The organism is Herbiconiux daphne (genome assembly GCF_024979295.1).
GTDB lineage: Bacteria > Actinomycetota > Actinomycetes > Actinomycetales > Microbacteriaceae > Herbiconiux > Herbiconiux daphnes.
This window is the reverse complement of the sequence record NZ_JANLCJ010000006.1, coordinates 1-57,671: the sequence shown is the minus strand read 5'-3', so window position 1 is coordinate 57,671 and position 57,671 is coordinate 1. Positions and strand designations below refer to the sequence as shown.

Here is a 57,671-nt window from a genome sequence, read left to right as displayed (position 1 = left end):
CGCCGGAGCCCTCGAAGAACTCCTCGTCGTCGAGCTCGAGCAGGCGCCCGTTCGCGCCCTTCTCCGTCACCACGATCGCTGTGCTCACGATGCCTCTGTCGCCTGTCGTGTCGTTGCCGTCGTCTTCACGCTAGTCCTGCGCGTCAGCTGACGTCGCGGCGCCAGCTCGTGAAGTAGCCGATCACGGTCGCGACGGCGGCGATACCGGCGAGCACCAGGCCGCCCTGCCACCAGTCGAGCGACACCGACGACGGCGAGAGCATGGTGTAGACGCTCGCCCCGACGAGCGCATCGCTCGCCGACCCGGGCAGGAACTGCCCGAGCTGGGCCGACCAGTCGGTGAAGCTCGCCGCGGCACGCAACAGCGGTTCGACGAACTGGGTGAACGCCAGCACGATCACGATCGCGGCGATCTGACTCGGCACCAGGGCGCCGAGGCCCACGCCGATGGCCGACCAGAGGGCCATCGCGAGCACCGAGCGGCCGACGAAGGCCCAGGTCTCGGCGTCGCCGAGCAGCGGGTCGATGCCGAAGGCGGAGAGCACCGAGGCCCCCGCCCCGATCGAGGCGATCAGCGCGATGACCCCGAAGACGGCGCCCGCGAGCAGCAGGGTGAGCACCTTGGCGCCGAGCACGATCCCGCGACGGGGCGTGGCCAGGAACGTCGGGGTGAGCGACTGGAAGCGGAACTCGCTCGTCACGGCGAGCGCGCCGAGCAGCACGGGGAAGACGTAGCCCACCGACGTGGCGAAGCTGTAGATGAGTTGCGGCAGTTGCGCCTCGGGAATGGGCGGGCCGTTGTTCGACGAGCCGACACCGCCGAAGATGGCGCCCAGTCCGCCGGCGCAGAGCGCGACGTAGCCCACCATGATGAGGGCCAGCACCCACCAGAGGCGCGTGCTCAGCAGTTTCGTGATCTCGGAGTGCACGGCGGCGAAGAAGCTCACAGCGAGCCCTCCTCTCCGACGAGGGTGAGGAACGACTCTTCGAGCCCCGTTCGCTTCTGCGAGAGGCCGGTGAGCGGGATGCCGGCCGCGAAGGCGAGGCGCCCGATCTCCGCCGCCTCGGCGTTCTCGACCAGCACGCCCGACCGCAGGTTCGACACCTGGTAGCCCGCCTGCCGGATGACCTCGGCCAGGCGGTCGCGGTCGTCGGCGTTGACCTGCACCTGCTTCGAATCGGAGACGTCGAGGCTCGACAGCTCACCCCGGTGCACCAGTTTTCCGTGCGAGATGATGATGACGTCGTCGACGGTCTGCTGCACCTCGCTCAACAGGTGTGAACTGATCAGCACCGTGCGGCCCTCGGCCGCCATCGCGCGCAGCAGCAGGCGGATCCACTTGATGCCCTCGGGGTCCAGGCCGTTGATCGGCTCGTCGAGCACGAGCACCGACGGATCGCCGAGCAGGGCGAAGGCGAGACCGAGCCGCTGGCGCATGCCCAGCGAATAGCCGCCGACCCGCCGTTTGGCGTAGGCCGAGAGACCCACCTTCTCGAGGGCGGCATCCGGAGCCGTTTTCGGCAAGCCGGCTGCTTGCGCATAGACCGCGAGGTGGTTGCGCGCCGACCGCCCGGGGTGGAAGCTCGCCGCCTCGAGGGATGCGCCGACCGTGCGCAGCGGTGAGGCGAGACGGCCGTACGGCGTGCCCCCGAAGGTGGCCGTGCCCGAGCTCGGCCGCACGAGGCCGAGCAGCATGCGGAGCGACGTGGTCTTGCCGGCGCCGTTCGGGCCGAGGAATCCGGTGACCTGACCGGGTTCGATCACGACCGAGAGATCGGAGACGGCGTCGACGTTTCCGAACGACTTCGTCAGGTGAGCGAATTCGATGGGTACGCCGGTGGGCATTGGTGTCCTTCGGTGTCCGGAAGCAGAGCGTGCGCTCGTTAGCGCGCTTCCAGCCTAGGGGTGGCCCTCACGGGTTGTCACAGCATTCAGGGATTCCTGAGAGAATCCGTGTGACCGAAGGGAACCGCGCGATGGCCGAACACGTCTCCGACGAGTCGGCACAGCTCTCGGCCGACGACCTCGAAGACGCGAGTCTGGTCGAGCACATCCGGCTGCGCACCTTCCGTGGCTCGGTGGGCCTCGTGGTCGACAGCCTGTTCTTCTTCTTCGGCACCCTCTCGGCCGGCTGGCTGGCCTTCCTGGTGGCCACCGAATCGTTCGCCAAGGGCTGGCAGCAGCTCTGGTTCCTGCTGGTGTTCTGGCTCGTCGTCGCCTACCTGCTGCTGCCTCGCGTGCACAGCATCCTCACGCTGTTCTACGTGCCCGACTACTTCATCGGCCGCGCCAAGACCCGCGAGGGCCTGCTCGGCGACCCGGTCAACGTGGCCCTTCGCGGCTCGGAGGCGCAGATCCACGAAGCGATGACCAACGCCGGCTGGCACCTGGCCGACGACATGGGGCTCACGTCGGCCCTCCGCACGGTGCGCGGCACCCTCTTGCGGCGCAGTTATCCCGGCGCCCCGGTGTCGCGGCTCTATCTCTTCGGCAATCTCATGAACTTCACCTACCAGCAGGAGGTGGCGGGCAACCCGTCGAAACGGCACCACGTGCGGTTCTGGCGCTGCCCGACCGGCTGGCTCCTGCCCGGGGGGCACAAGGCCGACTGGCTGGCTGCCGGCACCTACGACCGCAGCATCGGCATCAACTTCTTCACCCTTCAGGTCACCCATCGCATCGACAAAGAGACCGACAAGGAGCGCGACCACATCGTGACCTCGCTCGTCGAGAGCAACGAGCTGGCATCGGTCAAGCTCATCCGCAACTTCTCCACCGGCTACCACCACGTCAACGGCGGCGGCGACGCGATCGTGACCGACGGCGACCTGCCCGTCGTCGATCTTCGCCGCGTGCCCACCTGGGACCCGGCCGACGAGAGCCGCCCGCACACGATCGAGCCCTCGGTCGCCCCCACCCCCTCGGCGGTGTTCAGCGAATCACCGATCGCCGGCCGGCGGCGACCCGCATCGATCTATCTCGGAGTGCTGCTCATGGCCCTCCGCGTGCTCTCGGCGCTCGCCGCCGTGGTGGTGGTCGCCTTCTCGATCGGCGACGGCGACATCGACCTGCGCAACCTCACCGGCGCGCTCACGCCGGCCGACTCCCGCTTTCTGGCCTCGATCGTCGCCGCGCTGTTCGTGACCGTCGGACTCCTGATCGCCACCGTCTACTCCGTTCTGGCCTTCCTCATCTATCACGGTCACAACTGGGCGCGTTTCACCGGCATGAGCATCAGCGCCGCCGCGGTCGTGGTGACCGCCATCGACTTCGTCAACGGCGGCCCGCAGATCACCCTGCAGACCAACCTCGTCGGGCTCTCATTCGACGTGCTGGTGCTGCTCGCGCTGTCGGGAACGGATGCGCGCAAGTTCAGCCATCGGCGCGCGCTGGAACGCCGCGAGGCCCGACAGGTGCGTCGCGCCGCCCGGCGGGCGTCGACACTCTCGCTCAGGTGAGGATCTGCGTGCCCTCGGGCAACGAGCCACCGGCATAGAGCACCAGCGCCGACTCCTGAAGCGCCGTGAGCGCGACCCGCTGCGGCCACGGGCCATAGGAGATGCGGGCGATGCCGAGCTGCTGGTAACGCTCCGGCGCCAGTGACCCGGGCACGCCGATCACACTGACCTTGAGGTGCCCGATGCCCTCCACCAGGCGCTCAGCCGTCGGCTCGTCGATCAGGCCGGGAACGAACACGCACGCCGCCCCCGCGTCGATGTAGGCGCGGCCGCGCTCGATCGCGTCGTCGATCGCCTCGTCGAGCGGCCGGTCGCCGCGATGGATGATGGCATCGGTGCGCGCGTTGAGCACGAACCGCACGCCCTCGGCCTCCGCCGCCTTCATGACCTCGGCGACGTTCTCGACCGACTCGATGTGCGGACGCAACTGGTCTTCGATGTTGGCGCCCACGACGCCGACGCCGATCGCGCGCCGCACGGTCTCGCCGGGGTTGCCGTAGCCGCCCTCGAGGTCGGCCGTGACCGGGAGCGAGGTCGACAGCGCGATGCGCCCGACCGTCTCGAGCATGAGGTCGAGCGGGATGCGCTCGCCGTCTTCGTAGCCGAACGAGGCCGCGATGCCGTGGCTCGCGGTGGCGAGGGCCTTGGTCTCGGGCAGATCGGCGACGACGGTGGCGCTCGCGACATCCCAGACGTTCACCAGGGTGAGGATCTCAGGAGCTCGATGGAGGGCGAGCAGGGCGTCTGCCCGATCGTGGATGAGCTCGTGGCTCGTGTGGGTCTGCTGGGTGTCGTGGCTGGTCATGTCGCGAGCCTACGACCGGGTTGAGCGGAGAGAACCCCCTGTGGAGGAATTGGCGGGTTCAGTGCTGCGGGCACCGCACTGTGGAGGAGTGGCTGCACTCGTCGCACACCACGAGCTGCGAGCGGCACGCGGCATCCGCGCAGTTCTGCATGCGACTCGTCGCGGCGCCGCACGAGACGCACTCGCCGATCACCGCCGCCCCCGGGGTGAAGGCGATCGAGCCGCGCCGGTCGAAGACGTAGAGCGAGCCCTGCCACAGCCCGGAGTCGCCGAACGTCTCGCCGTAGCGCACGATTCCGCCGTCGAGTTGGTAGACCTCCGAGAACCCGCGCGCCGTCATCAGCGACGAGAGCACCTCGCAACGGATGCCACCGGTGCAGTAGGTGACCACGGGTTTCGACTTCAGGTGGTCGTACTTGCCGCTGTCGAGCTCGGCGACGAAGTCGCGGGTGGTCGCGACATCCGGAACCACCGCCCCGCGGAACCGGCCGATCGACGCTTCGAACGCATTGCGGCCGTCGAAGAAGACGACCTCGTCGCCACGCGCGTCGACGAGTTCGTGCACCTCGTGCGGCTGCAGCTTCGTGCCACCGCCGACGACGCCGTTCTCGTCGACCTCGAGCTCTCCGGGCGCGCCGAAGCTGACGATCTCGTCGCGCACCTTCACGCTGAGGCGCGGGAAGTCGGTGCTCGCGCGATAGGGCGTGTGCTTCGACGCCGGGCCGCTCTCGAGCGCCGTGCCCTCGCTCCACTTCACGTCGAGGGCGGCGAAGGGGCCGAACTGGCGGGTCTTGCGCAGGTAGCGCTTCACGGCGTCGAGCTCGCCGCCGAGGGTGCCGTTGATGCCGTCGGCGGAGATGAGGATGCGCCCCCGCAGGCCGAGCGATTCGCACAGATCGCGCTGCCAGAGCCGCACCGCGGCGGGGTCGGCCACGGGCGCGAAGACGTAGTAGAGGATGATCTTCGGGATGGCCACGACGAGCGATTTTAGTCGCCGAGGCTGAGCGCGGGGCCAGCCACGGGCGCGCCGCGTTGTAGGTAGTCACAACGGATCTTCCGGCTCGCTGTGCCGAACTCTACGATCGGCCGGGTGCACTTCTTCTTCAGAACCCTGTTGCAGTCGATCCGTGGCCGCTTCCGCTCACCGCTCGGCATGTGGGACGTCGCGTCGACGCCGTTCCGGGTGCTGCCCACCGATCTCGACGTGCTGCGGCACATGAACAACGGGGTCTACTTCTCGGTGCTCGACCTCGGGCGCCTCGACCTGATGCAGCGAAGCGGCATGTGGCGACTGCTGCAGCAGCGCGGGTGGTACCCGGTCGTGGTGGCCGAGACCATGAGCTTTCGGCGGTCGCTCGAGCTCTGGCAGCGGTTCGAGGTGGAGACGCGCGTGCTGGGCTTCGATGCCAAGGCGATCTTCGTCGAGCAGCGGTTCGTGGTGCGCGGCGAGATCTTCGCGCGCGCTTATCTGCGGGCGCGGTTCCTCAAGCGCACGGGCGGAGTGGTGACGGTCGAGGAGCTGCAGGAGCTCGCCGGTCCCGCGCCCGACGACGGCCGCCTGCCGGAGTGGTTGCTCGGGTGGGGCGACGACTCGCAGCTGCCGCCGAGCAAGGCGCCGGCGCCTAGCGTCTGGGCGTAGGCGGGGTCGCCGGGGCCGCCCGGCCCAGGTAGGCGGGTCAGATGGGCAGCCCAGACAGCCGGGCCAGATAGGCGGCTCAGATGGCCGGCTCAGTCGGGGTCGCTCGGATCGATCGGCGCGTGGTGGTCGAGGTTTGCGACCCCACGCCGCCAGTACCCGCTGAGTGCCACCTGATCGGCCGGCAACCCCAGCTCACGGCGCAGGTGGCGCCGCACCGGCACGAGCGCTCCGGCCTCGCCCGCGCCGAACACGAAGGTGTCGTCGCCGATCGCGCCGAGCCCCTGCAGAGCCGCGAGTTGCAGTCCCTGCCCGTTCTCGCGGAACAGCCACAGGATGTCGGCCCGCACGCGCAGTCCGTCGGGCAGGTAGTCGGCCACGGCGGCGTTCTCGACGTCGAGCAGCGCGGTGATGGCGACATCCGGAGGCAACAGTTCGAGCCACCGTGACAGAGCCGGCAGGGCGGTCTCGTCGGCGAGCAGCACCGCCCGCGCGAGACCGGTCGGCGCGAGCCGCGACGCGCGGGGCCCGGCCACGACGAGCGTGTCGCCGGGCCGAGCCGACAACGCCCACGCGGATGCCGGGCCCTCGGTTCCGTGCACGACGAAATCGATGTCGAGCTCGGCCGCCGACGCAGCGTCGCCCGGGCGGAAGGCGCGCGGGGTGTAGTCGCGCGACACGATCGTGCCCGTCTCGGGGCGCCGGATGCCGTCGGGCGTCAACTCGGGCAGCGTCAGTATGCCGGTCTGCGGGTCGGCGAAGAACACCTTGACGTGGTCGGCAGGCCCGTCGCTCGCGAAGCCCGCCAGTCTGTCGCCGGTGAGGGTGATGCGCACCAAGGTCGGGGTGAGGGGTGTCACTCGGGCGACGACGAGGTGCCGGATGGCCATCGGGTGGCGCACGGATTCTCGGGGGAAGGGCACGGATGCTCCTTTCGGTGGGATTCGGGCGGGATGTCAGCCGCGGTCGAGATCGTCGTCGAGCACGGCCATCGCGGCACTGTGGCCGCCGAGTCCCGAGACCGCGCCGCCGCGCTGCGAACCCGACCCGCAGAGCAGCACGCGCGGATGCGCTGTCGCCACGCCCCACCGCTCGGCGGCGGTGGTGAGCGGAGCGTCGTTCTCGGCGAACGGCCAGGTCAGCGGCCCGTGGAAGATGTTGCCGCCAGGCATTCCGAGCGCCGACTCGAGGTCGGAGGTCGTCTTGGTCTCGATGCAGGGTCGGCCGTGCGCATCCGTCAGCAGCAGGTCGGCGATCGGCTCGGCGAGCACGCTGTCGAGTGACTCCAGCACCGCGGCCTGCAGTTCGGCGCCGCTCGCGCCCAGCCGGTGCGGGGTGTGCAGCCCGAACACGGTGAGGGTGTGTGCGCCCTGGGCCTGCAGCTCGGGCGACAGGATGCTCGGATCGGTGAGCGAATGACAGTAGATCTCGGCGGGCAGGGGCCGCGGGATCCGGCCCGCCTCGGCGTCGAGAACCGCTCGCTCGAGTTGGGAATGGAGTTCGTTGATGTGGAAGGTGCCGCCGAACGCGGCATCCGGAGCCACGCCGCCGTCGCGCAGGCGAGGCAGCCGCGAGAGCAGCAGGTTGACCTTGACCTGGGCGCCCTCGGGGGCTGGACGGTCGCCCGACAGGGGTGCCTCGCCCGATGCCGGGGGTTGGCCCGCCGCGAGCACCTCGCCCGATGCGGAGAGCAGGCGGTCGAGAACGGCCGGGGCCACGTTCGCGAGCACGCGGCCGGCGGTGAGGCTCCGGATGCCGCCGTCGTCGCCGCGCCAGGTGACCACTCCGTCGGGGCTCACGCCCGTCACCTCCGCGCCTGTTCGCAGGTCGACGCCGGCGTTCCGGGCCGCGCGGGCCAGCTCGCCGGAGACGGCACCCATGCCGCCCACCGGTACGTCCCAGTCGCCGGTTCCGCCGCCGATCACGTGGTAGAGGAAGCAGATGTTCTGCAGCAGCGTCTTGTCGTGCAGCGACGAGAAGGTGCCGATCAGGGCATCGGTGCCGACCACGCCGCGCACGAGATCGCTCTCGAACCGAGCGGCGATGGCGTCGCCGACGGGCGTCTCGACGAACTCGTGCCAGAGCCGCTCGTCGTCGAGCAGTCGCCGCGCTTCGTCGCGGGTCAGCAGAGGTTCGGTGAGCGTGGGCCAGAAAGCGCGGGCGAGCGTGCCGAGGTCGCGGGAGAACGCGTCGAATGCGTCGGCGTCGGCCGCTGCGCCGATCGAGGCGAAGGAGGCTCTGGTCGCCTCGGCGTCAGCTGTGTCGATCAGGAGCCCGAGGTCTGAGCCCGGCAGAGGCGTATAAGAGGAGTAGCGGCGTCGGCGCAGCCGGATGTCGAGGCCGAGTTCGTCGATGATCTTCTGCGGCAGGAGGCTCACCAGGTAGGAGTAGCGCGACAGCTTCGCATCCATGCCGTCGAAGGCATATGACGAGACGGCGGCGCCGCCCGGTTGATCGAGACGCTCGAGCACGCAGACGCGGCGGCCGGCCTGTGCGAGGTAGGTGGCGGCGACGAGGCCGTTGTGTCCTCCACCGATGACGACGATGTCGAAGTCATCCACAGGGAGCATGCCTTGAGCCTAATGCGGGCGACCACGATCTATCCTCGAAGAATGGCTGACCAGAACGACACCGAGTTCCAGCCCGCGTCAGTCGATCTCGCCCACGAAGCGGTCGAACTCGCGCGGCACTGGCTCGACGAGAGCAGAGATTCCCCCGTCGACCCGTCGGCCGCGCGCCTGGCGGGCGTGCTCAAAGACCCCGACGGCCTGGCGTTCACCGTCGGATTCGTCGACGGCGTCGCCCGGCCCGAAGACCTCATCGTCGCCGGTAAGAACCTCGCACGACTCGCGAAGCGCGTGCCGCGGTTCCTGCCGTGGTACCTGCGACTGGCGATCAAGGCCGGCGGGGCGCTCGGCGAGGTCATCCCGGGCGTGGTCGTTCCGATCGCGCGCCGCGTGCTGCGCTCGATGGTCGGTCACCTGATCGTCGACGCCCGCCCCGCGAAGTTCGGGCCGGCCGTCGCGGCGCTCCGCTCCGACACGGTGCGGCTCAACATCAACCTGCTCGGCGAGGCCGTGCTGGGCGACCGCGAGGCCGCGAACCGGCTGCAAGGCACGAAAGACCTCCTGCAGCGGCCCGACGTCGACTACGTGTCGGTGAAGGTGTCGTCGGTCGCCAGCGATCTGTCGATGTGGGCGTTCGACCAGACGGTCGAGAGGGTGGCACAGAGCCTCATCCCGCTCTACCGCATCGCGTCGCGCAAGGGCCTCGTGGGCCCGGCGACTGTCGACGGCGCAACGGTGTCGCCGGTGCCCGGCCGTAAGTTCGTGAACCTCGACATGGAGGAGTACCGCGACCTCGATCTCACGATCGCCGTGTTCCGCCGGGTGCTCGACGAACCGGAGTTCCTCGACTTCGAGGCCGGCATCGTGCTGCAGGCCTATCTGCCCGACGCGTTGTCGGCCCTGCAGGGTCTGCACGCCTGGGCCGCCGAGCGCCGCGCCCGGGGTGGAGCTCCCATCAAGGTGCGCGTGGTCAAGGGCGCCAACCTGGCGATGGAGCACGTCGACTCCGCGCTGCACGGGTGGCCGCTCGCCACCTACGGCACGAAGCAAGACACCGACACCAACTACAAGCGGGTGCTCGACTGGGCGCTGCGGCCCGAGCACGTCGACGCCGTGCGCATCGGCGTCGCGGGTCACAACCTGTTCGACATCGCCTGGGCCTGGCTGGTGGCGTCGCAGCGCGGGGTGACCTCGTCGATCGACTTCGAGATGCTGCTCGGCATGGCCACGACGCAAGCCGACGCCGTGCGCAAGACGGTGGGGCACCTGCTGCTCTACACGCCCGTCGTCGCTCCCGCCGAGTTCGACGTGGCCATCGGCTATCTCGTGCGCCGGCTCGAAGAGAACTCGAGCGACGACAACTTCATGTCGTCGGTGTTCGACCTCGCCGCCGACGCCCGCGCGTTCGCGAAAGAACGCGACCGCTTCCTGGCGTCGGTCGAGGCGCTCGCCGCATCGGCCGACGACGTGCCGTTGCCCAACCGCCGGCAAGACCGCTTGAACGGCGACCTCGAGCCCGCCGGAGGGCTGTTCCACAACGCCGCCGACACCGACCCGTCGCTCTTGGCCAACCGCGTGTGGGGTGGGCGCATCCTGGCCCGGGTGCCGTCGTCCGACCTCGGCGTCGACACCATCGAGCAGGCGTTGGTGACGGATGCCGCCGCTCTCGAGTCGCTCATCGCGTCGACCGTCGTGGCCGGTGCCGCCTGGGGCTCCCGGAGCGCTGCCGATCGCGCGGGTTTCGTGCGCCGCGCCGGCTACGCGCTCGAGGCGAACCGCGACCGCCTGATCGAGGTGATGGCCTCCGAGACCGGCAAGACGATCGATCAGGCCGACCCCGAGGTCAGTGAGGCGATCGACTTCGCCCACTACTACGCCACGACCGCCGTGGAGCTCGACGCCGTCGACGGAGCGACCTTCGTGCCGTCGAAGCTGACCGTCGTGACGCCGCCCTGGAACTTCCCCGTCGCCATCCCGGCAGGCTCGGTGCTCGCGGCGCTGGCCGCCGGCAGCGCCGTCATCATCAAGCCGGCGCCGCAGGCGAAGCGGTCGGCCGCGGTGATGGTGGAGGCGCTCTGGGAATCGGGCATCCCGCGAGACGTGCTCGTGCTCGTCGACGTCGACGAAGGAGACCTCGGTCGCAGCCTGATGTCCGACCCCCGCGTCGACCGGCTCATCCTCACCGGCGCCTACGACACGGCGGCGCTGTTCCGCTCGTGGCGGCCCGACCTCCCGCTGCTCGCCGAGACGAGCGGCAAGAACGCCATCGTCGTGACGCCGAGCGCCGACCTCGACCTAGCTGTGGCCGACATCGTCAAGAGCGCCTTCGGGCACGCCGGGCAGAAGTGCTCGGCGGCGAGTCTGGTCATCCTCGTGGGCTCGGTGGCGCAGTCGCAGCGCTTCTCGCGGCAGCTCGTCGACGCCGTGCGGTCGCTGCGGGTGGGCTATCCCGACGACCCGTCGGTGCAGATGGGGCCGCTCATCGAACCGGCCGCCGGCAAGCTCGGCGAGGCCCTCACGAGTCTCGGGGTCGGGGAGCGCTGGCTGATCGAGCCCCGGCAGCTCGACGACACCGGCCGACTGTGGTCGCCGGGCGTGCGCGAAGGGGTGCTGCCAGGAACGCCGTTCCACCTCACCGAGTACTTCGGTCCGGTTCTCGGCATCATGCACGCCCCGACGCTCGAGAAGGCGATCGAGCTGCAGAATGCCGTGCCCTACGGGCTCACCGCCGGCATCCACTCGCTCGACGCCGCCGAGATCCACCGCTGGCTGGCCGAGGTCGACGCCGGCAACGCCTACATCAACCGCGGCATCACCGGGGCGATCGTGCGCCGTCAGCCGTTCGGCGGCTGGAAGAAGTCGTCGGTCGGCGCCGGCGCGAAGGCCGGCGGCCCGAACTACCTCGTGCACCTCGGCAGCTGGCTCAACGATCCGGGCGCACCGAGCGAGGGGCTCAGTCTGGCCGGCCTCGACGACCGGGTCGTCAAGCTGCTCGACACCGCCACGTCGGGGCTGGAATGGAACGACTTCGACATCGCCCGCCGCGGGGCGAAGAGCGACCAGGCGGCCTGGGCGAGCACGTTCGAGGCGCGCGACGAGTCGGGTCTCGAGGTCGAACTCAACGTGCTGCGCTACCTGCCGGTGCCGGTGGTCGTGCGGTTGTCGGAGGGTGAGCCGCTGCACCGCCTCGTGCGGGTGCTCGCGGCGGCGACGCTCGCGCGGGCATCGGTGATCGTCAGCTCGGCTGCGAAGCTGCCCCGGCCGCTGCGGGCGCTGCTGAAGGAGTGGGGCGTGCGGGTCGTGATCGAGAACGATGCGGCGTGGCTCGCGCGCGTGCCCGAGTACATCGGGGTCATCCCGCGCATCCGGTTGATCGGGGGTGACGCGAGCGCGCTCGCCTCAGCCCTCGGCGGGTCGCCCGACGTCGCGATCTATGCCGACGAGGTCACCCGCGCGGGGCGCATCGAGCTGCTGCCGTTCCTCAAAGAGCAGGCGGTGAGCGTCACGCACCACCGGTTCGGCAACCCCAGTGCGCTGCTCGACGATCTGTTCGACTAGAGGGCGGTGCGGGTCGCGGGGCTAGCGCTTCGCCGAGCCCGGCGTGGCGACGCCGGGTACGTCGGGCACGTCGACGCCGGGTATGTCGACACCGAGCGCGGCCGCGGCCAGGTCGAGCGCCTCGGCCGCGTCGATGCCGAGTGTCGTCGCCCGGTCGGCGAAGACGCGCGCCGCGGCCTGCAGTTCCTGGCGGGCGGGCGACCCGGTGGTCGCCACGAACGACCCCAGGCGCCCTCGGGTCTCGATCAGCGCATCCGTCTCGAGCTCGCGATAGGCGCGGGCGACCGTGTTCACGGCGAGACCGAGTTCTGCCGCGAGAGCCCGCACCGTCGGAAGCCTCACCCCGGCGGCGAGCTGCCCCGAGGCGACCGCGTCGCGGATCGCCGCACGCAACTGCTCGAACGGCGGCACCGCCGAGGCGGCGTCGACCCGCAGACCGATGCCGAGCACACCGCCCCGCGCCCGCCCCGACTGGGCGCCCCGCCCTGCCTGCGCCATCCCGCTACCGCCGGATCAGGTTCGACAGCACGATGGCACTGCGGGTGTGATCGACGTTGGGTGCGATGCGCACCCGTTCGAGCGCATCCTCGAGGCTCGGGATGTCGCGCGACCGGATGTGCACGATCGCGTCGGCACTGCCGGTCACCGTCCCCGCGTCGACCACCTCGGGCACGCCGGAGAGGATGCGGCGCAACTCGGCCGGAGCGACGGTGCCGCGGCAGAACAACTCCACGTAGGCCTCGGTCACCGTGCCGTCGAGGGCGGGGTTCAGCTGGATCGTGAACCCCGTGATGATGTTGTCGGCGACGAGCCGATCGATGCGGCGCTTGACCGCCGACGCCGAGAGGCCGATCACCTGGCCGATGTCACCGTAACCGCTTCGCGAATTGATCTTCAGCAGGTCGAGAATGCGGTGATCCAATGCGTCCATGGGGCGATCCTACGACCGATTCTTGCGTGAACTCCACAAGTCTGACGATTATGTGAGCGCAGCGCCGCGAAACGACGCAAACCGCGTGTCAGACTGAGAGAGGCGTGCCCCAGTCGGGGCCCAAGGACAGCGCGCTGGTCCGCCATCCGCACCTCGTGCAACTGATTGCTGACACGGAGATCGTATGTCGACGCCCACTCTCAACCCCGCTACCGCCGATCGCCGCGCGAACCCCGCGCGCACCGCTTCACCGCGCCACTACCTGATGTGCCGGCCCGAGCACTTCACGGTGGCCTACCGCATCAACCCCTGGATGGACCCGGCGGTGCCCACCGACACCTCCCTGGCCGTCGAGCAGTGGCAGAAGCTCTACGACCTCTACCGCGAGCTCGGCCACGAGGTCGAGCTGATCGACCAGATCGCCGGCCTGCCCGACATGGTCTACACCGCCAACGGCGGCTTCGTCATCGGGAACGTCGCCTACGGTGCGAGCTTCACCCACGCTCAGCGCCAACCCGAGGGCCCGGCCTTCATGGAGTGGTTCGGCGAGCACGGCTACCGGGTCGTCGATCCGCAGAACGTCAACGAGGGTGAAGGCGACTTCCTGCTCGTGGGCCCGCGCATCCTCGCCGGCACCGGTTTCCGCAGCGCCAGCAACAGTCATGAAGAGGTCGCGGCGCTGTTCGGCCGCGAGGTCGTGACCCTCACCCTGGTCAACCCGAACTTCTACCACCTCGACACCGCCATCTCGGTGCTCGATCCGCTGACCGACGACGCCGGGGCGAACATCGCCTACCTGCCGAGCGCCTTCGACGACGCCAGCCGCGCCACCCTCGAGCGCCTCTACCCCGACGCCATCATCGTGAGCGAGGAAGACGGCTCGATCCTCGGCCTCAACTCCATCTCCGACGGCTACAACGTGGTCATCGCCGCCCGGGCGAAGGGCTTCGAGCAGCAGCTGCGCGATCGCGGCTACAACCCCATCGGCGTCGACCTCTCCGAGCTGCTGCTCGGCGGCGGCGGAGTGAAGTGCTGCACGCTGGAACTGCGCCGATGAGCGCGTCGGTCGAGGCGGTCGAAGCCTCGCTGCTCAAGATGGAAGACGAGCACGCCGCCCACAACTACCACCCACTGCCGGTCATCGCCGCGACCGCCGAGGGAGCCTGGATCACGGCCGTCGACGGCCGCCGCTACCTCGACTGCCTCGCGGCCTACTCCGCCGTGAACTTCGGTCACTCGCATCCGCTGCTCGTCGAGGCTGCGAAAGCGCAGCTCGACCGCGTCACCCTCACCAGCCGCGCGTTCCACTCCGACCGCCTCGGCCCGTTCGTCGAAGAGCTCGCCGCGCTCGCCGGCAAAGACATGGTGCTGCCGATGAACACCGGCGCCGAGGCGGTGGAATCGGGCATCAAGCTCGCCCGTGCCTGGGGCTACCGGGTCAAGGGGGTCGAGCACGACCGCGCCACCATCATCGTGGCCGACGGCAACTTCCACGGGCGCACCACCACGATCATCAGCTTCTCCGACGACCCGGTGGCGCGCGACGACTTCGGCCCCTACACGCCCGGTTTCGTGCGGGTGCCCTACGGCGACGCCGTAGCGCTCGAACGGGCCGTGGCCGAGAACCCGGGCACGGTGGCCGTGCTGCTCGAGCCCATACAGGGCGAGGCCGGCATCATCGTGCCGCCCGCCGACTACCTCCCCCGCGTGCGCGAGATCTGCACAGCCAACGAGGTGCTCCTCATCGCCGACGAGATCCAGTCGGGTCTCGGCCGCACCGGCGCGACCTTCGCGTGCGACCTCGTCGGTGTCGTTCCCGACGTCTATCTGCTGGGCAAGGCACTCGGCGGCGGCATCGTGCCGGTGTCGGCCGTGGTCGCGAACCGCGACATCCTGGGCGTGCTGCGCCCCGGCGAACACGGGTCGACCTTCGGCGGCAACCCGCTCGCCGCGGCGGTCGGTCTCGAAGTGGTGCGGATGCTCGCGACCGGCGAATTCCAGGAACGCGCGCGCCGTCTCGGTGAGCGGCTGCAGTTCCGGCTGCGCGAACTCGTCGGCCACGGTGTCGTCACGGTGCGCGGCGCCGGACTCTGGGCGGGCATCGACATCGACCCGGCGCTCGCCACCGGGCGCGAGGTCTGCGAGCTGCTGATGGAACGCGGGGTGCTCGCGAAAGACACGCACGGCTCCACCATCCGGCTCGCGCCGCCGATCGTCATCTCGATCGACGACCTCGACTGGGCCGTCGACCAGCTCGCGGCCGTGCTCGGCGAACTCGCTCCCTAGGCCGCGCGCAGCGAACGAGCCGTCGACACGATGTGGTCGACGAACCCGTAGTCCCGCGACTCCTCGGCGGTGAACCAGCGGTCGCGGTCGGCGTCGGCGGTGATCTCGTCGAGCGTGCGGCCGGTCTGCGAGCTCGTGAGCTCGGCCATCCGGCGCTTGAAGAACAGGATCTGCTTCGCCTGGGTCTGGATGTCGGCCGCCGAGCCGCCGAAGCCGCCGTGCGGCTGGTGCATGACGATGCTGGCGTTCGGCAGCGCGAACCGCTTGCCGGGCGCGCCGGAGGACAACAGGAACTGCCCCATCGAGGCCGCGAACCCCATCGCCACCGTCACGACGTCGGCCTGCACGAAGTTCATGGTGTCGTAGATCGCGAACCCCGAGGTCACGGAGCCGCCAGGGGAGTTGATGTAGAGATAGATGTCCTTCTCGGGCGCCACCGCGTTCAGCAGCAGCAGTTTCGCGCAGATCTCGTTGGCGACCACATCGCTCACCTCGGTGCCGAGAAAGACGATGCGCTCGTCGAGCAGTCGTTGGTAGAGCTGGGGATCGCCGGTGTTGGTCGAGGCGTCGGTCATGGTGTGCTCCTTTCGTGCGGTGGTGCACTCAGGATGCGACGGGTGCGCGCCGCGGCGGCATCCGTTCTGCCGTCGGCAGATCTGCCGAACGCAGACGCCCGCCAGATTCTGCTCACAGCAGACAGATCGCCGGCCCGCCACGGGCCCGAAATGGGTGCGCCGGGCGGGTCACCCGTCGTAGCCTTGGGCCATGCTCCTCCGCCACGCGATCGGACACGTGCTGCGTCGCATCCGTCTCGACCGCCGCCTCACGCTGCGCGATCTCGCGGCGCGATCGCAGGTGTCGGTGCCCTACCTCTCCGAGATCGAGCGAGGGCGCAAAGAGGTGTCGTCCGAGATTCTCGCGACGGTGTGCCGGGTGCTCGACCTGTCGCTGGCCGAGCTGCTCGACGCGGTGAGCGGTGAGCTCGACACGACGCCCACGGTCGCCCGCGGCGTCGCGCCGGTCATCTCGCTCGAATCCCGCACCCAGCTGCGCAACCCCGCTGCGGAACCTCGCGCGCACGACGATGCGCCGTCGGCACTCCTGCTGGCAGCCTGAGCATCATCGCGGCGCGACAGCGTCTCAGTAGTCGCACTTGGTGAGCTGATCGATCGCCGGTGACAGCGAATTCAGGCCACCAAGCAGCACGATCGAGGTGATGTCGAGCCCTTCGATGCGGTAGTACGTCGCGTTCGGGATGCAATCGCCCGGAACGACGAACAATGACGCGCCGAGCGATCCGGCCAGAGCCCCGCCCGACAGTGCGTCCGGGAAATTGGTGCCCACGGCGATGACGGCCGTGTCGCTCACATCGAAGCCGTCGGCGTTCACGTTGCCCGACACCTCCCAGCGATCGGCACCGTCGATGCGCTCGGCTCGGGCGCCCGGTCGGGCGTTGAGGTCGTCGAGGATGCCGGCGGAGACGGATGCGGGCCCGCCGACCACCGTCACCGACGTCGTGCCGAGGCCGTCCAGAAGGTGCGAGGTGTCTGCGTCGAGATCGTTCGACTGTCCGTTCACGACGATCACCGGTACGTCGTTCTTCGCCGCGGCACCCCCGGCGGAGAGGGCATCCGGGAACTTCAGGCCCGTCGCGAGGTACGCACCCGACGCACCGGTGTCGCCGAAGGCATAGGCGGCGATCGCCCGCGACGTACTGAAGCGGTCATCGCCGGAGACCCGTTCGACCGTGCCGGTGGTGAGCGTCTTCAGGTCGTCGAGGACGGACTGGGCGACGGAGTTCGGGCCCCCGACGACCACGATCCGGTGCGGGTCGAGCCGATCGATCTGCGCTCGAACCGAGGGTGGAACGGTATCGCGGAGGGTCAGGAGGAGCGGCCCGCCTTCCCGCGACGCTGCGGGGCCGGCGGAGAGGGCATCCGGAAAGACCAGTCCGCTGGCCACGTAGACCACCGGCACACCCTTCGCGAAACGCTCGGCGACATGAGCCGAGACCTCGAAGCGGTCGGCGCCGTCGATGCGAGTGACGCTCGGAGCCTTCATCTCGGCGTCGACGACGATACGGCCGCCTTCGCTCAGGTCGGAGTCGGCGGAGACGGCGTGGAATCCATTGGGCACCTCGAAGGCGCCGGCCGAGACCCGGTATCGGCCTGGAACCAGTCCGTTCGACGAGTAGGAACCGTTCCCGCTCACGAACCCGCTGTCCGCGTATTCCCAGCGGCCCGTCGACGTGTTGAGGCGTTTGATCGTGTAACCACCCGATCGGGCCATCTCCCCCTCGCAGCCCGGGCAGCTGATGGTGCCGGACATGTGCCCGTAGCGGAACTGCACGGCGTCGATGCCGGTGAGCACATCGCCGGGCTTCAGCGCATACGAGCCCTGGGTCAGCGGCGATTCGAGCGACGAGCCACCCCACGCGGGCACGTACAGGGGGTTCTCGGAGACGTCGTTGAATCGCACGGTGTAGGTTCCGGGCAGGAGACCGGTGAAGGAGTAGGTTCCGCTGTCGTCGGTGGTGAGGCTCGCGCCGTTGCCGAAGGTGGTGCCGTCAGGGTTCAGTCCGACGAAGCCGTCGAGGGTCACCCAGTTCGGAATGCTCGTGCCGTCGGAGCGCACCACTCGGCCTGAGATGCTCGCACCGAGGGGCAGCGTGAAGTCCGCCTTCACTCCCGGGGCGCTCACCGGATGCAACCACTCGGCGTTGCCCCAGGAACCGGAGTACCAGCCGTCACTGCGAGCACGCGTCGACCACCAGGCCGAGGCGAACCCGGCCGAACCGGTGTAGACGTACTCGACCTTCTGCAAGTCGCCGCTCAGGCCGCTGACGGAGAACCGGCCCTGCGCATCCGTCGTCGTGGAGGCGGACGGATCGGAGCCGGGCTGATCGCCGCTCCAGACGTTCACCGTCACCTCGCCGGCGTGGGCCGGACTGCTCGTCGTGCCGAGCGTCACCGTGCCGCTGACCGTGTCGGCGCCGGCGGCGACCGCTGGAGTCGCGCCGGAGCTGATGCCCATGGCCACCGCCACGGTCAGCGCCAGAATGGCGGCGGTGAGACGAAGTCGTCGTGGCGAGATGGTGAGTGCGTGGAGCACGGGGTCCCTCGATTCCGGGCGGCGGTGCGATCGCCTCACTGTACAGGTGTCGAAGGAACGGCCGTGCGACAGCCGTGTACGGCGAGCGGAAGGGGCCTGCCCTGCGCGTCCGCGCACTACAATCGGTAGCTGAGGGCAGGTGATGATGGCCGTTTCTTCTGAGGCGGGTTCCCGCGTCGACGACGCGTATGAGTGGCTGCTGGCCGAGATCACCGGTTTCCGGTTGCGATCGGGCTCGCCGCTATCGGAGAACCGCCTGGCCAGTCAGCTCGGCATCAGCCGCACCCCGGTGCGCGAGGCGCTGCAGCGACTCGAGAAGGAGGGGCTGGTCAAGCGCACCGACAACGCGCGCTTCACCGTGTCACAGCTCACCGCCACCGAGGTCAACGACGCCTGCGATCTGCTCGAGGTGCTCGACACCTACATCTGCCGCAAGGCCGCGACGACTCTCACCGACGACGAGGCGGCGAAGCTCAAGGGCTACGTCGACGACATGTACAAGGCAGCCGCGAACGACGACCGGCAGGCCTGGGCGCTCGCCGACCAGCTGTTCCACCGTTACGCGAACACCCTCTCGGGCAACGTGCTCGTGGCCGAGACGGTGCGCGAGACCCGGCGCCGCATCCAGCGCTTCTGGCTGCGGGCCGCGTCGATGCAGAGCCGCCTGCGCTCGTGCGCCGAGGAATACGACGAGCTCTACCAGGCGATGGTCGCCCGCGACTACGCGGCGATCGAGCCGGCGGTGAAAAAGCACATCGGGCACATGCGCGAGCGCATGCTCGAGATGATCGCGGCGGCCGCGATCCTGCTCGGCGACGACTGAGGGGCGCGTGCCGCGGGGGGCCGCGGAGTGCGGTCGGTCCGGGGTGGTGGGTCTCAGGGTTGGCTGCTGCTGGGGCTAGGCGGTGGCGGGTGGCTGGGGTCGGGAGGCCGCTCGCCGTTCGGGAGGCCGATTCGGCCTCCGGATGGCTCGGATGGAACGAGTGGCCTCCCGAGCGAGTCCGCGGTTGAGGGCGTCGGGAGGCCGTTCGCCCATCGGGAGGCCGATTCGGCCGCCGGATGTCGCGGATGGCGGGTGATGGCCTCCCGACCGAGTTTGTGGGTGTGGCGTCGGAAGGCCCTAAGAGGGTGGAGCCGAGCGAGTTCGTGGGTGTGGCGTCGGGAGGCCGTTTGTGGTTCGGGAGGGCGACTCGGCCGCCCGAACGCGTGGGGGTCACGAGAGGGCCTCCCGAGCGGGGCCGGGCAGCGGGCCGCCCCAGCCGGGCGCCCGCCGCGCCACGACGTGAGGCCCCTCAACCCGGGTGCGGCACCAGTCCCGCCGCATCGAGGGCGGTCCACAGCTCCTCGGGGACGGGCGCAGCGTAGCGCTCGAGCGTGCTCCTGACGTGGGCGGGGGTGCGGCTGCCCAGCACGACCGACACCACGGCCGGATGCCGCAGCGGATACTGCACCGCCGCATCCGGAAGCGTCACCCCGTGCTCCTCACACACCCGCGCGATGCGGCGCGCGCGGTCGATCACCTCGGCCGGCGCCGGCCCGTAGTCGAAGAACACCTCGTCGGGCACCCGGCGCGCGCTCAGCAGTCCCGAGTTGTAGGCCGCTGCCGCGACGACGCCCACCCCGCGTTCCCGGGCGAGCGGCAGCAGGTCGGCCAGCGCACCCTGATCGGCCAGCGTGAACCGCCCGGCCACCATCACGAGGTCGATGTCGGTCTGCCGCACGAACTCGGCCGGCATCGCGCTCTGGTTCATGCCCACGCCGACGGCCCCCAGCACACCCTGCTCCCGCAACTCGATGAGCGTGGCGATGCCGGTCGTCGAGGCCGCCGCCCAGTGCTCGTCGGGATCATGCAGGTAGACGATGTCGATGCGATCAGTGCCGAGACGGCCGAGACTCGACTCGATCGAGCGCAGCACCCCGTCACGGCTGAAGTCCCAGACCCGCCGCGTGGTGGCCGGCACCACGAAGCCCTGGTCGTCGAGCTGCCCGGCGTTCTCGGGAGAAGGCTCGAGCAGCCGTCCCACCTTGGTCGAGAGCACGTAGTCGTCGCGCGGCACTTCGGCCAATGCGCGGCCGAGCCGCCGCTCCGACAACCCGAGGCCGTAGTGCGGAGCCGTGTCGAAATAACGGATGCCGCCCTCGAGCGCGGTCTGCACCGCCGCCTCCGACGCGGCATCCGTCGTCTCGACGAAGAGGTTGCCGAACTGGGCGGCACCGAAGCCGATCTCGGTGAGCCGCAGTCCGCTCCGGAGCGCTCGGCGCCTCACGACGACAGCACGCCGCTCACCGCGCGACCTCCGCCCCCGAGTGGATGAGGTGGATGACGTCGCGGCTCATCGAGTCGTAGTCGTGGCTGTTCTCGAGCTCGCCGTTGATCACGAACCGGTCCATCACGGCGATCCGGTCGGCCAGCGTGATCATCTCGGCCAGGTCGCTCGAGATGAGCAGAATGGCCATGCCCTCGTCGGCCAGCTTCCAGATCAGTTCGTAGAACGATCGCTTGGTGCGCAGGTCGATGCCCACGGTCGGCTCGTCGATGATCAGGATCTCGGGCTCGGCCGCGAGCCACTTGGCGAGCGACACCTTCTGCTGGTTGCCGCCCGAGAGCCGGCCGGTTAGTTGGCTCTGCGACGAGATGCGGATGTCGAGATCGCTCACGTAACCCGCCACCAGGTCGCGCTCCTTCTTCGCACTGATGAACCCGGGTCCGCGCTGCAGCTTCGACCACACGGTCACGGCGATGTTGCGGGTGATGCTCTGCTCGAGGAAGACGCCTTCCTCCTTGCGGTTCTCGGTGACGTAGCCGACCCGATAGCGATGCAGGGCCTCCCGCAACGAACGGATGCGCACGGGCTCGCCGTTCACCCTCAGCTCTCCGGCGGTGATGCGCTCGAGGCCCACGATGGCGTGGGCGAGTTCGGTGCGGCCCGCGCCGACCAGCCCGTAGAGGCCGAGGATCTCACCCGGCCGCACCTCGAGACCGACCCCGTGATGGCCGGCGGTCGTGGTGACGTCGACGAGGCTGAGCGCGGGTGCTGCCACCGGCCGCGCCCGCCGGTCGGGCACGGTCAGCGAGCCGAGCGCGCGGCCGACCATGGTGTCGACGATCTCGTCGTGCGAGTGCGCCGACAAGGGTTCCGACTCCAGCACGGAGTGTCCGTCGCGCAGCACCGTGACCGTGTCGCAGTGCGCGTAGACCTCCTCGAGCTTGTGGCTGACGAACAGGATGGCGGTGCCCTCGTCGCGCAGGCGGTCGACGACCCGGAAGAGGCGATCCGACTCCGCAGCGCTGATCGAGGCCGTCGGTTCGTCGAGCAGCAGCACCGTCGTCTCGGTGTAGAGCGCGCGGGCGATCTCGACCAGCTGCATCTGCGCCGACGAGAGGTCGACGATCGGCGTCGACGGGTCGAGCTCGAGGTCGAGCAGCTCGAGGCATCGCCGGGCCTCGCGGGTCACTCCGGCCCAGTCGATGCGGCCCGCCCGGCGCGGCATGCGCCCCATCACGATGTTCTCGCCCACGGTGAACCCGCGGATGACGTTGCGCTCCTGGTGCACCACGCCGATGCCGGCATCCCGAGCCGCCGACGGGTCGGAGAGCCGCCGTTCGGCGCCGCCGACCACGATGCTGCCGCTGTCGGGCTGGTGCACGCCGGTGAGCGCCTTGATCAGCGTCGATTTGCCGGCGCCGTTCTCACCCAGCAGAGCGTGCACGCTGCCCGGTGCCAGACGGATCGACACGTCGTCGAGCGCCTTCACACCGGGGAAGGTCTTCGTGATGTGCAGGGCCTCGAGGGTCGCAGTCGCACGGGGAGTGCCGGTCGGGGGTTCGGGGTTCATCGTGTCTTCTCCAAGATCGCGGTCGACGATGCCTCGCGGGCGCGCTCGGCGCCGAGCCGGCGCTCCTGGCGAACCTGTCGCACCCGCCCGAGCGCCACGGTGCCGAGCACGACCGCGCCGATGACGAAGTTGACCCAGGCGGGAGCGAGCTGGAACTCGGCCCGAGCCGTGTCGACCAGGCGCACCACGGTGGCGGCGAGCACCGTGCCGAGCACGGCGACCGAACCGCCGGTGAGGGCGACGCCGCCGATGATCGGGGCGGCGAAGCTCGGCAGCAGCCAGTCGCCGCCGACGCTCTGGTTGATGCCCGGCAACGAGGCGATGCTCACCAGAGCCGCGACCCCGCAGAGCAGACCGGATGCCGCGTGCGCCACGATCACGCTGCGATCGTTCGAGATGCCCGCCAGCCGCGCGGCTTCGGGGTTGTCGCCGCTGGCCAGCAGGCTGCGGCCGGTGACGGTGTAGCGGAACGCCAGCGCCACCAGGATGGCGACGACCACCGAGACGAGGAAGATGACCGGCAGGCCGAACACGGTCGCCTTGCCGATGTCGGCGAGCGGCGCCCAGTTCGCGGCCGACACCGTGCGGGTGCTGACGAGGGCGTACTGCGCGCCGAGCAGGATGGTCATGGTCGCGAGCGTCACGATGAATCCGTTGATGCGGGTGAGCACCACGAGCCAGCCGTTCACGAGCCCGGCCAGTGTGCCGACGACCAGCGGGACGACCGCCCCGAGCCAGACGGGCACGCCGGCATCCGCCATCATCACCGCCGACAGCGCCGCGGCCACCCCGCCGATGGCGCCGACGGCCAGGTTCAGCTGGCCGACCGCCACCGTGATCATCTGGGCGAGGCCGATCAGGATCGGCACGGCCAGGAACTGGAAGAACGTGCGGAACGGGATGGGCGAGAAGAAGTTGCCGCTCGACGCGATGCCGAGCAGCACCGTGCCGACGACGATGATGGCCACGAGGGTCGTGCTCTGCGAGCGCAGCACGGAGGCGATCGAGCGCTTCACGCGGGCACCTCCTCGGTGGAGCGGTCGGCGCTGCGGGCGGGATCCGATGGCGGCGGTGCCGAGGCATCCGGGGTGCGCCCCTTGCGCAGGCGGATCTCGCGCACCCGGTCGGCCGACAGGGCGATCAGCAGGATGACGCCGAGCAGCACGTTGAGGGTCTCGATGCCCACGCCGAACAGCTCGAGTCCCTTGCGGATGACCAGGGTGAGCGTGATGCCCAGAAGGGTGCCGGTCACCGAGACGTAACCGCCCGCGAGCAGCGTGCCGCCGAGGATGGGGCCGACGAACGACTGCAGCATGAACTCGTCGCCGATCGAGGGCGTGAACGAGCCGATGCTGGTGGCGAGCAGGATGCCGGCCAAGGCGGCGAGCACGCCCGAGAGGGTGTGCGCCAGAACGATGCGGCGCGACGTGGGGATGCCCGAGAACTCGGCCGCTTTGACGCTGCTGCCGGTCAGCAGCAGCTCGCGGCCGACCCTCGTCTTCGTGTAGAGCACGGCGACGAGCACCATGACGACGATGACGGGCACCACCATCACCGGGATCGCGGCCGGCCCGCAGTAGCCGAACTGACAGACGTCGGCGAAGGAGTCACGCCCGAGCGCGTCGAAGCCGGCGGGCTTCACGACGAACGCCGAGCCCGTGCTGAGGGCCGAGTACACCGTCGGCACGAGACCCAGCAGGGCGAAACTCATCGCGAGCGTCACGATGAAGGAGTTGACGCCCGTGCGGGCGATGATCCAGCCGGTGAGAGCGCCGATCAGCCCGCCGCCCACGAGGCCGGCGGCGATGCCGGCCACCAGCGGCAGGCCGAAGAGGTCGAACGAGATGCCCGAGATCATGGCGCCGAATGCCGCCATGTTGCCCACCGCGATGTTCATGTGCCCGATCGAGAGCACCACCATCTGCGCGAGGCCCACCACGGTGAAGATCGCGATGCTCGTGATGAGCGGCGCGAGCACGAAGGCGCCGTTGAGGAACGAGGGCTTCAGGGCGACGATCACCGCCACGAGCACGACGATGATGACGAAGAGGAGGAACCTCGGAGTCGTGAGCTGAGCCCGGATGGCGGACCTCACGCGACCACCCGGTCGTCGATCGCGTCGCGGTTCCAGGCGATGCCGAGCCCCGGGACGTCGGGGGCGAGGGCGTGACCGTCGGCGATCGTCATTTCGGCCGTGGTGATCGCGCGCAACTGCGGGATGTGCTCGACGTAGCGGCCGTTGGGCACGGCGGCGGTCAGGCTCACGTGCAGTTCCATCAAGAAGTGCGGGCACACGGCCACGTTGAAGCTCTCGGCCAGATGCGCCACCTTCAGCCACGGGGTGATGCCTCCGATGCGGGCGACGTCGACCTGCACGATTCCGGCGGCTCCGCGCTGCAGGTATTCGCGGAACTGGGCGACCGAGTACATCGACTCGCCGACCGCGACCGGGATGGAGGTGGCCTCGGCGAGACGGCTGTGGCCGGCGACGTCATCGGCCGGCAGCGGCTCCTCGAACCAGAACAGGTCGAAGGGCTCGAAGGCCTTGGCACGCCGGATCGCCTCGGCGCCGGTCATCGACTGGTTCGCGTCGACCATTATGTGCATCCGGTCGCCGACCGCCGCTCGCACCGCCGCGAGGCGTTCGACGTCGTCGACGAGATGGGGACTGCCGACCTTGATCTTCAGCCCGGCCCAGCCGGCGGCCTGGGATGCCAGCGCGCCCGCGACGATCTCGTCGGTCGAAAGGTGCAGCCATCCGCCCTCCGTGTCGTAGAGCGGCACCTCGCGGCGGTAGCCGCCCGCGACCTTCCACAGCGGAGCGGATGCGCGGAGGGCCTTGAGATCCCAGAGCGCGGTGTCGACCGCGGCAAGGGCGAGCGAGGTGATCGCGCCGGTGGTGGTGGCCCTCGTGGAGGCGAACAGCGTCATCCAGTTCGCCTCGATCAGCTCGGCGTCGAGGCCGGTCAGCTGCGCGAGCAGGTGCTCGCGCAACATCGCGAGAACCGCGAGGCCTCCGGTGCCGATGGTGTAGGAGTACCCGGTGCCGGTGAGTCCGTCGTCGGTGGTGATCTCGACGAAGATCGTCTCCTGCTTCAGGAAGCTCTGCACGGCATCCGTTCGCACGGTCTCGACTTCGAGATCGACCAGGTAGGCACGGGCGTTGGTGATGACCGGCATCAGCAGCTGAGGTATTCGGAGTCGAAGTCCTTCATCAGCTGGTCGCCGGCCGCGACGCGCTCGTCGTCGTAGGTGGCCACGTTGTCTTTCGTCACGACGAAGGAGCCGGAGTCGATGATGGCGCCGGGCTCGGCCATGGTGCACTCCTTGCTCGCCAGCTTCGCGAGGGCGTAGCTGCCGACGTAGGCCTGCGCGGTCGGGTTCTGTGCGATGGTCGCATAGACCGAGCCGTCTTCGATGGCGGCGAGGATGGTCTCGTCGTCGTCGATGGCGACGAGCTTGATCGGCAGGCCGGACTCCTTGACCGCGGTGGCCGCAGCGACGGCGGGGTTGTAGGCGGTCGACACGATTCCCGTGATCTCGCTGCCCTGCGAGGCGAGCAGGTCGGCCACGGCCTTCTGGGCGGTGGTGAGGTCGGTGTCGATGTCAGTCACGTCCGGCAGGAGGGTGACGGCGCCGTTGGTCTCGTCGACCGCCTTCTTCACCCCCGCGATGCGGCGCTGGGTGTTGGAGTCGACGTTGACGCCGGTGAGGTGGGCGAGCACGCCCGTGCCCCCCATCGCCTCGATCGTGGCCTGCGCTGCCTTGTACGCCGCGGTCTCGGTGTCGGTCGAGAGGCAGAAGTCGGCGTCGTTGGTGTCGCCTGCCGGGCAGGATCCGAGAGCGGCGGTGGCGATGCCGCTCTGCTTGAGGTTGTCGAAGGTGGAGTTGATGTCGGTGGGGCTCACGCCGAACACCCCGAAGGCGTTGTAGCCGTTGGCCACGAGCGAGTTGATCACGTCGTTCTGCTTCGTCTGGTCCCACGCCGCCGTCTCGTTGAAGGTGGTTCCGCCGAGACCGAAGTCGGTCTTCGCGGCCTCCCCGGCTGCGATCCAGGGCTGGAAGTAGGGGTGCGGCCCGCCGGGAACGAGGGCGACCTGCACGCTGTCGAGGCCGGTGGCCTCGCCGCCCTGCGCGGTCTCGGACTGCGGGGTGCAGCCGCTCAGCAGAACGGCGCCGACGGCGACCGCCGCGACTGCCAGGGTAAGGGTGGTGCTGCGTCTCATCGTTGAGCCTCCATCGGTGTCCAGGAATCCTATTGGATTTCCCTATAGGATTTCTGCCATGGTGCACGATAGATTGGGTCGTGTCAATCGAAAGGCGACACGTGCTCGAAGGAACCTTCCTCACAGCCCTCGATCCGGCCGCGACCGCAGCGCCCCGGCCGACCGAGGCCTATGCGAGCCTCAGGGCGCTGATCATGTCGGGCGCCATCCCGCCCGGGGAGCGCATCAACATCGAGGATGCCGCCCGGCGGCTGTCGGTGTCGCCCACGCCGGTTCGCGAGGCTCTGGCGGGCCTCGAATCGGAGGGCCTCGTGCTCAAGGTGCCACTTCGCGGTTACCGCACCACCGAGTTGCTGACCCGCGAGGAGCTCGTCGAGCTCTACGAGTTGCGTCGTCTGCTCGAACCGGATGCCGCCGCCAAAGCGGCCCGCCGGCACGATGCGGCCCTGCGCCAGGCGCTCGATGCGGAGCTCGCGACGATGAGCTCGCGGCCCGCGCCACTGCCCGCGATCGAACTCGCCGCTCACGACGAGCGCTTGCACGGCATCGTCTTCGAAGGGGCGGGCAACTCGCTCATCGCCCGCACCTATGCCCGCACGCACTGCCACCTGCACATCTTCCGGTTGTCGTATTCGGGAACCTACGGCCACCACACGGTCGACGAGCACGCCGCCATCGTGGCGGCGATCGACGCGGGCGACGACACCGGCGCCGCGGCGGCGATGCGCGAGCATCTCGACCTGTCGCTCGAGCGGGTGCTCGGCATCTACTCCTGAGGCTGCGCCCGCAGAAGGTGCGAGGCCGCCGAGCCGCCGACCATCCGTTGCAGCACCACGGCGCGCAAGGCGGCCGCCGCGGCGCCGCGCGCCCAGTCGTCGAAGGAGTGCGGCCGCAGCACGATGCGGCACTCGCCCGCCGCCCCGAAGGCGTGGGCCGCGAAGGCCGCCCGCAGGCGGTCGTCGAACAACTCGTAGTCCGACACGCCCTCGCCCGTGATCAGCACGATCTCGGGCCCGGTGAGATTCGCCACGGTGGCGATGGCGGTTCCGATCACCGTGCCGGCCAGGTCGAACACCGCGGCAGCGGCGGCATCGCCGGCATGGGCGAGGGTGACCGCCTCGGCCATCGTGACCTCGGCTCCGCGTGCGCTCGAGATCTGCCGCACGATGGCCGACGACGACGCCACCGCCTCGACGCAGCCGCGCCGGCCGCAGGTGCACACGTGCTCCTGCGACGTCAGCGGCAGGTGCCCGATCTCGCCGGCCACGCCGAATGCGCCCTCGACGACCTGACCGTTCACGTGCAGACCGCAGCCGATTCCGCTGCCGATCGTCACGATGGCGAAGGAGCCGGTGCCCACCCCCACGCCGAACCAGTGCTCGGCGATGGTGAGCGCCCGCACGTCGTTCTCGATCAGCACGTCGCGGCCGAGGGCCTCGGTCAGGAGCGCGCCCAGGGGAACGTCGGTCCAGCCGAGCAGCGCCGACTCGCGCACGGTGCCGCTCGCGGTGTCGACGTCGCCCGACACGGCGGCGCACACCGCGGCGACCCGGTCGGAGCGATCGCCGAGCAGCTCTTCCAGTCGGGAGACGACGAGGGCGACCGCCTCGGTCACCCGCTCCGGAGTGGGGTCGTCGACGTCTTGACGCGCCGAGTGCACGATGCCCGACTGCAGGTCGGTCACCACCCCGATCACCTCGTCGGGGTTCACCTTGACGCCGATGGCGAGCACCGCCTCCGGGTCGACCCGCACCGGGCTCGCGGGTCGGCCGGGCGGGCCACCGGGCGCGGGAGCGCCGCCGCCGCGCACCAGGCCGGCGGCGACGAGGGGGGCGACGGCCTTGGTGACGGCAGCCTGCGAGAGGCCGGTCGCCCGCGCCACGTCGATGCGCGCGGTCGGCCCACGGGTCAGCAGGTGCACGAAGACATCGACCGCCGCCGGCGACGCCGACCGCAGCACGGCGAAGACCGCGGCCGGATCACTCGCCGTCGTCGCGTCCACCGTGCCCGCCCTTCGCCCCGCGTGCCGGTGCAGCCCCGTCGCGCGTGTCACCCATTCTGCACGGCGGGCGGCCGGTGCGCGTGAGGCGGCGCGTGTCACGCATCCGCATCCGCCTCGCCGCCGACCCGCTGCAGGTCGAGAATGAGGGCCTGGCCGGGGTCGAGCGTGGGCAGCGGCACACCGGTGACCGCCAGGACGGCGCCCGGCAGCACCTCGGGCTCGGCCCGCGCGCGATCGAACCACTGCGGTCCTTCGCCCTGGTGGAGCGAGACCGCCCCCAGCTCGGAGCGCACGGAGACGCGGTAGTGCGCGCTCTCGTCGAGCCCGGGGAACGGAACCCGGCCGGATTGCCCGGCGGGCGACGTACCCAGTCGCACCCAGGCGAAGAGGGCGCGCGAGCCGTCGGCGGCCACACTGCCGTGCAGCAGGGTCTCGGGGTCGGCGAGGTCGGCATGCACGCGACGGCCCGAGGCGACCAGGCCGCGCATCTGCTTGTACAAGCCTGCCCAGCGCGCGAGGGCCTCGAGCTCCTCGGGCGTGCACGAGGTGATGTCCCACTCGATGCCCGCCGACGCGAACAGCGTCGTGGCGAGCCGGAACGACTGATCCGACCACCGATGCGTGGTGTGCGACCGCGGCGCGCCGACGTGCGACCCGAGGAGCTCCGGCGGCAGGAGCAGCTCCGTCCAGCGCTGGATGCGCTGGCGCTCGAGCGGATCGTTGCAGTCGCTCGTCCACACCCGGTCGGTGCGCTCGATCACGCCGAGATCGATGCGGCCTCCGCCGGAGGCGCAGGTCTCGATCTCGAGTCGCGGAAAGCGGCGGCGCAACTCGTCGAGGAGGTCGTAGAACGCGAGCGTCTGAACGTGCACCGCCGGGGCCCCTCCGCCGGCACGACGCACGGCCTCGCTGAGGTCGCGGTTGTGATCCCACTTGAGGAAGTCGATCGAGTAGCGCTGCACGAGTTCCGACATGCTCTCGAGCAGATGCTCGAAGGCCTCCGGATGCGCGAGGTCGAGAACGTACTGATGGCGGCTCGCCGACCCGAGGCCATCGGTGGGGCCGAGCACCCACTCGGGGTGGGCGCGGGCGAGCTCGGAGTCGAGGTTGACCATCTCGGGTTCGAACCACAGCCCGAACTCCATGCCGTGCCGTCTCACCGCGTCGACGAACGGCTCGAGGCCGCTAGGCCACACCTCGTGGTCGATCTGCCAGTCGCCGAGACCGGCCCGGTCGCTCCGTCTGCCCCGGAACCAGCCGTCGTCGAGCACGATGCGTTCCACCCCGATTCCCGCCGCGCGCTCGACCAGCTCGAGAAGCCGGGGCAGGTCGTGATCGAAGTACACGGCCTCCCAAGTGTTGAGCACGAGCGGCTGCGGGCCGGGCCGGCGGCGGTCGGCGCGCACGTGGTCGTGGAACCGGTCGGCGAGCCCGTCGAGGCCGGTGTCGGAGTAGCCGTAGACGACCGTGGGGGTGCGGTAGCTCTCGCCGGTGCGCAACCGCACCTCACCCGCTCGCAGCAGCTCACCGCCGCCGAGAACCGCCGAGAACGAACCCGCGCCCTCGGGCAGTCGTTCGACCCACCACTGCTGGTCGCCGCTCCAGGCCACGTGCATGGCCCACACCTCTCCCTGCCGGGCGGCGAACCCGGGCGTTCCCGTGACCAGCAGATAGGGCGAGTCGACGCCCGGCTTTCCGCGCCGCCCGTAGCGGGCGTGCACGCCGTCGGTGATCGTCGACCGCTGGGGCTCGCGCTCGCGGCTCCACTTGCCGGTGAAGTCGAGCAGCTGCTCGGCGCGGGCGGGCACGGGCATCAGGGCGACCAGGGAGCCGAGGTCGAACGGCGCGGAATCGGCCGATGCCGTCGACGTGACGACGGCCTCCCACGCCAACAGGCCCGACGGGGCGAGCCCCAGGGTCACCTCGATCGAGAGGTCGGCGACCGCGTCGTCGAAGCCCAGCACCAGGCGGTCGCCGTTCCGGCGGCTGTGCGTGAGCACCGGCCGCGAGGTGGTGGCCGACCCGTCGCGATGGCCGCTCAGCGCCGGGGTGCCCGACCAGTCGCCGTATTCGCCGGCGAGCAGGTCGAGCCGGCGCGCCGAGTCGGGCGCGTTGTGCAGCCGTGCGGTTCCGGCGGTGGCTCGGAGGGCGTCGAGCGCCCGCTCGTCGAGCTCGCCGAGGTCGCGCCCCCAGTGCAGGATCTCGGCCCGGCCGCCGGCCGTGTCGACGACCAGCGAGACCCCCGACGCGCGCAGGTGGACCGGGGGTGACGTGTCAGGGGGCATCTGAAATCTTCTCCATCGAATTATTTGACAGCATCAATTATTCCAACTTATCCTGACTCCGCAACTCGTGGAAAGCCACGAACAAGCATGGATTGGCAGATCAATGGCGATAACGGCAGCACGACGCACGACGGCGGGAGCTGTTCCGCGGGCACGGCGGCGGGGTGCGATCAATGCGCACGCCCCGGCTCATCGGCACGACGCGCGACTGGCCTGGGTGCTCATCGCGCCGGCTCTCATCGGGTTCGTCGTCTTCGCGGTGTACCCGACATTGCGCGGCATCTACCTGAGCTTCACCGACTTCAAAGTGCTCAGCCCGCCGACGTGGACGGGGCTCGAGAACTTCCAGCGTCTGCTCGGCGACCAGGTGTTCTGGTCATCGCTCGGAGTGACCGTGTACTTCGTCGTGCTGTCGGTCGTCATCGGCATGAGCCTCTCGGTCGTCACCGCCGTGGTGCTGCACCGCCTCACCTCGTCGACCGTCATCCGGGGCATCATCATCCTGCCGTTCCTGATCTCGGGAGTCGTCGCGGCGACCACCTGGTCGTGGATGCTCGACTCGCAACTGGGCATCGTCAACCAGCTCATCGAGCAGCTCACCGGTGAACCCATCCTCTTCCTCGGGTCGCGGGCCTGGGCCATCCCGTCGATCGCTCTGATCAGCGTCTGGAAGTCGATGGGATACACCGCGATCATCGTGTTCGCGGGGCTGCAGACCATCCCGCCCTCGATCTACGAGGCGGGCCGGATCGACGGGGCGAGCGAGCTGCAGATGTTCCGCCGGCTCACGCTGCCCCTGCTGCGGCCCGTGCTGGCGATGGTGCTCGTGCTGACGGTGATCGGAGCCTTCCAGGTGTTCGACATCGTGGCCGTCACCACCAAGGGCGGCCCGGCGAATGCGTCGAACGTGCTGCAGATGTACATCTACGACAAGGCGTTCGGGCAGTTCGACTTCGGCTACGGAGCCACGATGTCACTCGCGCTGTTCGCGATGCTCATCGTCATCACCTTCCTTCAGATGCGCTTGATGCGCGCGAGCGAATCGGACACCAACTGATGGTCAGCACAGCACTCGGCCGCCCGGAGGCGGTGCCCGCCCGCAAGCCCCGCGGGCGGAGCACTCGCCGCTTCAGCATCGGCAAGGGGGTGGCGTGGCTCTACATCATCGTCATCCTGGTCGTGACGGTGTTCCCGTTCTACTGGATGCTGCGCACGGCCCTGTCGAACAACTACTCCCTGATCACGAACCCCGGCTCGTTCCTGCCGGTCGACTTCACCTGGGGCGCGTTCGGCCGGGTGCTCGGCATCGCCAGCGCCGAGCAGTCGCTGGCCGAGGGCGGGTCTGGGGCGTCGATTCAGATCGCGCACTTCCTGCTCAACTCGGTGATCTACGCGACCGTGTCGACGGTGAGCATCGTGTTCTTCTCGACACTGGCGGCCTACGCGTTCTCCCGGCTGCGCTGGAAGGGCCGCGAGCTCATGTTCTCGCTGTTCCTCGCGGCATTGATGGTGCCCGGCATCCTGACGCTGCTGCCCAACTTCGTGCTGGTGAAAGACCTCGGGCTGCTCAACACCTTCGCCGGCATGATTCTGCCGGGCGCGCTGTTCTCGGCGTTCAACATCTTCTTCCTGCGCCAGTTCATGCTGGGGCTGAGTGAGGAGATCGAGGAGGCCGCCCTCATCGACGGCGCCGGGCGCTTGCGGGTGCTTTTCCAGATCACGCTGCCGATGACGTCGGGGCCCATCATCACCCTGTCGATCCTTGGTTTCATCACGGCCTGGAACGACTATTTCTGGCCTCTGCTCGTGACCAGCGACGACAGCGTACGGCCCCTCACGCTCGCTCTCGCCGTGTTCAAGCAGTCGTCGCCCCAGGCGTCGCCCGACTGGGCGGGCCTCATGGCCGCCACCCTGGTCGCGGCGTTGCCGATGCTCATCCTCTTCATGGTGTTCGGCAAGCGCATCGTGAACTCGATCGGATTCACGGGCCTCAAATGACGAGCGACGACACCCTCCGCCTGCGCTGGCAGAGCCCCGCGGCCGAGTGGGTCGAGGGCATCCCCCTCGGCAACGGCCGCACCGGCGCCATGCTGCTCGGCGACCCGGCCCGCACCCGGCTGCAGCTGAACGACTCCTCGGCCTGGTCGGGCACCCCCGACCGGCCGGCGGCAGCGCTCGACGCCCTGCTCGCCGGCGGTGCCGGGCCCGAACGCCTCGGTGAGGTGCGGGCGGCCATCGACGCCGGTGACTACCGCACCGCCGAGGAGCTGCTCTACAGCTTCGAGGGACCGTGGAGCCAGGAGTTCCTGCCGTTCGCCGATCTCGAGCTGACGACCACCGCACCGGTGGATGCCGCCGGCTACACGCGTGAGCTCGATCTCGACCGCGCGGTCGCCACCGAGACCTGGGGCGTGCCCGGAGCGCGCGTGCGCCGCACCACCTGGGCGACCGCGGTCGACGGTGTTGTCGTGATGCAGCTCGAGAGCGACGCCCCCGGCCGTCTCGACCTTCGACTCGCGCTGACGTCACCGCTCCGGGTCGATCGCACCCGCGCGAACGGGAACACCATCGCGCTCGGCCTGCGCATCCCGGTCGACGGCGCACCCCTGCACGAAGAATCCGTCGAGCAGCCGTTGCTCTACGACGACGCGATCTCGCGATCCGGCGACTACGACGCCTACGGCGCGATCGCCGTCACGGTGAGCACCGACGGCACGGTGCGGAGCGCGGATGTCGGGGACTCCGCCGAGTTGCGCATCACCGGCGCCCGCCGGCTGCTTCTGGTCGTCGGCACCGACACCACCGCGCGCTCCTGGTGGAACGGGGTGGACCCGGCCGAGTCGCGCGCCGGCGGGCGTGACGCCCTGATCGACTCCGTCGTCGACCTCGCCGAACGTGCGCGCTCCCGCCCTGCCGGGCAGCTGCTCGGCGACCACGAATCCGACGTCGCCCGCCTGCTCGGTGCCAGCACCACCCGCATCGGTCCACGGCGAGGCGGCTCCTTCGACGTCGCCACCGACATCCTGCGCGGTGACGACGACGCGCTCGTGGCCACCGTGCTGCACGAGTTCGGCCGCTACCTGCTCGTGTCGTCGTCGCGACCGGGCTCGCCGCCCGCCAACCTTCAGGGCATCTGGAACGACGAGCTGCGACCGCCGTGGTCGTCGAACTACACCATCAACATCAACACCCAGATGAACTACTGGGCTGCCGAGCCGACCGCCCTCGCGGAGTGCCACGAGCCGCTGCTGCGCCTCATCGACCGTCTGCAGCAGACGGGGTCGGATGTCGCGGCCCGCCTCTACGGCGCACGCGGCTGGGTGGCGCACCACAACACCGACCCCTGGGGCTGGGCACTGCCCGTGGGAGCCGGACACGGCAACCCGTCGTGGGCGATCTGGATGATGGGCGGTCTCTGGCTCACCGACCAGGTCTGGCAGCACTGGAACTACACGCGCGACCGCGCCTATCTCGCCGAGCAGGCGTGGCCGATCCTCTCCCAGGCGGCTGAGTTCGCGCTCGACTGGCTCGTCGACGACGGATCAGGGGGCCTCCGCACCGTGCCCTCGACGTCTCCGGAAAACCTCTTCCGTGGGCCCGACGGGCACCCCGAATCGCTCGCGCAATCGTCGACGATGGACATGGTCCTCATCGGCACCCTGTTCATCAGGGTGCGGCGCCTCGCCGCCGAGCTCGGCCTCGACCACCCGGTGCTCGGTGAGATCGCGGCGGCGCTGCCGCGGCTCGTGCCCTTCGCGGCGGCATCCGGAGGCTGGCTGCGTGAATGGGGGGAGGACCTCACCGAGGTCGATCCCGACCACCGGCACATGTCGCAGATGGTGACCGTCTACCCGCTCGGCGCGATCGACTCCGGCAGCCCCGGGCTGGCCGCCGCGGCGAAGGCGACTCTCGACCGCCGGGGCAACGGCGCGATGGGCTGGTCGTGGGCGTGGAAGATCGCGCTGCGCGCCCGCCTCGGCGACGGTGAGACGGCCCGCGAGCTCCTGCGGGAAGCGAGCGCGCCGTTCGAGCGCGACCACCGGCGGCTGGCGCCGGTCGACGGCTCGGAGTGGGGCGGACTGCTGCCGAACCTGTTCTCGACGCATCCGCCGTTCCAGCTCGACGGCAACTACGGGTTCACGGCGGGCATCCGCGAGATGCTCGTCGGCACCGCCGAGGGAGACCTGCGGCTGCTGCCCGCCCTCCCCGCCGCCTGGCGCGAGGGTGCCGTGACGGGCGCCCGGGTGCCGGGAGCCCTCGCGGTCGACCTGCGGTGGCAGGGCGGTGCGCCCGTCGAGGTGGTCGTGCGCCGGCTCGCGCCCGACGCTCCCCGGGCCGTCGTGGTGGTGTTCGGGGCGACGCGGGCGCATCTCGACCTCGTCGACGACGCGACCCGGCTGGACTGCTCCGTCTTCGACGTCGATGTCGACGTCGCCGTCGAAGGCGCCGTCGAAGGCGCCGAGCGGGCGGGAGCGCGCTGATGTGGGTCGACGCGCCGGTCGAGGTGCTGCGCGAGGTTCGCAGCGGCTCGACGGTGCCCGACGACTTCGACGCGTTCTGGGCCGACACCATCGCCTCCGCTCGCGACGCGGGCGGCGAGGTGCGGCTCAGCCCGGTGGACTGCGGGCTCCGCTCGATCGACGTCTTCGATCTGGAGTACCCCGGATTCGCCGGTCAGCCCGTTCGGGCCTGGCTCCGGATGCCGCGGGAGCGCTCTGCGGCTCTGCCCGCCGTCGTGCAGTTCACCGGCTACGGCGCGGGCCGGGGAGCCGCGATCGACGATCTGCTGCTGCCGAGCGCCGGCTTCGCGCAGCTGGTGATGGACACCCGCGGCCAGGGCGACGGCGGCACGATCGACCCCGGGTTCGGCACGGCCCCGTCGGGGTTCCTGACCCGCGGCATCACCCATCCTGAGACCTATTACTACCGGCGGGTCTACGCCGATGCCGTGCGCGCGGTCGACGCCCTGCGGGGCATCGACGGTGTCGACCCGGAACGGGTCGCGGTGGCCGGCAACAGTCAGGGCGGGGCTCTGGCCATCGCCGCGGGCGTGCTCGCGGGTGGCGTGCGCGCCGTGCTCGCCCAGGCGCCCTTCCTCAGCGACCTCCCACGCGCTGTCGGCATCACCGACCGGCATCCCTACCGCGAGATCGCCGACCTGCTCGGGCGGGCGCGGCACCTCGAACCCACGGTGCAGGCGACGCTCGCCTACGTCGACACCGTCAATCTCGCCACTCGGGCCACCGCGCCCGCGTGGTTCTCGGCCGGCCTGATGGATGACATCACCCCGCCGTCGACCGTCTTCGCCGCCCACAACGCGTGGGCCGGTGAGCGACACATCGTCACCTGGCCGTTCAACGGCCACGACGCTGGAGGATCCGCCGATCTCGCCGGAGCGCTGCGCGTGCTCCGGCGAGTGCTCGGCAGGCCCTGACCGCTGCCTCGCAGCACCCTTCCGCACCATCCGATCATGATCGAAGAGGAACCATGAGAACGAAGAAACTGATCCCCGCGCTCGCCGTGCTGGCGGTCGCCCTGCCCCTTGCCGCCTGCTCGTCGGGAAGCGGGGGAGACTCCGCCGATGGCGGCACCGTGAACTGGTGGACCTGGGACGAGAAGCAGGCGGTGTCGTACAAGGAGTGCATCGCGGGCTTCGAGGAGGAGAACCCCGGCGTCACCGTGAACATCTCGCAGTTCGGCGTCGACGACTACTTCACCAAGCTCACCGCGGGATTCGTGGCCGGCAACGCACCGGATGCGTTCCAGAACAGCGTGCAGTTCTTCGACGCCTACGCCAAGCAGGGCCAGCTCGAACCCCTCGACGGCTACATCGCCGACAGCGGGTACGACCTCGGCGTGTTCAACGTGGGCGTCAAGAACTGGCAGTACACCGACGGCAAGCAGTACGCGCTGCCGCTGGACTGGGCGGGCAGCGCCATCTACTTCAACGAGGACATGGTGACCGCTGCGGGTTACACCGCCGACGACATCGCCTCGATGACCTGGAACCCCGAAGACGGCGGAACCTTCGACGACATCGCGACCCATCTCACCATCGACGAGAACGGGGTGCGCGGAGACGAGCCCGGCTTCGACGGCACCAAGGTGGCGACCTACGGAGTGGGCAACCTGGGCACGGAGGACTACGTCGGCCAGACCACCTGGAACCCGTTCGTCTCGACCACCGGATGGCGCCTCGGCGAGCCGGCGGCCTGGGCCACCGAGTTCCGCTACGACGACCCCGACTTCGTGAAGTCGATGGAGTGGGTGCGCAGTCTGAGCGACCGCGGTATCGCGCCGAAGCTCGGCGAGTTCACCGTCGGTGACACCGAGCAGCTCGGTTCGGGCAAGGTGGCGATGTCGTCGGGCGGCTCCTGGTCGGCCACGACCTTCGCGCAGCTGCCCGGCGTCAACGTGGGCATCGCCCCCACGGTGCTCGGGCCCGACGGCACCACCCGGGCGATGATGAGCAACTCCAACGGCAACGAGATCTGGGCCGGGTCGAAGAACAAGGAGAACGCCTGGAAGTGGATCTCCTACATGGGCACCGAGGACTGCCAGACCAAGGCGGCGCTGCAGAGCGGCTCGTTCTTCCCCTCGATCCCCGGAGCCATGGACGCCGTCGCGGCCGACCAGCTCGCGAAGGGCGTCGACCTCAGCGTGTTCGTCGACGCGGCCAAGAACGGCTGCATCTACCCGGCCTACCCGTCGGCGAACGGTTCGGAGATGGGAACGACCATCCAGCCGTTGTTCGAGGCCTACTTCACGCACGAGCGCGACGACGACGTGTTCCCGGAGATGGCCGAGACGTCGAAGACCATCCTCGCCGGGTGACCATCTCCGACTCCGAGGCCGGCGTGCGGCTCGCGCTGCGCACGCCGGCCTCGGTCGACATCTTCACGCGCATCCTCACCCACGGCCCGATCGGACGCATCGACGTCGGCCGTCAGACCGGTCTCTCGCAGGCTGCCGTGACGAAGGCCGTGGCGCCGTTGCTCGCCGAGGGAATCGTGACGGCGGATGCCGAACGCCCCGTGCGGGCGACCGGACCGGCCGCGGGCCGACCGGTGCAGCCGCTGCGCGTCGTGCCGGATGCCCTGCTCGTGCTCGGCATCAAGGTGAACGTCGACGAGGTGATCGGCGTCGCCACGGGCATGACGGCGAAGGTCAGGTGGTCGGCGCACCGCACCATCGCCGACAGCCGGCCCGAGACCGTCGTCGACACGGTCTGCGCCGTGGCCGCCGAACTCATCGCCCTGCTCGGCGCCGACGCGGGCCGGCTCGCGGGGGTCGGGGTCGCCGTGTCGGGCGACGTCGACTCGGCGTCGGGCGTCGTGCGCGACTCGCCGCTGCTCGGCTGGCACGGCGTCGACCTGGCGGCGCCCTTGCGGGCCCGACTGGGCCTGCCGGTGCTGATCGACAACGACGTGCGTGCGCTCACCATCGCCGAGCACTGGTTCGGAGCCGGCATCGACTCCGGCTCGTTCGCGATCGTGACCATCGGCTCGGGCATCGGCTGCGGCCTCTACCTCAACGGCGACGTGGTCTCGGGTTCGCACGGCGTGGCCGGCGAACTCGGTCACCTGCCGCTCGCCTCGATGGAGGCCGTCTGCGTCTGCGGCCGCCGGGGCTGTGTCGAGGCGGTCGCGTCGTCGGGGGCCGTGCTGCGCGCGGTGCGGGATGCCGCCGGAGCCCCGCAGCTGACGATCGGCGACGCCGCCCGGCTCGCCCGCTCGGGCGACGAGGCGGCGATCGCGGCCTTCGACCGGGCCGGCAGGGCGATCGGCGCCGCGCTCGCCGTGGTCGCCAATCTGACCGGCCCCGACACCGTGCTCGTGGCGGGCGAGGGCATGCAGGAGTTCGAGCTCTACGAGCGCTGCATCCGGGAGGAGTTCACCGCCCACGCCTTCGGCGCCGCGGCGGACTGCGTGCTGATCACCCGCGCGCACACCTTCGACGACTGGGCGCGCGGGGCCGCCGCCTCGCTCATCCGCGCCGTCGTTCGACAGGAACTGCACCGCATCTGACGTCACCACACCACGGGCCGATCCGGCCCACCCCCAACGGAGAGGGAACGAACAATGACGAGAACATTCACGAACGGGCGGGGGGCCGCCGCAGCTGTGGCGATCGCCGCCGTGGGGGCGCTGCTGCTGGGCGCGGCCGGCGCCGCCACGGCTTCGCCGGCGCCGACGCCGACCGCGTCGCCGACGCCGACCGTGTCGCCGGCACCGACGCCGTCCGCGTCGCCGACGCCGACCGTGTCGCCGGCACCGACCGCGTCGCCGACAGCGTCGCCCGAGGCGCCCGCGGCCGCCACTCCGCCGCAGCAGGCGCCCACCCCGGAACCCGCGCTCGAGGAAGGCGACCTGGCGGCCAAGCCCTATCAGGGCTGGAGCAGCTTCAGCCAACAGGTCTACAACGACGACGGTCAGTGGATCACGGCCGATCAGATCGTCGCCCAGTCCGACGCCATGCACGAGAAGCTGCAGCCCTTCGGCTACGACCGCATCAACGTCGACGCCGGCTGGAACGGCGGTGTCGACGCATACGGCCGCCCCACCCCCAGCACCACGCTCTACCCCGATGGGCTCCAGGCCGTGATCGACCACGTTCATGGCAACGGGCAGAAGTTCGGTCTCTACTTCATTCCCGGCATGGGCCCCGACACCTACGAGGCGGCGCTGCCCATCTACGGCGGCGACGGATGCACGACGCACGACATCGTGAAACAGCCCCTTCAGCAGGCGGACTACTGGAACATCGGCTACCGCATCGACTTCTCGAACCCGTGCGCCCAGATCTACATCGACTCGATCGCCGACCAGCTCAAGGCGTGGGGCGTCGATTTCGTCAAGTTCGACAGCGTCACCCCGGGCTCCGGCATCAGCGACGGTTCGCTCGACGCGCGCGACGACGTGGCCGCCTGGTCGACGGCGCTGCGGGAGCGCGGCATCTGGTTCGAGCTCTCATGGGCTCTCGACATCGCCTACGCCGACTACTGGAAGGAGAAGGCCGACGGCTGGCGGGTGGACTGGGACGTCGAGTGCTACTGCGGCAGCGACGCCTTGACCCAGTGGGCGAACATCGAGCGCCTCTTCCCGAAGATGGCCGAGTGGTGGCGTCACGCGGGCCCCGGCGGGTGGAACGACCTCGACTCGCTCAATGTGGGCAACGGCCACATGGACGGGCTGACCCGCGACGAGCGTCGCACCGCGACGACGCTGTGGGCCATCTCGGCCGCACCGATGTACATCGGCAACGACATGACGCAGCTCGACGACTTCGGTCTCAGCCTGCTGACGAACCGCGACGTGATCGCGGTGCAGCAGAACGGCGCGCCGGCTCAGCCGGTGTCGACCGCGACCAACCGTCAGGTCTGGTACGCGCTGAACGCCGACGGCACCTACACCGTGGCGCTGTTCAACCTCGGCCGCACCGATGCCGACATCACGGCGAACTGGAGCGACATCGGGCTCGACGGAGCGGCGGAGGTGCGCGACCTCTGGCAGGGCAAGAAGCTGGGCTCGTTCGACACGTCGTTCACCGGTGAGGACATCCCGATCCACGGCGTGCGCCTGCTGCAGGTGACGCCGAAGAAGGGCGCGCAGCTCACCGTGAACGACGACTCGCTGCGGGTGGCCTACGACGGCGACTGGTCGCGCAACGGCGACCGTCAGGTCGCGGCCGTCACCCAGCCGCTCACCGTGGCGACCATCGACTCCTCCACCGGCGAGGGCGAGCCCGCGGCACCGAGCGACGGACGCAGCGTCGTGCTCGATGACGACGACCCGGGCATCGTCTACTCGGGCTCCTGGAGCCACAGCACGAACCGGGGCCTCGGCGACCACGGCGACGACGTGCACTACACCGAGACCAACGGCGACGCGTTCCAGTACGTCTTCCAGGGCACCGGCATCGACTTCGTCACCGAGACGCACGAGTCGCAGGGCACCGCAGAGGTCTACCTCGACGGCGCCCTGGTGCAGACGGTCGACGCCCACCTCGACCCGAGCGCCGGCCGGGGCGTGCAGCAGACCCTCTACAGCGCCTCGGGGCTGGCCAATGGTTCGCACACGCTGCGCATCGTGAAGACCTCCGGGTCGTACATGCTGCTCGATCGCCTGAACGTCACCGTCGAGAGCCTCTTGAGCACGGGTTCGGCCACCTTCGACCGCGCGGCGCCCGCCGACCTCACGGTCGACGTGCTGCGCGCGCCGAGCGAACTCACCGGAGTGAGCCATGACGGCACGCCGCTGACCGAGGGCACGGACTTCGTGCTCGACGGGAGCTCGGTGACGATCTCGGCGGCCTACCTCGCGGCACTGCCGATCGGGCAGATCAGCCTCGAGTTCTCGTTCCGGGGCGATCACCACGACGACGTGCACGCGACCACCACCGACGGAGACTTCGCCACCTTCACGTTCACCGGCACGGCCGTGTCGTGGATCGGTGCGGTCGCCCCCGACCAGGGTCTCGTACACGTCTACGTCGACGGCGCGTTCGTGCAGACGGTCGACACCCACGCCGACGCGCGTCTCGTGGGGCAGGAGCTCTTCACCGCCGACGGACTGAAGAACGGCGACCACACCGTCACCGTGGTGAAGGCGTCAGGAGAGGTCATGCGCTCCGACGTCCTCGCCTACACGGTCAAGAAAGTGAAGTAGCGGCGGCGCCCCCGGGCCCCTGCCCCTCCCCCGGTCGGGTCGGACGGGCGCGCGCTCGGGAGGCTCTTCGCCCTTCGGGAGGCCGATGTGGCCTCCCGAACGGGCCGGCGCGTGTGGCGGCCTCCCGAGCGATCCCACGCCACTGGGCGCCGGGAGGCCGTTCCCCGTTTGGGAGGCCGCTGTGGCCGCCGGAAGTCGCGGATGGCGCGTAATGGCCTCCCGAAGCCGGGCCGTCACCAGCAGAGGCCCCTGGTCGGGTCGGCGGTGCGTTCGGGAGGGTGTTCGCCGTTGAGGAGGCCGGTGTGGCCTCCCGAAGGGGGCGGGGGGCGTGGTGGCCTCCCGAAGGTTGCGCGGGCGGCTGCGGAGGGCTCGGGCGCTAGGCCGGCTCGGTCACGAAGTCGATGAGTTGCTCCACACGGCCGAGCAGCACCGGCTCGAGGTCGGTGTAGGTGTGCACCCGCGACAGGATGCGTTTCCACGCCCGCGCGATGTCGGCCTGGTCGGCGTGCGGCCAGCCGAAGGCCTCGCAGATGCCGTGCTTCCACTCGATCGAGCGCGGCACGGTGGGCCAGGCACGGATGCCGAGCGCCTTCGGGGTGACGGCCTGCCAGATGTCGACGAACGGATGCCCGACGACGAGAACGTTCGATCCGAACGGGCCGCGCGCAACGGCATCCGCTATCCGGCTCTCCTTCGAGCCGGCGACCAGGTGGTCGACGAGCACGCCGATGCGCCGCTCGCGCGTCGGGGCGAACTCGCGCACCACGGCGTCGAGGTCGTCGACGCCCTCGAGGTATTCCACGACGACGCCCTCGCCGCGCAGGTCGTCGCCCCAGACCTTCTCGACCAGCTCGGCATCGTGCCGGCCCTCGACGTAGATGCGGCTGGCGCGGGCCACCCGCGCGCGTTCCTGCGGGGCTGCGAACGATCCGGAGGCCGTGCGCCGCCGCCCGGCCTCGGCCGCCTTGGTGGCCGCGGACTTCGGATGCACCAGCTGCACCGCTCGGCCCTCGAAGAGGAATCCGGCGCCGAGCGGAAACACCCGCCGCGTGCCGTGGCGGTCTTCGAGCTCGACCGTGCGGCCCTCGACGCGGACGACGGAGCCGCAGAAGTCGGTGGCCACCTCTTCGACCACGAGGTCGAACTCGGCCTCGACCCGGGGCAGTTCCACGGGCCGGGCGCGGCGGTTGTAGTCGGCGAGCACGTCGGAGCCGTAGCGGTCGTCGAGGTCGGCGGTGGGATCGAATGGCACCTCAGAAGGCTACGCGCCGCGAAGCCGCCACCCCGGTCGCGACGGCGGTGCGCCCCCAGGTCGGCTCGGCGGCGGCATCCGGGAGCCCGCGTCCGGGAGCCGGCATCCGGAAGCCGGCATCCGGAAGCCCGCATCCGGAATCTTCCGGCGACCCCTCACCGCCGGGCGGGCGGGCAATACACTGAGAGCCATTCAGCAGAGGGGATGCCTGGTGGCCGCTACCGTGCTCGCGATCGGTGAATCGCTCGTCGACGTCGTCGAGAGCGCCGAGGGTGCGGCCGAGCACCCGGGCGGCTCGCCCATGAACATCGCCTACGGGCTGGCGCGCCTGGGTCGCAGCGTCAAGCTGCTCACCGCGGTGGGGCCGGATGCGCGGGGCGAGTCCATCGTGCACCACCTGCGCGAGGCGGGTGTCGAGATCGTGGCCGCGTCGTTCCGCGATGAGGTGACGTCGTCGGCGACCGCTCGTCTGCGGGCCGACGGATCGGCCGAGTACGACTTCGACGTGCGCTGGTCGGTGCCGGCCGGCGTCGAGCTGCCGGTGGCCGACATCGTGCACACCGGGTCGCTCGGCGCCTTCGTCGAGCCCGGCGGATCGGCGGTGGTGGCGCTGTTGCGCAGCCGGCCCGACGCGATCGTGACGTTCGACCCCAACATCCGTCCGGCCCTCGTGGGGTCGCACGACGCGGCGTGCGCACGGTTCGTCGAGATCGCCCGGCTCAGCACCGTGCTGAAGCTGAGCGACGAGGATGCCGAGTGGCTCTTTCCGCGATCGAGTGTCGACGAGTCGATCGATCGCATCCTGCAGCTCGGTCCGGCGGTGGTGGCGGTGACCCGCGGGGGCGATGGGGCCGTGCTGGCGACGGCATCCGAACGGCGGGTGGTGCCGGGGGTGCCGGTGACCGTGGTCGACACGATCGGGGCGGGCGACTCGTTCATGAGCGCGCTCATCTGGCAGCTGGCGGCGCTGCTCGACGCCGGGGTCGACCCCCTAGCCCTCCGCGACGGATCGGCGTTCGACGCCGCCGAGCTCGCCCGCATCGGCGCCTTCGCGGCCGACTGCGCGGCCGTCACGGTCTCCCGCGCCGGCGCGAACCCGCCCACCCTCGCCGACCTGCCGCGGTAGCGCGCGTCAGCCGCCCGCGTCAGCCGCCACCGCGCCGCCCGCGTCAGCCGCCCGCGGCGACCCGCTCGAACTCGAGGGCCGACTGCTCGGTGACCGGGTCGACCATCATCGCCAGCAGCACGGGCACGTCGGCCGTGATGTGGCTCACGCCGTTGAGCGCGAGCGTGGCCGCCGCGTTCGGCGACCGCACGCTCGCGACGAGCACGCGGGTGCGCGTCGAGGCGAGCACCGTGGTCATGTTCGACACCTTCGACAGGCCGTCTTCGCCCGAGTCGACCAGCCGGCCGAAGTAGGGCGCGATGTAGTCGACGCCGAGGGATGCCGCGAACGTGGCCTGCGCGAGGCTGTAGACGGCGGTCAGCAGCACCCGCACGTCGTGCGCCATCAGGTCGTGGGCCACCCGGAACCCGTCGGGGGTGGCCGGCACCTTCACCACCACGCGATGCCCGAATCCGGCGATGCGCGAGGCGTCGTCGAACAGCGCGGCCCGCGAGTCGCCCGTGGCCTGCAGGAAGATCTCGTCGGCGCCGGCGGCACTGAACTCGTCGTAGAGACGCGGCAGATCGGCCGCTCCCAGCCCGTCGCGCGCGAGGATCGACGGATTGGTGGTGACCCCGCGCACGAGCCCGTCGTGCAGCAGCGGAACCACCGCCGCCACCGAGGCGCTGTCGGCGTAGAGCTTCATCAGATGCCCATCGCCGACTCGTCGAGCGTGCCCTCGGCCCCCGGGGCGTCTTGCACCACGTGACCGGCGAGCGGCAGGATGCGCGAATGCACCGCGTCGACGATGTCGGCCGGGGTCACGAAGAAGTCCCACTCGAGTTCGGCCGGCGGTGCGATCCAGTTGCGGGCGCCGAGCACCACCACCGGGGCATCCAGGTCGTCGAACGCCTCGGTCGAGACGGTGGCCGCGACGGTGTTGAGCCAGCTGCCGCGCAGGTTCGCATCCGACACGCAGACCAGCCGACCGGTCTTCGCGACCGACTCCAGCAGCAGGTCGTACTCGAACGGCACGAGCGAGCGCGCGTCGATCACCTCGGCCGAGACGCCGTAGGTCTCCGACAGTTCGCGTGCGGCATCCAGGCCCCGGTAGAGGGCGGCGCCGACGGTGAGGATGGTGAGATCCGACCCGGCGCGCACCACGTGCGGCGCGCCGATCGGTGTCTGGTAGTAGTCGGCCGGCACGCCCTCGGGGTAGACCGTCTCGACCGTGTCGTAGAGCCGCTGGCTCTCGAAGAACACCACCGGGTCGTTGCCCGAGAGGGCCGACGCGAGCAGCCCTTTGGCGTCGTGCGCCGTGGCCGGGAACACCACTTTGAGGCCCGGCACCCCCGCCACCATCGAGCTCCAGTCCTGTGAGTGCTGGGCGCCGTATTTCGCGCCCACTGACACCCGCAGCACCATGGGCACGGTCGCGAGCCCGCCCGACATCGCCTGCCACTTGGCCATCTGGTTGAAGATCTCGTCGCCGGCGCGCCCGATGAAGTCGGCGTACATCAGCTCGACCATCGCCCGTCCGCCCGAGAGTGCGTAGCCGACGCCGGCCCCCACGATCACGGCCTCCGAGATCGGCGAGTTGAACAGGCGATGCCGCGGCAGCAGCTCGGTGAGGCCGCGGTAGACCCCGAACGACCCGCCCCAGTCGCGGTTCTCTTCGCCCCACATCGCCAGCCGGTCGTCGGCGGCGGCGTGCGTGACGATGGTCTCGAAGAGCGCGTCGCGGAACGTGATCGCCTTCGCCCCCGAGAGCGTCTTGCCGTCGTCGCCGAGGCCCGAGCGCGACTTGCGGGCCAGCGACTGCAGGTGCGGCAGCTCGGCGACCGGCACGAGGGTCTCGCCCGCGGGGGCCTCGGCGAGGTCGATCGACGTGTTGTTGAAGGTGAGTCCCGCCATCACCCGCGGGTCACGCCGCAGCGAGAGACGGGGCGAGACGGATGAATCGATCGCCACCTCGAGGGCCGCCGACACCTTCTTCTCCGCCCACGCCTTCCACTCGGCCTGGCGGCCGGCGGGCACGACACCCCCCTCGACGAGCCGCGCGAAGTGGCTGTCGATCGGGTCGATCGACGCCCACAGGTCGAGTTCGTCTTTGGTGCGGTACGACGAGGCATCCGAGGGCGAGTGCCCCGACTGCCGGTAGGTCTGGCAGTCGATGAGCACCGGCCCGTCGCCCGACTCGAGGTGCTGGCGGGCGATGGTCATGGCCTCGATCACGGCGAGCGGGTTGTTGCCGTCGATGGTCTGCGCGTGCATGTTCTGCGCGTTGATGCCGGCGCCGATGCGGGCGAGCCGGTCGTAGGCCATGGTCTCGCCGATGGTCTGGCCGCCCATGCCGTAGAAGTTGTTGACGATGAAGAACACCACGGGCAGGCCGCCGCGGTGCTCGTCGTCCATCAGGGTGTGCAGCTGCGCCATGCTCGCGAAGTTGAACGACTCCCAGACCGGGCCCGTGCCGGTCGACGCGTCGCCGATCGACGCGACCACGATGCCGGGCTTCGCCTGCAGCCGGTTGTAGAGCGCGGCGCCCGTGGCGAGTGGGCCCGATCCACCCACGATCGCGTTGTTGGGGTAGATGCCGAGGGGCGGGAAGAAGGCGTGCATGCTGCCGCCGAGCCCGCGGTTGAAGCCGGTGCGCCGGCCGAACGTCTCGGCGGTCATGCCGTAGAGCAGGTAGTTGATGGCGAGCTGCTCGAAGTCGTCGTCGGCCAGACGGCTCTGCACGACGTTCCAGATCGCGCCCTCCGACCAACCGCTGAAGGCATCCGTCAGCACCCCGGCGTCGGTGGAATGGATGGCCGACAGGCCCTTCGCGATGACCTCGCCGTGGCTGCGGTGGCTGCCGAAGACCTTGTCGGTCGACGACAGGGTGAAGGCCTGGCCGACCGCGGCCGCCTCCTGTCCGATCGAGAGGTGGGCGGGCCCGGCGTGCACGTAGTCGATGCCGCGGTAGGAGCCCTCGCGCTTGATGGCGTTGAGCATGAGCTCGAACTCGCGCACGAGCACCATGTCGCGCCCGATGCGCTCGAGCGCGTCGTCGCCGTGCAGCGATCGCTCGCGCGCCAGGTCGGGCTCGTAGGTGTTGACGGCGATCGATTCGAACGTGAGCTCCGACCGGCTGCGGGTGGCGGCCGGATCGATGAGCAGCTCTTTTGCCATTGTTCGTCGTGTCCTTCGGTTGAAGCGGGGCGTGGGGGGTCAGAAGGCCGACAGCACGTCGACGGTCTCGATGGCGCGCGCGATGTCGGCGAGCACGCCCGCGGCCGCGGCGCCGTCGAGGGCGCGGTGGTCGAACGTGAGGGACAACGGCAGCAGGCTCGGGGCATCCGGATGCGTGCGGTGCGCCGCACCGACACCGAGGATGCACGACTGCGGCGGGTTGAGCACGGGCGTGAACCAGTGCACGCCGAGGCTGCCGAGGTTCGACACGGTGAAGGTGCCGCCGCTCATCTCGGCCGTGGTGAGCCGGCCCGCGCGCGACTTCTCGATCGCCGCGCGAGCGGCCGCGCCGAGATCGGCGAGGCTCAGCCGGTCGGCGCCGGCGATGACGGGAACGAGCAGCGCCGCCCCGGTGTCGACCGCGAACCCGAGATCGACGCTGTGGTACTGCCGGATGCCGTCCCAGTCGAAGGTGGAGTTGGCCTCGGGATGCTTCGCCACGGCCCTCGCGGTGGCGAACAGCACGATGTCGTTCACGCCGATCTTCGGCAGGCCGCGGTCGTCGGTGACCGAGCGCAGCCGGGCGACGTAGGCGAGCATGGCGGTGGCGTCGGCGTAGCGGGTGAGCGTGACCTGCGCCGAATTCTGCAGCGACTCCGTCATGCGCTGCGCCGTCACCTTGCGGGCGCCGCGCACGGGCACGAGCGTGAAGTCGGCGGCGGCGCCGGCATTGGCTGCTGAGCTGATCGCAGGCGCGTTGTCGGGGTCGGCGGTGGTCGTCGCACCCGCGATCGGGGCGGCAGCACCCGGGGAAGCGAACGAATTGCCGGCGGATGTTTCGCCGGCAGGCGCCGGGCTCTCCGCCCGCGCCTGGGCCCGCGTTCGCGCCGCGAGCACATCGGCGATGATGATGCGCCCGCCCGGCCCGGTGCCGGCGACCGTCGCGAGGTCGACGTCGTTCCGATCGGCGAGGATGCGGGCACGAGGGGAGGCTTTGACGCGCGCCACCGGCGAGGCGGAGGCCGCGGCATCCGTAGCCGTAGCCGTCGCCGTCGCCGTCTCCGCCGAGAATGTCGAAGTGGGAGCCTCGCCGGCCGCCGCAGCCTGCACGGACACGGCCGGGGTTGGTGTCGCCGGCGCGGTGGCCCCCGGATCATCGGCGTCGGCGCCTGGGCCGGCGGAGACCGGCCCAGGCGACGAGCCGCCCAGCACCTCGCCCGCCTCGCCCAGCACCGCGAGCACCTCGTGTTCGGGCACCTCGTCGCCGGGCTCGAACTTGATCGCCAAGATCTCGCCGCCCGCCGGCGCCTCGACCTCGATGGTCGCCTTCGCGGTCTCGAGCGTCACGAGCACGTCGCCGGCGTGCACCTGCGACCCCACCGAGACGTTCCAGTCGACGATCACGGCGTCCTCCCCCGCATTGCCGGTGGTGGGAACTCGAACGTCGATCGACATTGCTCTCCGTCGGGGTGAGGGAGCGGAGACAACCGCTCAAATGTGAAACCAGCGCTCATAAGAGCACGACGCTAGAGTACACTAGCCCCCAGAGCGCGTCAAAGGTCGCGCCATGGAGGAACCCGATGACCGACCCCCGCGCCGTCGTGCGCCGCCCCGGCGACCCGGCCCCCGACGGCCGCCGCGGCACCGCCCCCGTCTCGCTCGAGGCCGCGATCGTCGCCCGCCGCTACTACATCGACGACAAGCAGAAGAACGAGATCGCCGACGAACTGGGCATCTCGCGCTTCAAGGTCGCCCGCCTGCTCGACGAGGCGAAGGCGAGCGGCATCGTGCGCATCTACGTCGACATGCCCGCCGACGTCGACCTCGCGCTCGGCGAGCGGCTGGCCCGGGCCTACGGCATGCCTCGGGCCATCGTGGTGCGCGCCATCGACGCCGCTCCGGATGCCACGGCCGCGCTGATCGGCACGGCCGGCGCCCAGTTGCTGGCCGGCGTCGTGGGCCCCGACGACGTGCTCGGCATCTCGTGGGGCGCCACTCTCACCGGCCTCGTCGACGCGGTGTCGACGCTCGCGCCGGCCGACGTGGTGCAGATGGTCGGCGGCGTGCGGGCGGCCGAGATGGACGTGAGCGGTGTCGAACTCGTACGGCGCCTCACCGGCAAGACCGGCGGCCGCGCCTTTCCGCTGCACGCGCCCCTGCTCGTGCGCACCGCCTCGATGGCCGAAGAACTGCGCGCCGACCCGAGCCTCGCCGACGCCATCGACCGCTTCGGCCGGCTCACGATCGCCCTCGTCGGCATCGGCTCGTGGCAACCGCCCCGCTCGTCGCTGTTCGGCGAGTTCACGCCCGCCGAGCGCGACGACCTGGTGGCGCGCGGCGCCGTAGCCGACGTGTGCTCGGTGGTCTTCGACGCCGCGGGCGCCCCGATCGCCGCGCCCGCGCTCGAGCGCGCGGTGGGCGTGACGGTCGACGAACTGCGCCGGGTTCCCGAGGTGGTGACGCTCGCCGGAGGCGCCGACAAGGTGGCGGCCATCGCGGCGGTGCTGCAGAGCGGGCTGGTCACCACCCTGGTCACCGACTCCGCGACGGCCGAGGCGCTGCTGCTCGTCCGTTCCGACGCGGCGCATCCGGTGACCACTAGGGTCTAGCCGTGGCGATTCGCATCCATCCCAGCATCCTGGCCGCCGACTTCCTGCGCCTCGGCGACGAGCTCGCCCGAGTCGCCGACGCCGACATGATCCACGTCGACGTCATGGACTACCACTTCGTGCCGAACCTCTCGTTCGGCCTGCCGGTCGTCGAGCGCCTCGTCGCGGGCAGCCCCCTGCCGCTCGACGTGCACCTGATGGTCGACGACCCCGCTCGCTGGGCGGGCGACTACGCCGAGGCCGGGGCGCACTCGGTCACGTTCCACGCCGAGGCGGCGGCGGATCCGGTCGACATCGCCCGCGGCATCCGTCGGCGCGGAGCGAGAGCCGGGCTGGCCATCAAGCCGGGCACCCCGATCGAGCCCTACCTGCCCCTGCTCGACGAGGTCGACATGGTGCTCGTCATGACGGTCGAGCCCGGCTTCGGCGGCCAGAGCTTTCTCGCGTCGACCATGCCGAAGCTGCGCCGCTTGCGCGAGGCGGTCGACGCGACCGGCCTCGACGTCTGGGTGCAGGTCGACGGCGGCATCAACGAGGACACCATCGGCGAAGCCGCGGATGCCGGTGCGAACACCTTCGTCGCGGGCTCGAGCGTCTTCGGAGCCGAGCACGCCGGCGACCAGCTCGCCCTGCTGCGCGCCCGCGCCGCGCAGCACGCCCACTAGCGCTCACATCTGCCGCAGCAGCTCCGCCATGGAGTTGTCGGTGACGAGCGTCGTGCCGAGTCCGGCCCGGATGACCGCCCGCACCGCCTCGGCCTTCGACTGCCCGCCGGCGATGAGCACCAGCTCGGGGATGCCGCGCAGCACGTCGATGCCGGTGGCCATCGAGCGGTCCTGCAGGTCGGGCAGCACGGTGCCGTCGTGCAGGATGAGCGTCGACAGCACCTCGGCCGCGACGCCCTTGCGGGTCAGCTCGTCGCGCTCGTGCACGGGCAGGCTCGCCATCATCTGCGAATCCGGCGGATCCCAGCTGCCCACCGCGACCGCCGCGACGGTGATGGAGTCGAACAGCTTCATGGCGGCCGCGACGCCGGGCTGAGTGGCCAGGCTCTGGGCGGTCTGGGCGTTCTGCACGATGAGCGGCACGAACAGCGGATAGGCCTGGCCGCCGCCCACCTCGCTGATCTTGCGCACGAGTTCGAGCGAGTTCTCGGTGATCGACCCCACCATGCCGCCCATCTGCACCACGAGGCAGCGCGCGATCTCGGTCAGCTCGAGCGACATGGCGCTGAGGGTGCGCCCCCAGCCGATGCCGAGCACGTCGGTCTCGGTCACCAGGTCGCTCAGCACCGCGGCGGCGCCGCGGCCCACGGCCTGACGGATGCCGGCGGGCGTGCGCTCTTCGTCGGGCACGTCGATCACGATCACCCGGCGCAGCCCGAACCGCTTGCGCAGCGTCTCGGAGAGCTCGCTGTTGAACGAGTTCGGCGTCGCGATCTCGAATCGCACGATGCCCTCGCGCACGCTCTGCTCGAGCAGCCGGGCGACCTTGAATCGCGACAGTCCCATCTCGTCGGCGATCTCCGACTTGGTGCCGCCGTCGACGTAGAACCGGCGCGCGATGGTGGCGGCCAGGATCGCGGCCCCGGGGGTGAGTGGTGGTGGCATCGCAGCCCATCGTCGGTGAGGTCCGCGCTCGCGGCAGTGGGGGTCGACGGCTGTCGGCCCGAGACCATGATACGGATGCCGGGGCTCTCATGTGCGCTCATTTGAGCACCCTGTTTGACATTCGTGCAGAGGCAGTTTCATACTGAGCGGGACACACCGTCGTGAAAGAGGATCGAGCATGAACGACTCCCCCCAGTCCGCCGTCATCGAGGCGGGCCGCCAGCAGGTTCGCCTCGAGGCGGAAGCCGTGCTCGACATCCTCGACCAGGTCGACGACCGCTTCGTGCGGGTCGCCGCGCTGCTCAACGCGATGACCGGCAAGGTCGTGATGACCGGGTCGGGCACCAGCGGTTTCATCGCCCGCCGCTCCGCTCACCTGTTCTCGGTATCGGGAACCCCCGCGTTCTTCCTCAACCCGGGCGACGGACTGCACGGCTCGATGGGCGCGGTCGAGGCCGACGACGTGATGATCGCCCTCTCCAAGGGCGGGTCGTCGAGCGAGCTCAACGACCTCGTGGCCCGCGTGCAGAGCATCGGAACCACGGTCGTCGCGCTGACCTCCAACGCGAACTCGCCCCTCGGCAAACTGGCCGACATCACCGTGGAACTGCGCAACTACCCCACGGCCGACCCCGGCAACCTGCTCGCCATGGGCAGCACGCTCGCCCACAGCGTGTGGCTCGACGCGCTGGCCGTGGTGCTCATGCGAGCGCACGCGGTGAGTTGGGAGCGCGTGCACTTCACCCACCCCGGCGGCGCGGTCGGCCTGCTCGCTAGCCTGCCCCCGGAGCTGTCGGGCCTCGACATCCCCGAGTTCACCGGTCTCGACGACGGCTTCAGCACCACCGGCACCGCCGGCAGCCGGGAGACCGCCTGATCATGCCCGTCGTCGCCGGGGTCGACTCCTCGACCCAATCCACCACCGTCGTGCTGCGCGACGCCGACACCGGGGCCACCCTGGGCTCCGGCCGCGCGCCGCACTCGCCGACCTTCCCGCCCGTGAGCGAGCAGCACCCGCACGAGTGGTGGGATGCCACGGTCGCGGCCTTCGCCGGGGCCCGCGCCGCGGCATCCGTTCGCCCCGACGACATCGTGGCGGTGAGCGTGGCCGCCCAGTGCCACGGGCTGGTGCCCCTCGACGCGAAGGGCGCCGTCATCCGACCCGCGAAGCTGTGGAACGACACCACCGCCGCCGCCGAGATCGCCGGCCTCACCGAGCAGATCGGCGGCGACGCCTGGACCGATCGCATCGGCACGCTGCCCCCGCCCTCGTTCACCATCGGCAAGCTCGCCTGGCTGAAGGCGCACGAGCCCGAGAACTTCGCCGCGCTCGCCACGGTGCTGCTGCCGCACGACTACCTCACCTGGCGATTGACCGGCGGGGCGCAGGGCGGCCGGGCGGTCACCGATCGTTCCGACGCGAGCGGCACCGGCTACTACTCGGCGCCCGAGGGCGGCTACATCATTTCGGTGCTCGACCTGGTCGACGCCGGCAAGGACTGGCCCGCGATGCTGCCCGAGGTGCTCGACGCCTCGGCGCCGGCGGGCACGGTGCCCTCGGCCGTCGCCGCCGAACTCGGAGTGCGCACGGATGCCGTGGTCGGTGCGGGCGCGGGCGACCAGCACGCGAGCGCGGTCGGCCTCGGCGTCGGCCCGGGCGAGTTCGCCTACGTGCTCGGCACCTCGGGCGTGGTGTTCACCACGAGCGAGAACCCGGTGTTCGACCACACCGGCATCGTCAACTCGGTGGCGGATGCCACGGGCCGCTACCTTCCCCTCATCTGCACGTTGAACGCAGCCAAGGTCACCGACACCGTGGCGCGCCTGCTGGGCGTCGACCATGCCGCCCTCGAGCGCCTCGCGCTCGCCGCCACCGACGGCGCCGGCCTCCGGCCCGTGCTGGTGAGCTACCTCGACGGCGAGCGCACCCCCAACCGGCCGCGGTCGAGGGGCCTGCTCGCCGGCATCTCGAGCGAGACCAGTCGCGAAGAGCTCGCCCTGGCCGCCTTCGAGGGCGTGGTGCTCGGCATGGAGCGTGGTCAGCGCCGCATGCAGCAGATGGGCATCCCGCTCGACGGCCGGCTGCTCGTGACCGGAGGCGGCGCGGCGTCAGCGGCCTACCGCCAGGTCGTGGCCGACGTCACGGGCCGCGCGGTGGAGGTGACCGACGCTCAGGATGCCGTGGCGGGCGGGGCCGCCGTGCAAGCGGCCGCCGTGCTGCGCGGCGCCGACATCCGGGCCGTGCGCGACGAGTGGGCGCCGGCGTCGCGGGTCGTCGCCGAACCCTCGGGGCGCGACTACTCCAGGCTGCGCGACACCTACACCCGCGCAGCGGATTGGACGGGCCTCGATGACGCCTTCAACGACTGACCCGCGCACCACGACACCGATGAAGAACAAGGAGGTTCACGTGAGAAAGCGTCGATTGCCGGATGAGACCGGCATCTTCATCGTGCTGGTGGCGGTGCTGGCGGTCTTCAGCATCCTGTCGCCGAACTTCAGGACCATCGACAACGCCTTCACCCTGCTGGTGAACGGCACCGTGATCGGGTTCCTCGCCCTCGGGCAGACCTTCGTGCTGCTGACCGGCGGCATCGACCTGTCGACCGGCGCGAACATCGCCATGTCGGGCGTGCTGGTGGCCCTCGTGATGCAGGCGGGCGTGCCCTGGCCGATCGCGGTGGTGATCGCGCTGATCGCCGCGACCTCGCTCGGCGTAGTGAACGGACTGCTGATCCACTTCGTGCGCATCCCGCCCTTCATCGCCACCTTCTCGACCCAGGGCGTCGCCCTCGCCATCCCGCTCATCATCACCGGGGCGAACTCCATCCAGGTGCGCGACATCGGCTTCTCGTGGATCGGCCAGGGCCGCATCGCCGGCGTGCCGGTGCCCGTGCTGCTTCTCTTGATCGCCGCGGTGATCGCCGGATTCTGGCTGCGCACCACCCGCCAGGGCGTGCACGTCTACGCCCTCGGCGGCAACAAGAACGCCGCCCGCCTCGCCGGGGTCAACATCGCGCGAACGACCATCCTCGTCTATGCCATCAGCGGGTTCTGCGGCGGCATAGGCGGCATGATCGTGACCTCGCGGCTCATGGTCGGCTTCCCGGCCACCGGCACGGGCAACGAGCTGTTCTACTCCATCGCCGCGGCGGTGGTAGGCGGCATCTCGCTGTTCGGCGGTGTCGGCACCGTGCTCGGCGCCATGATCGGTGCCGTGCTGATCGCCGCCGTGTCGAACGGCATGAACGTGCTGAGCGTGCAGAGCTACTGGCAGTCGCTCGTCATCGGCGTGATCATCCTCGTCGGCGTCTCGTTCGACACGCTCCGGCGGTCGCGTTCCGGCCGCCCGGTGTTCGCCAAACGGGCCTCGGGCCCGAATCCGCCCCCGACCGCGTCACCTCCGACCGCTCCACCCCAGCCCATCACCACCCCCAGCACCACAGAATCACGATGAGAGGACACACCATGAAAACACGAAAGGCACTCGGCGCCGTTGCCGTAGGCGTCTTCGCGCTCACCCTTGCCGCGTGCAGCAATGCCGCCACCGACGGCACGGGCGGCTCGACCGATGCGGCGGGTTCACTGCCGGCATCCTGTTCCGACGACAAGCCGGTCATCGGGGTCGCCCTGCCGAACACGATCAACCCCTACTACATCGCCATGCAGCAGGGCTTCGAAGACCACGCCGAAGAACTCGGCTACACGGTCGACGTGGCGATCGCGAACGACAACGAGAGCGACCAGCTGGCCCAGATCGACGCGTTCGTGCAGAAGGGCGTCTGCGCCATCGCGCTCAACGCCGTGAACTCCGACACGGGCGTCTCGAGCGTCAAGGCCGCGAACCAGGCCGGCATCCCGGTGTTCTCGGTCAACGTCACGATCGACCCCGACGGCCTGAAGAACCAGAACGCCACGATCGTGCAGTATGTCGGCGCCGACCAGAAGACCGGCGGCCAGCAGCTGGGCGAGCAGGCCATCGCCGACCTCGGCACCACCGACAAGCTCGTCGTGGGCATTCTCGGCGAGCCGTCGCAGATTCCGACGAACCAGCGCGACGAGGGCTTCACCGAGGCGATCAAGGCCAACCCCAACGCCACGGTGCTGCAGACGCTCGACACGAACGTCGACCCGGCGGTCAGCCTCCAGGTCACCGGTGAACTGCTGCAGGGCAACCCCGACGTCAACGTCATCTTCGGTGACACCGGACCCGCCGTGGTCGGTGCGCTGCAGGCGATTGCCGAGGCCGGGCGCCAGGACTCGATCAAGGTCTACGGCTTCTGCGCCGCCGACACGCCGCTCGAGGGTGACTACGTGGCCTGCGCCGCGCAGGAGCCCTACGAATACGCGAAGATCGTGCTCGACAACGTGCAGACCTACCTCGGTGGCGACGACGTTCCCGCCGAGATCCTGCAGCCGCTGAAGCTGTACACCACCGGCGAGACCGTCGGTGAGAAGGAATTCGGATAAACCGAACCCGCTGTGAACCGGTGGCCGGGCTTCGCGGCCCGGCCACCACCCCACTCGTCCCCGCGTCAATCGAAGGAGAACGTCAATGACCACCGAGGCAACCGCCCCAGGGCTCCTGGTCGACTCGATCTCGAAGAGCTACGGCCCCACCCGTGCGCTCAGCGACGTGAGCCTGCTCATCCGGCCCGGCCAGGTGACGGCGCTGATCGGCCACAACGGGGCGGGCAAGTCGACGTTGCTGCGATCGCTCTCGGGTGCCGAGGTGCCCGACACCGGCAACATCCGCATCGACGGCGTGGCCCTGCAGCTCGCGGTGCCGCGCGACGCGAGCGACGCCGGCATCGCCTGCGTCTATCAGGAGCTCAGCCTGGTCGATCAGCTGACGGTGGCGCAGAACCTCTTCCTCGGTCACGAGACCGTGAACGGCGGGCTGCTCAGCCGCCGGCAGATGAACAAGACGGCCGACGAGCTCTGCGCCGAATACGGCATCGCGGCGCGCGCGGGCGACCTCATCTCGTCGCTGCCGGTCGCGCAGCGCCAGATGGTGGAGGTCGTGCGCGCCATCAACCAGAACGCGAAGTACATCCTGCTCGACGAGCCGACGACCGCGCTCGAGCAGGAGCAGGTCGACCATCTGCTCGGCATCGTGCGCCGGCTGAGCGCCGATCAGGGCATCGGCGTGCTGCTGGTCGACCACAAGCTCGACGAGGTGTTCGCCGTGGCCGACCACATCGTCGGGCTCTCCGGAGGTCGCGTGGTGCTCGACGGCTCGGCCGCCGAGGTCGACCGGGCGGCCGTCATCGAGGCGATCGTCGGAGACCACGCCGCGGCCGCGGCATCCGTGGAGGACATCGTGGGCGACGGCGTCGGCGAGACCTCGCTCGACTCGGTCGAGACGGTCTCCGAGGCCGTTCGCGCACGCGAGTTCGGGCGCCCGGTGCTCGAGGCGTCGGGGATCGCAGGCAACAACCTCTTCGGCATCGACCTGACGGTGCACGCCGGCGAGATCCTCGGCATCTACGGGCTGGTCGGCTCGGGCCGCACCCGGTTCCTGCGCACGGTCTACGGCGCGTTCCCGCTCGGCGAGGGCGAGTTGCGCCTGCTCGGCGAGCCGTTCCGGCCCACGAGCCCGCGGCAGGCCATCAAGGCCGGCGTCGCCTTCCTGTCCGAGGAGCGCAAGGCCGACGGCTTCGTGCCCCAGATGACGTCGATCGAGAACGTCGTGCTGCCGGTGCTCGGCAAGTACATCCGCGGCGGCATCCTGCGCTGGCGCGCTCTCAAGGGCTCGGCCGAAGACGTGCTGAGCCAGGTGTCGATCCGCGGAGACGTGTCGGCGCCGATCACGTCGCTGTCGGGCGGCAACCAGCAGAAGGCGCTGTTCGCCCGCGCCACGCTGCAGGCGCCGCTGCTTCTGCTGCTCGACGAGCCCACGAAGGGCGTCGACATCGGGGCGAAGCGCGAGATCTACGGCATCATCCGCGCGCTCGCCGACGAGAAGAACGTGGCCGTGATCGTGGTGTCGAGCGAGGAGGAGGAGCTCACCGAGCTCGCCGACTCGATCGCCGTGTTCCGCGGCGGGGCGTGCGACGGCGTGGTCTACCCGCGGTCGTCGGTGAGCGCCGCGCAGCTGCGGGAGCTCGCCTGGGCGGAGACGGCCGACCGGGTCTGACCGGTTCTGCCCGGCGGGCCGGGTTTCGGGAGGATGTGCGCCGCCTCGCGCCGCCGGCGGCGGCGGGTGCGCGCAGCTCCTCCCGAAACGCGCGCTCGGGCCGCCCGCCCGGCGGCTCGGCGGCCCGGCTCAGGCGTCGGCGGCGGTCGCCGCCTCGCGCTTGGTGACGGGTTTGGCCGCCTCCTGGGTGGAGACGGCCGACCGGTTCTGCCCGGTTCGGCCCGGGGGCGGATTTCGGGAGGACGTGCGCGGCATCGGGCCGCCGGCGGCGGCGGGTGAGCGCAGCTCCTCCCGAAACGCGCGCTCGGGCCGCCGGCGGGTCGGCGGCGCGGCTCAGGCGTCGGCGGCGGTCGTCGGTGAGCGCCGCGCAGCTGCGGGAGCTCGCCTGGGCGGAGACGGCCGACCGGGT

At 70.3% G+C, this 57,671-nt stretch carries 49 protein-coding genes (1 of these 49 running past the window's edge); 24 read left to right on the top strand and 25 right to left on the bottom strand.

Annotated features, from left to right (window positions below; translation table 11 throughout):
* The 3 genes in view from N1032_RS16280 to N1032_RS16270 are tightly spaced (at most 55 nt apart) and all read right to left on the bottom strand, a layout consistent with a single transcriptional unit that may run on beyond the window.
* Positions 1 to 88, bottom strand: the 5' portion of a protein-coding gene (locus N1032_RS16280; RefSeq protein ID WP_259540234.1) for an MDR family oxidoreductase. The gene continues 908 nt to the left of window position 1, outside the view; only the first 88 of its 996 coding nucleotides appear in the window; the start codon lies at positions 86 to 88; the stop codon falls past the left edge of the window.
* Between the two features lie 55 nt (positions 89 to 143).
* Complete coding sequence (locus tag N1032_RS16275) at positions 144 to 947, bottom strand: ABC transporter permease (protein WP_259540233.1); 804 nt, start codon at positions 945 to 947, stop codon at positions 144 to 146.
* The gene (locus N1032_RS16270; protein WP_259540232.1) at positions 944 to 1,846 is read right to left on the bottom strand and encodes an ABC transporter ATP-binding protein; all 903 of its coding nucleotides are present in this window, start codon (positions 1,844 to 1,846) and stop codon (positions 944 to 946) included. Before N1032_RS16270 ends, N1032_RS16275 begins: the two co-directional genes overlap by 4 nt.
* 110 nt (positions 1,847 to 1,956) lie before the next feature.
* Between N1032_RS16270 and N1032_RS16265 the strand changes: the two genes are divergently transcribed.
* A complete protein-coding gene (locus N1032_RS16265; protein WP_259540231.1) occupies positions 1,957 to 3,459 on the top strand; it encodes an LssY C-terminal domain-containing protein in 1,503 nt (500 codons plus the stop codon).
* Here the strand turns inward: N1032_RS16265 and N1032_RS16260 are convergent.
* Both N1032_RS16260 and trhO read right to left on the bottom strand, forming a co-directional pair.
* On the bottom strand, positions 3,452 to 4,264 hold the full coding sequence (locus N1032_RS16260) for an isocitrate lyase/PEP mutase family protein (protein WP_259540230.1): 813 nt from the start codon (positions 4,262 to 4,264) through the stop codon (positions 3,452 to 3,454). The genes N1032_RS16265 and N1032_RS16260 overlap by 8 nt on opposite strands.
* 58 nt (positions 4,265 to 4,322) lie before the next feature.
* A complete protein-coding gene (gene trhO / locus N1032_RS16255) occupies positions 4,323 to 5,240 on the bottom strand; it encodes an oxygen-dependent tRNA uridine(34) hydroxylase TrhO (RefSeq protein ID WP_259540229.1) in 918 nt (305 codons plus the stop codon).
* Between the two features lie 90 nt (positions 5,241 to 5,330).
* Between trhO and N1032_RS16250 the strand changes: the two genes are divergently transcribed.
* Positions 5,331 to 5,903, top strand: a complete 573-nt coding sequence (locus N1032_RS16250) for an acyl-CoA thioesterase (RefSeq protein ID WP_310795957.1) — start codon at positions 5,331 to 5,333, stop codon at positions 5,901 to 5,903.
* An 89-nt stretch (positions 5,904 to 5,992) separates the two neighbouring features.
* Here the strand turns inward: N1032_RS16250 and N1032_RS16245 are convergent, their stop codons facing one another.
* Both N1032_RS16245 and N1032_RS16240 read right to left on the bottom strand, forming a co-directional pair.
* Positions 5,993 to 6,823, bottom strand: a complete 831-nt coding sequence (locus tag N1032_RS16245; RefSeq protein ID WP_259540228.1) for a siderophore-interacting protein — start codon at positions 6,821 to 6,823, stop codon at positions 5,993 to 5,995.
* Between the two features lie 33 nt (positions 6,824 to 6,856).
* Complete coding sequence (locus N1032_RS16240) at positions 6,857 to 8,470, bottom strand: phytoene desaturase family protein (protein WP_259540227.1); 1,614 nt, start codon at positions 8,468 to 8,470, stop codon at positions 6,857 to 6,859.
* A 42-nt stretch (positions 8,471 to 8,512) separates the two neighbouring features.
* Between N1032_RS16240 and N1032_RS16235 the strand changes: the two genes are divergently transcribed.
* Positions 8,513 to 12,025 carry a bifunctional proline dehydrogenase/L-glutamate gamma-semialdehyde dehydrogenase gene (locus N1032_RS16235; RefSeq protein ID WP_259540226.1) on the top strand — a complete coding sequence of 1,171 codons (3,513 nt, stop codon included), beginning with the start codon at positions 8,513 to 8,515 and terminating at the stop codon, positions 12,023 to 12,025.
* Between the two features lie 21 nt (positions 12,026 to 12,046).
* Here N1032_RS16235 and N1032_RS16230 read toward each other — a convergent pair whose 3' ends face one another.
* Positions 12,047 to 12,523: a GntR family transcriptional regulator gene (locus tag N1032_RS16230; RefSeq protein WP_259540225.1), complete on the bottom strand. Its 477-nt coding sequence runs from the start codon at positions 12,521 to 12,523 to the stop codon at positions 12,047 to 12,049.
* 4 nt (positions 12,524 to 12,527) lie between these two features.
* On the bottom strand, positions 12,528 to 12,956 hold the full coding sequence (locus tag N1032_RS16225; RefSeq protein ID WP_259540224.1) for an Lrp/AsnC family transcriptional regulator: 429 nt from the start codon (positions 12,954 to 12,956) through the stop codon (positions 12,528 to 12,530).
* 184 nt (positions 12,957 to 13,140) lie between these two features.
* Here N1032_RS16225 and ddaH point away from each other — a divergent pair, with 184 nt between their 5' ends.
* Entirely contained in the window at positions 13,141 to 14,013 is an 873-nt protein-coding gene (gene ddaH, locus N1032_RS16220; RefSeq protein WP_259540223.1) for a dimethylargininase, read from the top strand.
* Entirely contained in the window at positions 14,010 to 15,242 is a 1,233-nt protein-coding gene (rocD, locus tag N1032_RS16215) for an ornithine--oxo-acid transaminase (protein WP_259540222.1), read from the top strand. Before ddaH ends, rocD begins: the two co-directional genes overlap by 4 nt.
* Here the strand turns inward: rocD and N1032_RS16210 are convergent.
* Positions 15,239 to 15,817 carry an ATP-dependent Clp protease proteolytic subunit gene (locus N1032_RS16210; RefSeq protein WP_259540221.1) on the bottom strand — a complete coding sequence of 193 codons (579 nt, stop codon included), beginning with the start codon at positions 15,815 to 15,817 and terminating at the stop codon, positions 15,239 to 15,241. The two genes, rocD and N1032_RS16210, sit on opposite strands and share 4 nt — an antisense overlap.
* 190 nt (positions 15,818 to 16,007) lie before the next feature.
* On the opposite strand from N1032_RS16210, the gene N1032_RS16205 reads away from it, so the two are divergent.
* The gene (locus tag N1032_RS16205) at positions 16,008 to 16,358 is read left to right on the top strand and encodes a helix-turn-helix domain-containing protein (RefSeq protein WP_259540220.1); all 351 of its coding nucleotides are present in this window, start codon (positions 16,008 to 16,010) and stop codon (positions 16,356 to 16,358) included.
* 24 nt (positions 16,359 to 16,382) lie between these two features.
* Here the strand turns inward: N1032_RS16205 and N1032_RS16200 are convergent, their stop codons facing one another.
* Entirely contained in the window at positions 16,383 to 18,353 is a 1,971-nt protein-coding gene (locus tag N1032_RS16200) for a cell wall-binding repeat-containing protein (protein ID WP_259540219.1), read from the bottom strand.
* A 142-nt stretch (positions 18,354 to 18,495) separates the two neighbouring features.
* Between N1032_RS16200 and N1032_RS16195 the strand changes: the two genes are divergently transcribed.
* Entirely contained in the window at positions 18,496 to 19,176 is a 681-nt protein-coding gene (locus tag N1032_RS16195; RefSeq protein ID WP_259540218.1) for a GntR family transcriptional regulator, read from the top strand.
* Positions 19,177 to 19,645: 469 nt separating this feature from the next.
* Here the strand turns inward: N1032_RS16195 and N1032_RS16190 are convergent, their stop codons facing one another.
* Genes N1032_RS16190 through N1032_RS16165 form a run of 6 tightly spaced genes read right to left on the bottom strand, consistent with a single transcriptional unit; the run spans position 19,646 to position 26,416 of the window.
* Positions 19,646 to 20,620, bottom strand: a complete 975-nt coding sequence (locus tag N1032_RS16190; RefSeq protein WP_259540217.1) for an aldo/keto reductase — start codon at positions 20,618 to 20,620, stop codon at positions 19,646 to 19,648.
* A gap of 16 nt (positions 20,621 to 20,636) precedes the next feature.
* On the bottom strand, positions 20,637 to 22,190 hold the full coding sequence (locus N1032_RS16185) for a sugar ABC transporter ATP-binding protein (protein ID WP_259540216.1): 1,554 nt from the start codon (positions 22,188 to 22,190) through the stop codon (positions 20,637 to 20,639).
* Positions 22,187 to 23,206: an ABC transporter permease gene (locus N1032_RS16180; protein ID WP_259540215.1), complete on the bottom strand. Its 1,020-nt coding sequence runs from the start codon at positions 23,204 to 23,206 to the stop codon at positions 22,187 to 22,189. Before N1032_RS16180 ends, N1032_RS16185 begins: the two co-directional genes overlap by 4 nt.
* Positions 23,203 to 24,285 carry an ABC transporter permease gene (locus tag N1032_RS16175; protein WP_259540214.1) on the bottom strand — a complete coding sequence of 361 codons (1,083 nt, stop codon included), beginning with the start codon at positions 24,283 to 24,285 and terminating at the stop codon, positions 23,203 to 23,205. Before N1032_RS16175 ends, N1032_RS16180 begins: the two co-directional genes overlap by 4 nt.
* Entirely contained in the window at positions 24,282 to 25,370 is a 1,089-nt protein-coding gene (locus tag N1032_RS16170) for a mandelate racemase/muconate lactonizing enzyme family protein (protein WP_259540213.1), read from the bottom strand. The genes N1032_RS16175 and N1032_RS16170 overlap by 4 nt, the downstream gene beginning before the upstream one ends.
* Complete coding sequence (locus N1032_RS16165) at positions 25,370 to 26,416, bottom strand: sugar ABC transporter substrate-binding protein (protein WP_259540212.1); 1,047 nt, start codon at positions 26,414 to 26,416, stop codon at positions 25,370 to 25,372. Before N1032_RS16165 ends, N1032_RS16170 begins: the two co-directional genes overlap by 1 nt.
* 101 nt (positions 26,417 to 26,517) lie before the next feature.
* Here N1032_RS16165 and N1032_RS16160 point away from each other — a divergent pair, with 101 nt between their 5' ends.
* Complete coding sequence (locus N1032_RS16160) at positions 26,518 to 27,192, top strand: GntR family transcriptional regulator (RefSeq protein ID WP_259540211.1); 675 nt, start codon at positions 26,518 to 26,520, stop codon at positions 27,190 to 27,192.
* Here N1032_RS16160 and N1032_RS16155 read toward each other — a convergent pair.
* Complete coding sequence (locus tag N1032_RS16155; protein WP_259540210.1) at positions 27,183 to 28,517, bottom strand: ROK family transcriptional regulator; 1,335 nt, start codon at positions 28,515 to 28,517, stop codon at positions 27,183 to 27,185. The two genes, N1032_RS16160 and N1032_RS16155, sit on opposite strands and share 10 nt — an antisense overlap.
* Positions 28,514 to 30,703, bottom strand: coding sequence for an alpha-galactosidase (locus tag N1032_RS16150; RefSeq protein WP_259540209.1), 2,190 nt, complete (start codon positions 30,701 to 30,703; stop codon positions 28,514 to 28,516). The genes N1032_RS16155 and N1032_RS16150 overlap by 4 nt, the downstream gene beginning before the upstream one ends.
* Before the next feature lie 103 nt (positions 30,704 to 30,806).
* On the opposite strand from N1032_RS16150, the gene N1032_RS16145 reads away from it, so the two are divergent.
* From N1032_RS16145 to N1032_RS16115, 7 genes are read left to right on the top strand one after another with little or no spacing between them, the layout of a single operon-like run.
* Positions 30,807 to 31,760, top strand: coding sequence for a carbohydrate ABC transporter permease (locus N1032_RS16145; protein WP_259540208.1), 954 nt, complete (start codon positions 30,807 to 30,809; stop codon positions 31,758 to 31,760).
* Entirely contained in the window at positions 31,760 to 32,701 is a 942-nt protein-coding gene (locus N1032_RS16140) for a carbohydrate ABC transporter permease (protein ID WP_259540207.1), read from the top strand. The genes N1032_RS16145 and N1032_RS16140 overlap by 1 nt, the downstream gene beginning before the upstream one ends.
* Positions 32,698 to 35,184 (top strand): glycoside hydrolase family 95 protein, encoded by a 2,487-nt coding sequence (locus N1032_RS16135; RefSeq protein WP_259540206.1) that lies wholly within the window; start codon positions 32,698 to 32,700, stop codon positions 35,182 to 35,184. The genes N1032_RS16140 and N1032_RS16135 overlap by 4 nt, the downstream gene beginning before the upstream one ends.
* Positions 35,184 to 36,137 carry an acetylxylan esterase gene (locus N1032_RS16130; RefSeq protein ID WP_259540205.1) on the top strand — a complete coding sequence of 318 codons (954 nt, stop codon included), beginning with the start codon at positions 35,184 to 35,186 and terminating at the stop codon, positions 36,135 to 36,137. Before N1032_RS16135 ends, N1032_RS16130 begins: the two co-directional genes overlap by 1 nt.
* Positions 36,138 to 36,190: 53 nt before the next feature.
* Complete coding sequence (locus tag N1032_RS16125; protein ID WP_259540204.1) at positions 36,191 to 37,537, top strand: ABC transporter substrate-binding protein; 1,347 nt, start codon at positions 36,191 to 36,193, stop codon at positions 37,535 to 37,537.
* Entirely contained in the window at positions 37,534 to 38,730 is a 1,197-nt protein-coding gene (locus N1032_RS16120) for an ROK family protein (RefSeq protein ID WP_259540203.1), read from the top strand. Before N1032_RS16125 ends, N1032_RS16120 begins: the two co-directional genes overlap by 4 nt.
* Before the next feature lie 54 nt (positions 38,731 to 38,784).
* Positions 38,785 to 41,370, top strand: a complete 2,586-nt coding sequence (locus N1032_RS16115; RefSeq protein ID WP_310795956.1) for a X2-like carbohydrate binding domain-containing protein — start codon at positions 38,785 to 38,787, stop codon at positions 41,368 to 41,370.
* Positions 41,371 to 41,746: 376 nt separating this feature from the next.
* Here the strand turns inward: N1032_RS16115 and N1032_RS16110 are convergent, their stop codons facing one another.
* Positions 41,747 to 42,622, bottom strand: a complete 876-nt coding sequence (locus N1032_RS16110; protein WP_259540202.1) for a DUF3097 domain-containing protein — start codon at positions 42,620 to 42,622, stop codon at positions 41,747 to 41,749.
* Here N1032_RS16110 and N1032_RS16105 point away from each other — a divergent pair.
* Together N1032_RS16105 and N1032_RS16100 are read left to right on the top strand one after the other, a co-directional pair.
* Positions 42,616 to 42,807, top strand: coding sequence for a hypothetical protein (locus N1032_RS16105; RefSeq protein WP_259540201.1), 192 nt, complete (start codon positions 42,616 to 42,618; stop codon positions 42,805 to 42,807). The genes N1032_RS16110 and N1032_RS16105 overlap by 7 nt on opposite strands.
* Positions 42,808 to 42,833: 26 nt before the next feature.
* Entirely contained in the window at positions 42,834 to 43,748 is a 915-nt protein-coding gene (locus N1032_RS16100; RefSeq protein ID WP_259540200.1) for a carbohydrate kinase family protein, read from the top strand.
* 43 nt (positions 43,749 to 43,791) lie between these two features.
* Here the strand turns inward: N1032_RS16100 and N1032_RS16095 are convergent, their stop codons facing one another.
* Genes N1032_RS16095 through N1032_RS16085 form a run of 3 tightly spaced genes read right to left on the bottom strand, consistent with a single transcriptional unit; the run spans position 43,792 to position 48,359 of the window.
* Complete coding sequence (locus N1032_RS16095; protein ID WP_259540199.1) at positions 43,792 to 44,433, bottom strand: transaldolase family protein; 642 nt, start codon at positions 44,431 to 44,433, stop codon at positions 43,792 to 43,794.
* On the bottom strand, positions 44,433 to 46,904 hold the full coding sequence (locus N1032_RS16090; RefSeq protein ID WP_259540198.1) for an alpha-ketoacid dehydrogenase subunit alpha/beta: 2,472 nt from the start codon (positions 46,902 to 46,904) through the stop codon (positions 44,433 to 44,435). The genes N1032_RS16095 and N1032_RS16090 overlap by 1 nt, the downstream gene beginning before the upstream one ends.
* Positions 46,905 to 46,943: 39 nt before the next feature.
* The gene (locus tag N1032_RS16085) at positions 46,944 to 48,359 is read right to left on the bottom strand and encodes a dihydrolipoamide acetyltransferase family protein (protein WP_259540197.1); all 1,416 of its coding nucleotides are present in this window, start codon (positions 48,357 to 48,359) and stop codon (positions 46,944 to 46,946) included.
* A gap of 125 nt (positions 48,360 to 48,484) precedes the next feature.
* Here N1032_RS16085 and N1032_RS16080 point away from each other — a divergent pair, with 125 nt between their 5' ends.
* Positions 48,485 to 49,513 carry a sugar-binding transcriptional regulator gene (locus tag N1032_RS16080; RefSeq protein ID WP_259540196.1) on the top strand — a complete coding sequence of 343 codons (1,029 nt, stop codon included), beginning with the start codon at positions 48,485 to 48,487 and terminating at the stop codon, positions 49,511 to 49,513.
* A gap of 2 nt (positions 49,514 to 49,515) precedes the next feature.
* Positions 49,516 to 50,178 carry a ribulose-phosphate 3-epimerase gene (gene rpe, locus N1032_RS16075; RefSeq protein WP_259540195.1) on the top strand — a complete coding sequence of 221 codons (663 nt, stop codon included), beginning with the start codon at positions 49,516 to 49,518 and terminating at the stop codon, positions 50,176 to 50,178.
* 3 nt (positions 50,179 to 50,181) lie between these two features.
* Here rpe and N1032_RS16070 read toward each other — a convergent pair whose 3' ends face one another.
* Positions 50,182 to 51,123, bottom strand: a complete 942-nt coding sequence (locus N1032_RS16070) for a sugar-binding transcriptional regulator (RefSeq protein WP_259540194.1) — start codon at positions 51,121 to 51,123, stop codon at positions 50,182 to 50,184.
* A gap of 178 nt (positions 51,124 to 51,301) precedes the next feature.
* On the opposite strand from N1032_RS16070, the gene N1032_RS16065 reads away from it, so the two are divergent.
* The 5 genes from N1032_RS16065 (at position 51,302) to N1032_RS16045 (ending at position 57,262) form a co-directional block, all read left to right on the top strand.
* Positions 51,302 to 52,000 carry a KpsF/GutQ family sugar-phosphate isomerase gene (locus tag N1032_RS16065; RefSeq protein ID WP_259540193.1) on the top strand — a complete coding sequence of 233 codons (699 nt, stop codon included), beginning with the start codon at positions 51,302 to 51,304 and terminating at the stop codon, positions 51,998 to 52,000.
* 2 nt (positions 52,001 to 52,002) lie between these two features.
* Positions 52,003 to 53,493, top strand: a complete 1,491-nt coding sequence (gene xylB / locus N1032_RS16060; protein WP_259540192.1) for a xylulokinase — start codon at positions 52,003 to 52,005, stop codon at positions 53,491 to 53,493.
* A 40-nt stretch (positions 53,494 to 53,533) separates the two neighbouring features.
* On the top strand, positions 53,534 to 54,580 hold the full coding sequence (locus N1032_RS16055) for an ABC transporter permease (protein WP_259540191.1): 1,047 nt from the start codon (positions 53,534 to 53,536) through the stop codon (positions 54,578 to 54,580).
* Between the two features lie 11 nt (positions 54,581 to 54,591).
* Positions 54,592 to 55,593, top strand: coding sequence for a substrate-binding domain-containing protein (locus N1032_RS16050; RefSeq protein ID WP_259540190.1), 1,002 nt, complete (start codon positions 54,592 to 54,594; stop codon positions 55,591 to 55,593).
* A gap of 85 nt (positions 55,594 to 55,678) precedes the next feature.
* Positions 55,679 to 57,262: a sugar ABC transporter ATP-binding protein gene (locus tag N1032_RS16045; protein WP_259540188.1), complete on the top strand. Its 1,584-nt coding sequence runs from the start codon at positions 55,679 to 55,681 to the stop codon at positions 57,260 to 57,262.
* Between the two features lie 129 nt (positions 57,263 to 57,391).
* Here the strand turns inward: N1032_RS16045 and N1032_RS16040 are convergent, their stop codons facing one another.
* The gene (locus tag N1032_RS16040) at positions 57,392 to 57,517 is read right to left on the bottom strand and encodes a hypothetical protein (RefSeq protein WP_259540187.1); all 126 of its coding nucleotides are present in this window, start codon (positions 57,515 to 57,517) and stop codon (positions 57,392 to 57,394) included.
* Positions 57,518 to 57,671: the final 154 nt, after the last annotated feature.

Bases quoted from the DNA above. Each gene is read 5' to 3' on its own strand.
- N1032_RS16270 (WP_259540232.1), bottom strand. From the start codon at position 1,846: ATGCCCACCGGCGTACCCATCGAATTCGCTCACCTGACGAAGTCGTTC.
- N1032_RS16260 (WP_259540230.1), bottom strand. From the start codon at position 4,264: ATGACCAGCCACGACACCCAGCAGACCCACACGAGCCACGAGCTCATC.
- N1032_RS16240 (WP_259540227.1), bottom strand. From the start codon at position 8,470: ATGCTCCCTGTGGATGACTTCGACATCGTCGTCATCGGTGGAGGACAC.
- N1032_RS16235 (WP_259540226.1), top strand. From the start codon at position 8,513: ATGGCTGACCAGAACGACACCGAGTTCCAGCCCGCGTCAGTCGATCTC.
- N1032_RS16230 (WP_259540225.1), bottom strand. From the start codon at position 12,523: ATGGCGCAGGCAGGGCGGGGCGCCCAGTCGGGGCGGGCGCGGGGCGGT.
- N1032_RS16225 (WP_259540224.1), bottom strand. From the start codon at position 12,956: ATGGACGCATTGGATCACCGCATTCTCGACCTGCTGAAGATCAATTCG.
- ddaH (WP_259540223.1), top strand. From the start codon at position 13,141: ATGTCGACGCCCACTCTCAACCCCGCTACCGCCGATCGCCGCGCGAAC.
- rocD (WP_259540222.1), top strand. From the start codon at position 14,010: ATGAGCGCGTCGGTCGAGGCGGTCGAAGCCTCGCTGCTCAAGATGGAA.
- N1032_RS16210 (WP_259540221.1), bottom strand. From the start codon at position 15,817: ATGACCGACGCCTCGACCAACACCGGCGATCCCCAGCTCTACCAACGA.
- N1032_RS16205 (WP_259540220.1), top strand. From the start codon at position 16,008: ATGCTCCTCCGCCACGCGATCGGACACGTGCTGCGTCGCATCCGTCTC.
- N1032_RS16195 (WP_259540218.1), top strand. From the start codon at position 18,496: ATGATGGCCGTTTCTTCTGAGGCGGGTTCCCGCGTCGACGACGCGTAT.
- N1032_RS16185 (WP_259540216.1), bottom strand. From the start codon at position 22,190: ATGAACCCCGAACCCCCGACCGGCACTCCCCGTGCGACTGCGACCCTC.
- N1032_RS16170 (WP_259540213.1), bottom strand. From the start codon at position 25,370: ATGCCGGTCATCACCAACGCCCGTGCCTACCTGGTCGATCTCGAAGTC.
- N1032_RS16165 (WP_259540212.1), bottom strand. From the start codon at position 26,416: ATGAGACGCAGCACCACCCTTACCCTGGCAGTCGCGGCGGTCGCCGTC.
- N1032_RS16150 (WP_259540209.1), bottom strand. From the start codon at position 30,703: ATGCCCCCTGACACGTCACCCCCGGTCCACCTGCGCGCGTCGGGGGTC.
- N1032_RS16145 (WP_259540208.1), top strand. From the start codon at position 30,807: ATGGCGATAACGGCAGCACGACGCACGACGGCGGGAGCTGTTCCGCGG.
- N1032_RS16140 (WP_259540207.1), top strand. From the start codon at position 31,760: ATGGTCAGCACAGCACTCGGCCGCCCGGAGGCGGTGCCCGCCCGCAAG.
- N1032_RS16135 (WP_259540206.1), top strand. From the start codon at position 32,698: ATGACGAGCGACGACACCCTCCGCCTGCGCTGGCAGAGCCCCGCGGCC.
- N1032_RS16130 (WP_259540205.1), top strand. From the start codon at position 35,184: ATGTGGGTCGACGCGCCGGTCGAGGTGCTGCGCGAGGTTCGCAGCGGC.
- N1032_RS16125 (WP_259540204.1), top strand. From the start codon at position 36,191: ATGAGAACGAAGAAACTGATCCCCGCGCTCGCCGTGCTGGCGGTCGCC.
- N1032_RS16115 (WP_310795956.1), top strand. From the start codon at position 38,785: ATGACGAGAACATTCACGAACGGGCGGGGGGCCGCCGCAGCTGTGGCG.
- N1032_RS16105 (WP_259540201.1), top strand. From the start codon at position 42,616: ATGGCACCTCAGAAGGCTACGCGCCGCGAAGCCGCCACCCCGGTCGCG.
- N1032_RS16095 (WP_259540199.1), bottom strand. From the start codon at position 44,433: ATGAAGCTCTACGCCGACAGCGCCTCGGTGGCGGCGGTGGTTCCGCTG.
- N1032_RS16090 (WP_259540198.1), bottom strand. From the start codon at position 46,904: ATGGCAAAAGAGCTGCTCATCGATCCGGCCGCCACCCGCAGCCGGTCG.
- N1032_RS16085 (WP_259540197.1), bottom strand. From the start codon at position 48,359: ATGTCGATCGACGTTCGAGTTCCCACCACCGGCAATGCGGGGGAGGAC.
- N1032_RS16080 (WP_259540196.1), top strand. From the start codon at position 48,485: ATGACCGACCCCCGCGCCGTCGTGCGCCGCCCCGGCGACCCGGCCCCC.
- N1032_RS16070 (WP_259540194.1), bottom strand. From the start codon at position 51,123: ATGCCACCACCACTCACCCCCGGGGCCGCGATCCTGGCCGCCACCATC.
- N1032_RS16065 (WP_259540193.1), top strand. From the start codon at position 51,302: ATGAACGACTCCCCCCAGTCCGCCGTCATCGAGGCGGGCCGCCAGCAG.
- xylB (WP_259540192.1), top strand. From the start codon at position 52,003: ATGCCCGTCGTCGCCGGGGTCGACTCCTCGACCCAATCCACCACCGTC.
- N1032_RS16050 (WP_259540190.1), top strand. From the start codon at position 54,592: ATGAAAACACGAAAGGCACTCGGCGCCGTTGCCGTAGGCGTCTTCGCG.
- N1032_RS16045 (WP_259540188.1), top strand. From the start codon at position 55,679: ATGACCACCGAGGCAACCGCCCCAGGGCTCCTGGTCGACTCGATCTCG.
- N1032_RS16040 (WP_259540187.1), bottom strand. From the start codon at position 57,517: ATGCCGCGCACGTCCTCCCGAAATCCGCCCCCGGGCCGAACCGGGCAG.